Origin of the sequence: Streptomyces sp. NPDC006393 (assembly GCF_040628575.1) — a bacterium.
GTDB lineage: Bacteria > Actinomycetota > Actinomycetes > Streptomycetales > Streptomycetaceae > Streptomyces.
Genome location: NZ_JBEXZD010000064.1, coordinates 1 through 45090, shown reverse-complemented (window position 1 = coordinate 45090; position 45090 = coordinate 1). Strand labels below are relative to the sequence as shown.

37 protein-coding genes, 1 pseudogene and 1 riboswitch are annotated in these 45090 nt (G+C 73.9%); of the genes and pseudogenes, 19 read left to right on the top strand and 19 right to left on the bottom strand.

What is annotated here, in order from left to right; genetic code table 11:
• Positions 1 to 767: tetratricopeptide repeat protein (locus ABZ484_RS24370; protein ID WP_358868032.1), on the top strand; the 767-nt coding region annotated here is incomplete at its 5' end.
• Positions 768 to 796: 29 nt separating this feature from the next.
• Entirely contained in the window at positions 797 to 1078 is a 282-nt protein-coding gene (locus ABZ484_RS24365; RefSeq protein ID WP_358868031.1) for a ribosomal protein L7/L12, read from the top strand.
• A 14-nt stretch (positions 1079 to 1092) separates the two neighbouring features.
• Here ABZ484_RS24365 and ABZ484_RS24360 read toward each other — a convergent pair whose 3' ends face one another.
• On the bottom strand, positions 1093 to 1926 hold the full coding sequence (locus ABZ484_RS24360) for a hypothetical protein (protein WP_358868030.1): 834 nt from the start codon (positions 1924 to 1926) through the stop codon (positions 1093 to 1095).
• A 427-nt stretch (positions 1927 to 2353) separates the two neighbouring features.
• Between ABZ484_RS24360 and thrS the strand changes: the two are divergent.
• Both thrS and ABZ484_RS24350 read left to right on the top strand, forming a co-directional pair.
• A pseudogene (gene thrS, locus ABZ484_RS24355) lies at positions 2354 to 3595 on the top strand (threonine--tRNA ligase); the annotation flags it as partial.
• A 51-nt stretch (positions 3596 to 3646) separates the two neighbouring features.
• Positions 3647 to 4651 carry a nucleoside hydrolase gene (locus tag ABZ484_RS24350; RefSeq protein ID WP_358868029.1) on the top strand — a complete coding sequence of 335 codons (1005 nt, stop codon included), beginning with the start codon at positions 3647 to 3649 and terminating at the stop codon, positions 4649 to 4651.
• A 7-nt stretch (positions 4652 to 4658) separates the two neighbouring features.
• On the opposite strand, the gene ABZ484_RS24345 is transcribed toward ABZ484_RS24350, so the two are convergent.
• Positions 4659 to 5765, bottom strand: coding sequence for a HoxN/HupN/NixA family nickel/cobalt transporter (locus ABZ484_RS24345; protein ID WP_358868038.1), 1107 nt, complete (start codon positions 5763 to 5765; stop codon positions 4659 to 4661).
• Between the two features lie 30 nt (positions 5766 to 5795).
• Positions 5796 to 5985: riboswitch (cobalamin riboswitch) on the bottom strand.
• 79 nt (positions 5986 to 6064) lie between these two features.
• On the opposite strand from ABZ484_RS24345, the gene ABZ484_RS24340 reads away from it, so the two are divergent.
• Entirely contained in the window at positions 6065 to 6424 is a 360-nt protein-coding gene (locus ABZ484_RS24340) for a metalloregulator ArsR/SmtB family transcription factor (protein WP_358868028.1), read from the top strand.
• A gap of 119 nt (positions 6425 to 6543) precedes the next feature.
• The gene (locus ABZ484_RS24335) at positions 6544 to 8241 is read left to right on the top strand and encodes a glycoside hydrolase family 13 protein (RefSeq protein ID WP_358868027.1); all 1698 of its coding nucleotides are present in this window, start codon (positions 6544 to 6546) and stop codon (positions 8239 to 8241) included.
• 77 nt (positions 8242 to 8318) lie between these two features.
• Here ABZ484_RS24335 and ABZ484_RS24330 read toward each other — a convergent pair whose 3' ends face one another.
• The gene (locus ABZ484_RS24330) at positions 8319 to 9062 is read right to left on the bottom strand and encodes a DUF4142 domain-containing protein (protein ID WP_358868037.1); all 744 of its coding nucleotides are present in this window, start codon (positions 9060 to 9062) and stop codon (positions 8319 to 8321) included.
• A 145-nt stretch (positions 9063 to 9207) separates the two neighbouring features.
• On the bottom strand, positions 9208 to 11247 hold the full coding sequence (locus ABZ484_RS24325; RefSeq protein ID WP_358868026.1) for an APC family permease: 2040 nt from the start codon (positions 11245 to 11247) through the stop codon (positions 9208 to 9210).
• A 178-nt stretch (positions 11248 to 11425) separates the two neighbouring features.
• Between ABZ484_RS24325 and ABZ484_RS24320 the strand changes: the two genes are divergently transcribed.
• Entirely contained in the window at positions 11426 to 12118 is a 693-nt protein-coding gene (locus ABZ484_RS24320) for a DUF6445 family protein (RefSeq protein ID WP_358868025.1), read from the top strand.
• Between the two features lie 134 nt (positions 12119 to 12252).
• On the top strand, positions 12253 to 13161 hold the full coding sequence (locus ABZ484_RS24315; protein ID WP_358868036.1) for an NAD(P)-dependent oxidoreductase: 909 nt from the start codon (positions 12253 to 12255) through the stop codon (positions 13159 to 13161).
• Positions 13162 to 13190: 29 nt separating this feature from the next.
• On the opposite strand, the gene ABZ484_RS24310 is transcribed toward ABZ484_RS24315, so the two are convergent.
• The 11 genes from ABZ484_RS24310 to ABZ484_RS24260 all read right to left on the bottom strand — a co-directional run bounded on the left by ABZ484_RS24310 (position 13191) and on the right by ABZ484_RS24260 (position 27147).
• On the bottom strand, positions 13191 to 14222 hold the full coding sequence (locus tag ABZ484_RS24310; protein ID WP_358868024.1) for a hypothetical protein: 1032 nt from the start codon (positions 14220 to 14222) through the stop codon (positions 13191 to 13193).
• A 154-nt stretch (positions 14223 to 14376) separates the two neighbouring features.
• Positions 14377 to 14742, bottom strand: a complete 366-nt coding sequence (locus ABZ484_RS24305) for a hypothetical protein (RefSeq protein ID WP_358868023.1) — start codon at positions 14740 to 14742, stop codon at positions 14377 to 14379.
• Positions 14739 to 15464, bottom strand: a complete 726-nt coding sequence (locus tag ABZ484_RS24300; RefSeq protein ID WP_358868035.1) for a hypothetical protein — start codon at positions 15462 to 15464, stop codon at positions 14739 to 14741. The genes ABZ484_RS24305 and ABZ484_RS24300 overlap by 4 nt, the downstream gene beginning before the upstream one ends.
• Positions 15465 to 15656: 192 nt before the next feature.
• Positions 15657 to 16406, bottom strand: a complete 750-nt coding sequence (gene narI / locus ABZ484_RS24295) for a respiratory nitrate reductase subunit gamma (protein ID WP_358868022.1) — start codon at positions 16404 to 16406, stop codon at positions 15657 to 15659.
• Positions 16403 to 16921, bottom strand: coding sequence for a nitrate reductase molybdenum cofactor assembly chaperone (narJ, locus tag ABZ484_RS24290; RefSeq protein WP_358868021.1), 519 nt, complete (start codon positions 16919 to 16921; stop codon positions 16403 to 16405). The genes narI and narJ overlap by 4 nt, the downstream gene beginning before the upstream one ends.
• Positions 16921 to 18603, bottom strand: coding sequence for a nitrate reductase subunit beta (gene narH, locus ABZ484_RS24285; RefSeq protein ID WP_358868034.1), 1683 nt, complete (start codon positions 18601 to 18603; stop codon positions 16921 to 16923). Before narH ends, narJ begins: the two co-directional genes overlap by 1 nt.
• A gap of 34 nt (positions 18604 to 18637) precedes the next feature.
• The gene (locus ABZ484_RS24280) at positions 18638 to 22294 is read right to left on the bottom strand and encodes a nitrate reductase subunit alpha (protein ID WP_358868020.1); all 3657 of its coding nucleotides are present in this window, start codon (positions 22292 to 22294) and stop codon (positions 18638 to 18640) included.
• A gap of 251 nt (positions 22295 to 22545) precedes the next feature.
• The gene (gene secD, locus ABZ484_RS24275; RefSeq protein WP_358868019.1) at positions 22546 to 24879 is read right to left on the bottom strand and encodes a protein translocase subunit SecD; all 2334 of its coding nucleotides are present in this window, start codon (positions 24877 to 24879) and stop codon (positions 22546 to 22548) included.
• 41 nt (positions 24880 to 24920) lie between these two features.
• Positions 24921 to 25358, bottom strand: a complete 438-nt coding sequence (locus ABZ484_RS24270; RefSeq protein WP_358868018.1) for a hypothetical protein — start codon at positions 25356 to 25358, stop codon at positions 24921 to 24923.
• A 53-nt stretch (positions 25359 to 25411) separates the two neighbouring features.
• Complete coding sequence (locus ABZ484_RS24265; RefSeq protein ID WP_358868017.1) at positions 25412 to 26077, bottom strand: response regulator transcription factor; 666 nt, start codon at positions 26075 to 26077, stop codon at positions 25412 to 25414.
• 2 nt (positions 26078 to 26079) lie between these two features.
• Entirely contained in the window at positions 26080 to 27147 is a 1068-nt protein-coding gene (locus ABZ484_RS24260; RefSeq protein WP_358868016.1) for a HAMP domain-containing sensor histidine kinase, read from the bottom strand.
• Between the two features lie 278 nt (positions 27148 to 27425).
• Between ABZ484_RS24260 and ABZ484_RS24255 the strand changes: the two genes are divergently transcribed.
• From ABZ484_RS24255 to ABZ484_RS24225, 7 genes are all read left to right on the top strand, one after another.
• Positions 27426 to 27752, top strand: coding sequence for a TraR/DksA C4-type zinc finger protein (locus ABZ484_RS24255; protein ID WP_358868015.1), 327 nt, complete (start codon positions 27426 to 27428; stop codon positions 27750 to 27752).
• Positions 27753 to 27829: 77 nt separating this feature from the next.
• On the top strand, positions 27830 to 28219 hold the full coding sequence (locus ABZ484_RS24250) for a TraR/DksA C4-type zinc finger protein (RefSeq protein WP_358868014.1): 390 nt from the start codon (positions 27830 to 27832) through the stop codon (positions 28217 to 28219).
• A 92-nt stretch (positions 28220 to 28311) separates the two neighbouring features.
• Positions 28312 to 29043 carry a rod shape-determining protein gene (locus ABZ484_RS24245; RefSeq protein WP_358868033.1) on the top strand — a complete coding sequence of 244 codons (732 nt, stop codon included), beginning with the start codon at positions 28312 to 28314 and terminating at the stop codon, positions 29041 to 29043.
• 470 nt (positions 29044 to 29513) lie between these two features.
• On the top strand, positions 29514 to 29663 hold the full coding sequence (locus ABZ484_RS24240) for a hypothetical protein (protein ID WP_358868013.1): 150 nt from the start codon (positions 29514 to 29516) through the stop codon (positions 29661 to 29663).
• Between the two features lie 51 nt (positions 29664 to 29714).
• Positions 29715 to 30335 carry a LysE family translocator gene (locus ABZ484_RS24235; protein ID WP_358868012.1) on the top strand — a complete coding sequence of 207 codons (621 nt, stop codon included), beginning with the start codon at positions 29715 to 29717 and terminating at the stop codon, positions 30333 to 30335.
• A gap of 370 nt (positions 30336 to 30705) precedes the next feature.
• Positions 30706 to 32748 (top strand): SPFH domain-containing protein, encoded by a 2043-nt coding sequence (locus ABZ484_RS24230; RefSeq protein WP_358868011.1) that lies wholly within the window; start codon positions 30706 to 30708, stop codon positions 32746 to 32748.
• Between the two features lie 514 nt (positions 32749 to 33262).
• On the top strand, positions 33263 to 38287 hold the full coding sequence (locus ABZ484_RS24225) for a DNA repair ATPase (RefSeq protein WP_358868010.1): 5025 nt from the start codon (positions 33263 to 33265) through the stop codon (positions 38285 to 38287).
• A gap of 220 nt (positions 38288 to 38507) precedes the next feature.
• Here ABZ484_RS24225 and ABZ484_RS24220 read toward each other — a convergent pair whose 3' ends face one another.
• From ABZ484_RS24220 to ABZ484_RS24210, 3 genes are all read right to left on the bottom strand, one after another.
• Complete coding sequence (locus ABZ484_RS24220) at positions 38508 to 39137, bottom strand: phosphatase PAP2 family protein (protein ID WP_358868009.1); 630 nt, start codon at positions 39135 to 39137, stop codon at positions 38508 to 38510.
• A gap of 177 nt (positions 39138 to 39314) precedes the next feature.
• Positions 39315 to 39872, bottom strand: a complete 558-nt coding sequence (locus ABZ484_RS24215; RefSeq protein WP_358868008.1) for an SAM-dependent methyltransferase — start codon at positions 39870 to 39872, stop codon at positions 39315 to 39317.
• Between the two features lie 52 nt (positions 39873 to 39924).
• The gene (locus tag ABZ484_RS24210; protein ID WP_358868007.1) at positions 39925 to 40485 is read right to left on the bottom strand and encodes a hypothetical protein; all 561 of its coding nucleotides are present in this window, start codon (positions 40483 to 40485) and stop codon (positions 39925 to 39927) included.
• 100 nt (positions 40486 to 40585) lie between these two features.
• Between ABZ484_RS24210 and ABZ484_RS24205 the strand changes: the two genes are divergently transcribed.
• The 4 genes from ABZ484_RS24205 (at position 40586) to ABZ484_RS24190 (ending at position 43999) form a co-directional block, all read left to right on the top strand.
• The gene (locus tag ABZ484_RS24205) at positions 40586 to 41098 is read left to right on the top strand and encodes a PadR family transcriptional regulator (protein WP_358868006.1); all 513 of its coding nucleotides are present in this window, start codon (positions 40586 to 40588) and stop codon (positions 41096 to 41098) included.
• Between the two features lie 96 nt (positions 41099 to 41194).
• The gene (locus ABZ484_RS24200; protein WP_358868005.1) at positions 41195 to 41668 is read left to right on the top strand and encodes a MarR family transcriptional regulator; all 474 of its coding nucleotides are present in this window, start codon (positions 41195 to 41197) and stop codon (positions 41666 to 41668) included.
• 182 nt (positions 41669 to 41850) lie between these two features.
• Positions 41851 to 43215 carry a DUF2254 domain-containing protein gene (locus tag ABZ484_RS24195; RefSeq protein ID WP_358868004.1) on the top strand — a complete coding sequence of 455 codons (1365 nt, stop codon included), beginning with the start codon at positions 41851 to 41853 and terminating at the stop codon, positions 43213 to 43215.
• The gene (locus ABZ484_RS24190) at positions 43208 to 43999 is read left to right on the top strand and encodes a DNA-formamidopyrimidine glycosylase family protein (RefSeq protein WP_358868003.1); all 792 of its coding nucleotides are present in this window, start codon (positions 43208 to 43210) and stop codon (positions 43997 to 43999) included. The genes ABZ484_RS24195 and ABZ484_RS24190 overlap by 8 nt, the downstream gene beginning before the upstream one ends.
• Positions 44000 to 44119: 120 nt before the next feature.
• Here the strand turns inward: ABZ484_RS24190 and ABZ484_RS24185 are convergent, their stop codons facing one another.
• Positions 44120 to 44983, bottom strand: coding sequence for a hypothetical protein (locus tag ABZ484_RS24185; protein ID WP_358868002.1), 864 nt, complete (start codon positions 44981 to 44983; stop codon positions 44120 to 44122).
• Positions 44984 to 45090 lie beyond the last annotated feature (107 nt).

Below are 45090 nucleotides of genomic sequence, written 5' to 3'. Positions count from 1 at the left end.
TGCACGACCCCGACGCCCTGCTGCTGCTCTACGCCAGCGTCATCGGCCCGTACATGGACATGGGCGCGCACGCGCGGGCCGCGCAGGCGGCCGAGTTCGCCCTCGCGCTCGCCCCGCAGGCGGGCGACCCGGCCCTGGTGGCCCGGATGCACCGGTCGGTGGCGCGCACCCTGCTCGCCGAGGGGCGGATCGCCGAGGCGGACGCCTCGCTGGCCAAGGCCGCCGAGCTCTACCGGCGGCTCCAGCTGCGCACCGAACTCGCCAACTGCCACTGGATGCGCGGCTATGTCTGCGCCCAGAACGGCGAACTGGAGCGGGCGGAGGAGGAGTTGCGAGCCGCGCAGGACATGCTGACCGCCCGCCGCGCCGCCCTCTACACCAGCCAGGTCGTGGTCGAACTGGCCGATGTGCTGCACCGGCGCGGCAAGTCCGAGGAGGCCGCCGAGCTGCTGCGGCAGGTCCTCGGGGACCTGCACTCCGAGCGGGGCGCCGTACATGCCGCCGCCGCGCACCGCCTGCTCGGCATCATCGCCGAGGACACCCGCGACACGGAGGCGGCCGAGGAGCACTACGTGCGTGCGCTGAGCCTGCTGGAACGGGCCGGTGCCGCGGGCGACCTGGCCGACCTGTGCCGGCTCCTCGGTGATCTGCTGCGCCGCACCGGCCGGGTGGAGGCGGCCCTGGACGCCTACCGCACCGGCCTGGGCCACCGCACCGCCCCCGGCACGACGACCCTCGGCCCGGCCCCGGCCCAGCCGCCCCTGTGACGGCCGTGACGGCTCCTAGGATCGCTGGCATGGACATATTGACGTTACTGGCCGTCGTCGTGGTCGTGCTCGCCGGTGTCGGCGGCATCGAGAGCCGGATCTCCCGGGTGGACCGGCGCATGGCGCGCGTGGAGCGCAAACTCGACCGGATCCTCGACCACTTGGGCCTGCGGGAGGAGGACCCTCGGCTGGAGGAGGTGACCCGGCTGCTGCGCGCCGGGAAGCGGATCGAGGCGATCAAGGTGTACCGGGAGACGACGGGTGTCGGCCTGAAGGAGGCCAAGGACGCCGTGGACCGGATGGCCGCCTGAGGCCCGCCCGGTGGTCAGGCCTGGGCGCGGGCCGAGCGGCGGACGTCGGTCAGGCGTTGGGTGCCGGACTGGACGGCGTGGGCGGTGACGTTGGGCGGGAGGGCGCCGGGCGCGCCTTCGGTGAGGGCGATCGCCTCGCTTCCGACGCGCACGGCGGCGACCTCCAGGGTGAGGGTGGTGGTGGGCTCCGTGTTCCGTTCGTCCCCCTCGTCCCACTCGTCGGAGTCGTAGGAGTCGTACGAGTCGCCGCCGGTGTTCGACTGCGAGGTGAAGGTGATCCGCAGGCCCTGGCGGGCGTCGCCGACGTCCGGCAGGTCGAGGGCGGTGACCCGCACGTCCTGCTCCCCGGACCGGGTGGTCGTCGCCGTGAAGCGGGAGCAGGCCTCCGGCAGCGTCCGCAGCCAGGCCAGGGCGCGGTCCACGTCCGCCGGGCGCTGCGAGAGGACCTGGTAGCGCAACTGGGCGGAGTCGTCGCCGTCGTCGAATCCGGTCACCGCGTACGTGCCGGTCGGGGCGCCGAGCGGTTGGTCGCTGTAGAGGGCGTCGAGGAGGCGCTGGCAGCCCGGGACGGTGGTCCGGGCCTTGAGCACCCCGTCCCGCCAGGTCGCGGCACCCTGCGTCGGCGCCCAGGGCGCGCCCAGGTCGGCCTCGGTGAGCAGCGCGGCCTGCGCCTGCGCGGCGGTGAGCGTGGCGGTGGCGCCCGGTGTGACGGACCCGGCCGGGCCGGTGGCCGCGGCGGCGGAGGCGGAGGCGTCGCCGGACCCGGGCGTGCAGGCGGTCGCGGTCAGCAGGGCGGCCGTGCACAGGACGCAGGCGGGCAGGAGGCGGGCGGCCGGGAGACGGTGCATGAGCGAATGCCTCCAGAGGGGCGGGCGGCGACACGGAGTGGACGTTCGTCTCCACGGCACCACCTCGCCGCCCCGCCCACCAGCGCGCCGGGCCGGGCGGGTGAGGGCCGTACGGGTGAGAAGTACGCCGCCGGGCGTCCCGGCCCGCACTGCACGCGAGGAGGAACGCGCGGAGGAACGCGCGGAGGAACGCCGGAGAAAATCCCTCGCGTGCGCGTCCGGCCCGCTGCTAGCGTCCCGTCCATGCAGCGTGCCGTGCCGTCCATCCCGCCGTCCTTCGCGACGACGACGCCGGAGAGTGTCCCGGCGCGCCGACAGCTGAGCTGATCGAACAAGCCCCGGGGCGAGTGCCCCGGGGCTTCGGCGTTCTCCCGCTCTCCGCCCCAGGGCTCCTCGCCCCTCCGCCCCAGCCGCACCCCTTGAGGAGCCCGTCATGCACGACCACCGCCGCCTCGGCCGCGAGCTCGCCCTGTTCGACACCGACCCGCTGATCGGGGCGGGCCTGCCGTACTGGCTGCCCGACGGCGCCGTGGTGCGCCACACCCTGGAGGAGTACATCCGCGAGGCCGAGCGCGCGGCCGGCTACCGGCACGTGTACTCGCCCGTCCTCGGCAAGCGCGAGCTGTACGAGATCTCCGGGCACTGGGCGCACTACAGCGACGACATGTTCCCGCCGATGGAGCTGGGCGCCGAGCAGGTCGTCCTGCGCCCGAGCCTGTGCCCGCACCACGCCCTCGTCTACCGTTCGCGGTCCCACAGCTACCGGGAACTGCCGCTGCGGATCGCCGAGCTGGGCGGCATGTACCGCTCGGAGCTGTCCGGCGTACTCGGCGGGCTGACCCGGGTGCGGGCCATCCAGCTCAACGACGCCCATGTCTTCTGCACCCTGGACCAGGCCGTCGACGAGGCCCGCGCCGCCCTGGACCTGATCGCCCGCGCCTACGCCGACCTCGGCATCGAGGCCGCCCGGTACCGGCTGTCCCTGCCGGGCGACGGCGGCAAGTACGTCGCCGACCCGGACCTGTGGCGACGCGCCACCGCACTGCTGAGGGAGGTGCTCGACGGGGCCGGTGTGCCCTACGAGGAGGCCGAGGGCGAGGCCGCCTTCTACGGGCCCAAGATCGACGTGCAGATCGTGGACGGGGCGGGCCGCGAGGCCACCCTGTCCACCGTGCAGATCGACTTCCACCAGCCGGAACGCTTCGACCTGCACTACATCGGCGCCGACGGCGCCAGGCACCGCCCGGTGATGGTGCACCGCAGCGTCATCGGCAGCGTGGAACGCGCGGTCGCGCACCTGATCGAGCAGCACGGCGGGGCCTTCCCGGTGTGGCTGGCGCCCGTGCAGCTGGTGGTGCTGCCGGTGGCCGAGGCACAGGCGGCGCGCGCCGAGGACGTCGTACGGCAGGCCCTGGCGCGCGGGCTGCGGGCCGAACTCGCCGGACCGGAGCACGGCAGCCTGGGGGCTCGGATCCGGGCGGCGCGGCTGGTGCCGTACCAGGCGGTGATCGGGGAGCGGGAGGCCGGGGCAGGACTGGCCGCGCCGCGGCTGCGGGACGGGCGCCGGCCGGGGCCCGTGTCCGTCGGGGAGCTGCTGGACCGGATCGCGGAGCGGGTGGCGGCGCGGGGTACCGGACTGTGGGGTGAGGGCGAGGCGTCCGGCGCATAAGGTCGCAGTGTCGGGACGTCCGCCGACGGAACGTTCACCAGGGAGCCCGCCGTGACCGGTCAGCCCACCCCCGCCACCCCCGCCACCCCCGTGATCATCGACTGCGACACCGGTGTCGACGACGCCCTGGCCCTGCTGTTCGCCGTGCGCCACCCGGGCCTGGAGCTGCGCGCGGTCGGCTGCGTGGCCGGGAACACGGACGTGGACCAGGTGGTGCGCAACACGCTGACCGTCCTGGAACAGGCGGGCGCCCCCGAGATCCCCGTGGCGCGGGGCGCCGAACGCCCGCTGATCGAGCCCCTGCGCACCGCGCACCACGTGCACGGCCGGGACGGCATGGGCGACCTCGGACTGCCCGCGCCGCGCCGCCGCCCGGCCGGCGTGGACGCGGTGACGCTGCTGCGCCGCGAGATCCTCGCCTCGCCCCGCCCGGTCACCCTGATCCCGACGGCCCCGCTGACGAACATCGCGCTGCTGCTGCGCACCCACCCGGAGGTGACGCGCAACATCGAGCGGATCGTGTTCATGGGCGGCGCGGTGGCCACCGGGAACGCCACGGCGGTCGCCGAGTTCAACGTCTGGCACGACCCGGAGGCGGCGGCGGTCCTGCTCACCGCCGGGGTGCCGATCACGATGTACGGGCTGGACGTGTTCCGGCGGGTGATCGTCCCGGCCGACGACGTGCGCAGGCTGCGCGGGAGCGCCGAGCCGGGCGCGCGTCTCGCGGGGCGGCTGCTCGCCCACCGCGGTCCGGTGACCTCCGAGGAGGATCCCTCCGGCGGGCTCGGCGACGCGGGCGCCGTCTGCTCGGTCGCCGACCCGGCGGGGCTGACCACGCACCGGCTGCCGGTGGAGGTGAACCTCGCGCCGGGCCCCGCGCGCGGCCAGACGGTCGTCGACCGCCGGCCGCGCCCGGGCGAGGCGGAACTCCACGGCGAGGCACGCGAACAGCCGCTGGTGGACGTGGCGTTGGACATCGACCCGGACCGGTACGTGAAGCTGTACCTGGCCACGGTCGAAGGCGCCACGGCCTCCGGTGCTCAGGGCAGGCCCTAGGTTCGCCCTAGTCGGTGTCCGCCGCCCGGACCGCCCAGCGCTGCTCCACCCTGGCCGCCTTCCAGTACGCCAGCGCCGCCGCCCAGACCACGACGAACAGGCCGACGATGACGTAGCCCACGCTGTCCAGGTCGAGGCCGGCGATCCAGCCGGTGACGTCGTCCCGCAGGTCGAGCTTGTCGTGCAGGACGCCGACGAGTTCGATCGTGCCGATGAAGAAGGCGACGGCGATGGACAGGCCGGTGATGGTGAGGTTGTAGAACACCTTGCGGACGGGGTTGGAGAAGGCCCACTGGTAGGCGAAGTTCATGAACGTGCCGTCCAGGGTGTCGAACAGGCACATGCCCGCCGTGAAGAGCAGGGGCAGGCACAGGATCGCGTACCAGGGCAGTCCGGCGGCCGCGCCCGAACCGGCCATCACCATCAGCGTGACCTCGGTGGCGGTCTCGAAGCCGAGGCCGAAGAGGAAGCCGAGCGGGTACATCTGGCCCGGCCGGGAGATGGAACGCGTGAGCCGGCCGAGGAAGCGGTTCATGAACCCCCGGGAGTCCAGGTGCCGTTCGAGCTCGGTCTCGTCGTAGGTCCCCGCCCGCATCGACCGGAAGACCTTCAGGATGCCGGCCAGGGCGACCAGGTTCAGGGCGGCGATGAGATAGAGGAAGGCACCGGCGATGGTCGTGCCCATGAATCCGAGCACCTGATGGGTGGTGGAACCCTCGTCGGTCACCCGGTCGGCGAGCTGCGTCCCGGCCGCGATCATCACGGCGAGGACGATCACGACGCTGGAGTGGCCGAGCGCGAACCAGAAGCCCACCGACACCGGCCGCTTGCCGTCGGCCATCAGCTTGCGGGTGGTGTTGTCGATGGCGGCGATGTGGTCGGCGTCGAAGGCGTGCCGTACGCCCAGGGTGTAGGCGGTGACGCCGAGTCCGATGCCGAACGCCTTGGAACCCACCTCGTAGTGTCCCGGCAGGACGAGGAGGAAGAGGATTCCGAAGGCGACGACGTGCAGTCCGGCGATGGCGGCCATCAGGCCGGCGGTCTTGAGGGTGTCCTCCCGGCGCCAGGCGAAGGTGGCCTTGGTCGTCGTCGGGGCAGGGTTGGGCAGGGTCATCCGGTCATCACGCTCCAGCACCTCGTGGATCACTTCGTGAGCTGCCGTGGCCGGTCTCCTGGCTTACGGGTGGTGCGTGCCCGGCCCGCCTTCCCGGCCGCCGTACGACGGCCAGTGGCTGTCCCGTGCGGGACGTGGACCTGGAACTCCCCGATCACAGTGGCGAGGGCCGCGTCGACCTTGCATCGACTTCCCGAACACCACGGCCCGCCCACCGTAGAGGCGGAAGCGGTTGCCTGCATAGCTGCATACCTGCGCAGGTATGGAAGATCACAGAGTGCCGCTGCGAGGATGGCGGCATGCATCTCGTCCCTGCCGATCGCGCGGACCGCCGCACCATCGACGGTCACCGGGTGTGCGACGCCATCGCGGCGATCGGCGACGCCGCGCACGTCCGCGCCTGGGCGGACCGTTTCTCGCTGCTCGCCGACCCCAAGCGGCTCGCGCTGCTGCTCGCCCTGCACCGCACCGGCCCGCTGGCCGTCTCCGACCTCGCGATCGCCACCGGCATGAACGACCCGGCCGTCTCCCAGGCGCTGCGGCTGCTGCGGGCGGCCGGGGTGGTGGAGGGCGAGAAGGAGGGGCGCGTGGTGCGCTACAGGGTGGTGGACCGGGACGTACGGAGCCTGCTGGAGCACTGCGCGGCGGACGCCGGCTGACGCACGCCCCCATCGCCGCCCCGACTGCCCTCCTGCCTTCTCATGGCGGTGTTCATGTTTCCGGCGATCTGGACAGAGTTCTCTTTGCTGCTACGACAACGCACCGAAGAGGAGACCGCGTGACCGACCGCACCACCACGCACGACTCGACGGACACCTCCCCCCACGACGCCCCTCTCGACCTCTCCCCCAAGAACCCCGACTGGTGGCGGCAGGCCGTCGTCTACCAGGTCTACCCCCGCAGCTTCGCCGACGCCGACGGGGACGGGCTCGGTGACATCCGGGGCGTCACCCAGCGGCTGACCCACCTCGCCGCGCTCGGCGTGGACGCGCTGTGGCTGAGCCCCTTCTACCCCTCCGAGCTGGCCGACGGCGGCTACGACGTCGCCGACCACCGGGACGTCGACCCGCGCCTGGGCACCCTGGAGGACTTCGACGCCATGGTCACCGAGGCCCATCGCCTGGGCCTGAAGGTGATCGTCGACATCGTCCCCAACCACAGCTCGCACCTGCACCCCTGGTTCCAGGAGGCGCTGCGCGCCGGCCCCGGCTCCCCGGCCCGTGACCGGTACGTCTTCCGTGACGGGCGCGGCGAGCACGGTGAACTCCCGCCCAGCGACTGGCAGTCCGTCTTCGGCGGCAGCGCCTGGCGGCGGGTGCCGGACGGGCAGTGGTACCTGCACCTGTTCGCACCCGAGCAGCCGGACTTCAACTGGGAGAACGAGGAGGTCCGCGCCGACTTCCGCACCACCCTGCGGTTCTGGTCCGACCGGGGCGTGGACGGCTTCCGCGTCGACGTGGCGCACGCCCTGGTCAAGGACCTCGGCGAACCGCTCCGCGACGTCGGGAACATCGGGGTCACCGGCGAGGACGCCCTGCCGCACGTGGCGCCCGGCAGCCACCCCTACTGGGACCGGGACGACGTCCACGAGATCTACCGCGACTGGCGCAAGATCTTCGACGCCTACCTCCCGCCCCGCACGGCGGTCGCCGAGGCCTGGGTGCCGGACAGCCGGCGCGCGCTGTACGCCCGCCCGGACGAACTGGGCCAGGCCTTCAACTTCGAGTACCTCCAGACCGGCTGGGACGCCGGCGAGCTGCGCCGGGTCATCGCCGCCTCGCTGGCCGGCGCGCGGGCCGCCGGGGCCTCGGCCACCTGGGTGCTGTCCAACCACGACGTGATCCGGCACGCCTCACGGCTGATGCTCCCGCCGGGCACCGACGAGAACGCCTGGCTGCTGTCCGGCGGTCGCGCCCCGGCCGTGGACGAGGCGGCGGGCCTGCGCCGGGCCCGCGCGGCGACGCTGCTGATGCTCGCGCTGCCCGGTTCGGCCTACGTCTACCAGGGCGAGGAACTCGGCCTGCCCGAGGTGGCCGACCTGCCCACCGAGGTGCTGCGGGACCCGATCTGGGAGCAGACGGGCCATGTCCGCAAGGGCAGGGACGGCTGCCGGGTGCCGCTGCCGTGGACGACCGGCGGACCGTCGTACGGCTTCGGGGCGGGCGCGGCCTGGCTGCCGCAGCCGGCCGGTTTCGCCGCCTGCGCCGTGCAGGCGCAGGACGGGGTGGAGGGCTCGACGCTGGAGCTGTACCGCACGGCTCTGCGGCTGCGCCGCAAACTGTCGGCGGGCGAGTCGCTCACCTGGACGGAGGACAACCCGCCCGGGGTGCTCGCCTTCGCCCGGTCGGAGGGCTGGCGGTGCGTCACCAACCTGTCGGACGTGGACGTGCCGCTGCCGCAGGGGGAGGTGCTGCTGAGCAGCGCGCCGCTCGCGGGGCGTCGGCTGGGACCGGACACCACCGTGTGGCTGGCGTAGGGCATGTCACGGCCGTCCCGCGACGTCCCCCGCCCGCCGCCGAGCGCGGGGACGCACGGGCGCACGGGCGCGCGGGCTCACCCCACCGTCGGGCTGGGCGACGGCGCGCCGCCGCCCGGTGCCCCGCCCGGTGCGCCGCCGAGGTTCAGTGGGCTCGACGTGGCGTTCGGCGGCGGGGTGAGCACGACCTGGGGCTGCCCGCCGGACACGGGCGGCGGGGTCAGGTCGGAGGCGGGCAGCTTCGGCGGGGTGGTCTGCTGGAAGAGCACCTGGTCGTAGTCGACCAGGCCGGTGTCCTCCATGACCGTGATGTGGTCCAGGACGGTGGCGTTGGCCTGGTTGGCGAGCGCGCGGACCAGGCTGTTCTCGGTGGTGGAGCGGATCTTCGCGATCGTGTTGAAGATCGAGCCGTGCGTCACGCGCAGGATGTTGGCCATGTCGCTGTCGAACTTCTTGCCGGTGTCCGCGCTCAGCGTGGTGACGAAGCCCTGCTGCTGGGGGCTGGCCACGTTCGGCAGGGCGATGCCGAGCATCGGCGCGATCTTCCGGCAGCTGGCGTCCAGCGCCGCGTGCCCGTCGATCAGGTGCTGACCGGCGGTGACGACCGCCTTGGTGGTGCCCTTCTTCACGGCCATCTGCCCCACGGGGTACTCCCACAGCCCGGCCGCGCGCACCTTCACCACGAAGTCGCGGTCCGCCTCCGTGAGCGGCCCCCACTGGGTCTGGGAGATGACCCTGGAGGGGTCGCCGGAGACCTTCTGGAAACCGAGCATGCCCGGATAGGCCAGCGCGACGAGGGTCAGACCGAGAGCTCCGCCCACGAAGAGGGTTCCCGTCGTGTTCCGCGAAAAGCGCACCGTGCCTCCTGCCCGGTAAGTGAAGCCCGCCCAGCGGCGGTTCGGACACACAGCAGTACGGACGGGAAAGCCTCCGGAACCTTTGGTTCTGGTAAAGAATTCCGGGATTTCAGGGACGTCGCCCGTCCGGCCGGTCCGGCTCGCCCCGCCGTACGGCTCCCGGCGCGCGGGCCGGGTGACGGTCGGCGCGGCTGGAGGAGGTCAGCTGCCAGGGCACGCTGGTGACCATCACGCCCGGGGTGAAGAGCAGCCTGCTCTTGAGCCAGAGGGCGGACTGGTTGTGCAGCAGGTTCTCCCACCAGTGCCCGACGACGTACTCGGGGATGAAGACGGCCACCAGGTCGCGCGGGCTGTCCCGGCGCATCGAGCGCACGTACTCGACGACCGGGCGGGCCACCTCCCGGTACGGCGAGTCCAGGACCTTCAGCGGCACGTCGATGCCGTAGTCCTCCCACTCCTCGGCCAGGGCGGCCGCCGCCGCGCGGTCGGTGGCGACCGTCAGCGCCTCGAGCCGGTCGGGGTGGAAGGCGCGGGCGTAGCCGAGCGCCCGCAGGGTCGGTTTGTGCAGCCGGGAGACCAGGACGAGCGCCAGCACCCGCGAGGGCGGCATCAGGTGCTCCTGCGGATCGGTCACGGCCAGTTCCGCCGAGGTGGTGTCGTAGTGGCGGCGGATGCCACGCATGGTCACCCACAGCACGGCCGCCGCGAGCACCGCCAGCCAGGCGCCCTGGGTGAACTTGGTGACCAGCACGATCAGCAGCACCAGCCCGGTCACACAGGCGCCGAGGGTGTTGACGGCGCGTGCCGCGCGGTAGCGCCGGCGGACCTCGCGGCCCGCCCCGGCCCCCGTGCCGGACCCGGCGCGCAGCTCGCGGTTCCAGTGCCGCACCATCCCCAGCTGGGAGAGCGTGAAGGAGGTGAACACGCCGAGGATGTAGAGGTGGATCAGGCTCGTCACACTCGCCCGGTAGCCCCAGAGCAGCAGCCCCGCGACGATCGCGAGCGCCAGGATGCCGTTGGAGAAGGCGAGCCGGTCGCCGCGGTTGTGCAGCTGGCGGGGCAGGAAGCGGTGCAGGGCGAGGATCGAGGCCAGCAGCGGGAAGCCGTTGAAGGCGGTGTTCGCGGCGAGGATCAGCACCAGCGCGGTGGCCGCCTGCACGACGTAGAAGCCGACGCTGTGCTCACCGCCGAAGACGGCCGCCGCGAGCTGGGCGATCACCGTCCGCTGCGGATAGGCGCGGCAGTCGCCGGGCAGGCCGGTCAGTCGGCAGGCGTCGTCGGTGATGTGCACGCGCGCGAGCAGGGCGAGCGCGGTCACCCCGGCGAACATGGCGATCGCGGTGAGCCCCATGGCCGCCAGCGTGGCCGCCGCGTTCCGCGACTTCGGCCGGCGGAAGGCCGGCACACCGTTGGAGATGGCCTCCACACCGGTCAGCGCCGTACAGCCGGAGGAGAAGGCGCGCAGCACCAGCATCAGCAGCGCGAGCCCCGTGAGCCCGGCCTCCCCGGGGGCGGGCGCGATGCCGTAACCGGCGGTCCGCGCCACCGGGGCGGCGCCGAGCGCCCACCGGATCAGCCCGGTGATCACCATGATCAGCACCGCTCCGACGAACAGGTACGTCGGCGCCGCGAACGCCCGCCCCGACTCGCGTAGGCCCCTGAGGTTCACGGCGGTCAGCAGCGCCACGAAGCCCAGCGCCAGCAGCACCCGGTGCCCGGCGAGCGAGGGCAGCGCGGAGATGACGTTGTCGACGCCGGAGGCGACCGAGACGGCCACGGTCATGACGTAGTCGACGAGGAGGGCGGCGGCGACGACCAGGCCCGCCGAGGGGCCGAGGTTCGTGGACACCACCTCGTAGGAGCCGCCACCGCTCGGATAGGCGTGCACGACCTGGCGGTACGACAGCACCACCACCGCGAGCAGCGTCACCACGGCCACCGCGATCCACGGGGCGAAGCGCAGATAGGCCAGGCCGCCCAGGGTGAGCACGAGCAGGATCTCCTGGGTCGCGTACGCCACCGAGGACAGCGGGTCGGAGGCGAAGATCGGCAGCGCCAGCCGTTTGGGCAGCAGTGTCTCGTGCAGCTCCTCGCTGCGCATGGCCCGGCCGATGACCAGCCGCTTCAGGAACCCGGGCACGTTGAGCACGCGGCGAGCGTATGCCGGTACGGCGGGGCCGCCGGGGAGGCGGGGACGGGCGCGGCGGGCCGGTGAGCGCCGGCCCCGGCGCTCCGATGCGCAACCGGCGGCGTTTTCAGCAAGGTTGACGGAACGTTGACCGGCACCTGGGAGAGCTCCGGGGAGCGCCCGACCTACATTCGGCCGCATGCCCCCACAGCCTCCCGTGCCCCGCCGGGCGCCCGCCGCGCTCCCCGTCCTGCCCTACCGCAAGCCCACCAAGGGACGCGACTACTGGGTGATCGACGACGTCCTGCCCGACGCGGGAGCCGTACGCGAGCGGTGCCTGGCCGGGGACGACTGGGTCAAGGGGCATCCGTACACCTCCGAGACCTGGCCGGGGCTGCGGACCATGCCCGGTCTGGAGCCGCCGGAACTGGCCCGCGTGGAGCGGCTGGTGAGGAAGGCGACCGGGGCGAAGGAGCTGTGGGTGCAGCAGGCGCCCGGCGGCGGCACCCTCAACCACAACTGCGTGCAGGTCGTCGGGGAGGGCGAGAGCGAGCCCCGGCCGCACACCGACTCGCGGGCACTGTGCCGGTACGCGGCCGTGCTCTACCTCAACCCGGCCGTCCCCAAGGACTGCGGCACCAGCTTCTACCGCCAGTCGCTGCCCGGCGGCCGGCTCGGCGGCAACGTCGTGCAGGCCCCGCACACCAACCTCGTGGAGGCCCTCGGCACCCGGTTCGTCGCACCGGACGCCTTCGAGGAGGACGTACGCGTCCCGCACAAGGCCAACCGCCTGCTCCTGTACCACGCCAACCTGGTGCACAGCGCGACCGGCTACGTGGGCCGGACGCTGGAGGAGAAGCGGATGACGGCGGTCTTCTTCTGGATGGCCTGACACGTCCGGAGGGCCTGACACGCCCGGACGGCCTGACACGTCCCGGGGGCCGTCCGTGTCGGCGGTGCCGGTCGTTCCCCGGGCGGGCCCGGTGAGCGCGCGATACTCGCCGTATGGATCACGAAGGGGACGACATGACCGAGACCAGCCGTACCGTGGGCGTCCTGGGCGCCGGGATCATGGGCTCGGCGATGGCCCGCAACCTCGTGCGCGCCGGGCACACCGTCCGCGTCTGGAACCGCACCCGCGCCAAGGCCGAACCGCTCGCCGCCGACGGAGCACGGGTCGTCGACACGGCCGCCGAGGCGGTGCGCGACGCCGACGTGGTCCTGACCATGCTGTACGACGGCGGCACGGTGCTGGAGGTCATGCGCGAGGCGGCCCTCGCGGCGCGCCGGGGCGCCGCCTGGGCGCAGTCGACCACGGCCGGTCTCGAGTCGGTCGGCGAACTGGCCGCCCTGGCCCGCGAGCACGGCCTGGTCTTCTACGACGCCCCGGTGCTCGGCACCAAGCAGCCCGCGGAGGCGGGGCAGCTGACGGTGCTGGCCGCCGGGCCGGCCGAGGGCCGGGACGCGGTGGCGCCGGTGTTCGACGCGGTCGGCGCCCGTACGGTGTGGACCGGCGAGGACGGGGCGGACGCGAGCGCGACCCGGCTGAAGCTGGTGGCCAACAGCTGGGTCATCGCGGCCACCACGGCGACCGGTGAGTCGCTGGCCCTGGCGAAGGCCCTCGGGGTGGACCCGCAGGGCTTCTTCGACCTCATCTCCGGCGGCCCGCTCGACATGGGCTATCTGCACGCCAAGGCCGGTCTCATCCTCGGCGACCGGCTGCTGCCGCCGAGTTTCGCCGTGGCGACGGCGGAGAAGGACGCCCGGCTGATCGTCCAGGCCGGTGAGCGGCACGGCGTCCGCCTCGACGTGGCCGCCGCGAGCGCCGAACGCTTCGCCCGTGCCGCCGCCCTGGGCCACGCCGACGAGGACATGGCGGCGGCGTACTTCGCCAGCTTCGACGACAAGGCCACCGGGGGGCCGGACCGGGCCTGACCGGTCCCGACCGGGTCTCGTCAGCCTCGTCAGCCCAGGCAGATCACGAGCAGACAGAGTTGCTGCGACGACGTCGACGAGGGCGAGGTCTGCGACGGCGCCGTGGTCGACGGGCTGGTCTGAGTCGTACCGGAGCCGGAGCCGTCGGAGGTGGCGGGCTGCGACGTCTGCTGCGTCTGCTGCGTCGTCGTGCCCGGGGAGCGGTCGCCGCCGGATCCACCCGAGGAGCCCGAGGTACTCGAGGAGGTGACGGAACGCCCCGATCCGCCCGGCTGCCGAGCCGGCGCCGACGGGTAGGCCGTCTCAGCGGGCACGGCCGCCGTGGTGTGCGGGGCGGCGGAGTAGGGGTGGACGCCTTGGGCCGTGGCGGTGTCGTGGGGCGCCGCGGCCGTGGTGGGCGGCTGCTGCGCGGGGGGTGTGGACGGCCGTGCGGGGGAGGTGTGCGCGGCCTGCCCGAGGTCCGCGTCCCCGGTCGCCGTGCCGGTGTGCCCGGCCGGCTGCCGGCCCACGGAGTCCGTGTGCGGGGCGCCCGGAGCGGGTGCCGCCTGGGCGGGGCCGGCGGTGTGCCGGTCCAGCGAGGCGACGGTCAGACCGCCGCCGACCAGCGCCACGGCGGTCGCGACCAGCGCACGACGCTGGGTCTTCTTCCACCGGGCCCGCTGCCGCCGCCGCGCCGCCCGTCCCGGCCGCTGCCACTCGTCCGCCGCATCCGCCGTAGCGGCTGCGCCGTCCGCCGCGCCCGCGGACATGGCGCCCGCGGTGCCTGCGGTGCCTGTGAACATCGCGTCCCCGGCGGCCGTCCGGGCCGCGGGCGCGGCCTCGGCCGGTCCGGGCGTCGGCTCCCAGGCGAAGGGGGACCCGGCGGTGCCGGGGGGAGTGAAGGGCGGTGCGGGGTGGGCGGCGAAGCCGTCGCCGGACGCGGGGTCCGCGGCGGGCCCCGGGGCGAAGGGGGCCGCGGAGTCCGTGGTGGCGTTCGGGGCTATGTCCGGGGCGTAGGCCCCGCAGCCGGGGCACACCAGGGCACCGTTGAGGTGCCGTCGGCACGTGGAGCAGTAGTCCATCCGGATCTTCCTGAGTAGGCCAGCCGGGCGGCCAGCCACGCTAACAAGGGCGGTGCCCGCCTGTGTGCAGCCTGTGTGACGCTCCTGCGGGGATTCGGCGGTGCGTCCGCGCCCTGACGCCGGGGCCGCCTCCGGACGGCGGCGCCGGCGACGGTCAGGCCCGGTCGGTGAGCTCCTCGGCGTACACCTGGGACAGCGGCTGAGGGCCCACGTACTGCTGGCAGTTGCACTGGCCCGGCTCGTAGCGGACCGGCTTCTTGTTCTCGTCCCAGGCGGTCGGCACCTCCACGCGCTCGTGGCACCGGCCGTTCTTGTCGTGCTTGGCCAGGTGGTGCGTGCAGCCGCACACCGGCTCCGGCGGCTTGTGCGCGGCCTCCACGGCCAGCCGCTCCGCCTTCTGAGCCTCCATCAGCTCCAGCTTGCGCTGGTGGCGGTTGCGCAGCGCGGTGCGCGCGGTGTCGGCGAGCCACGCGAAGCCGCCGGTCCAGAACAGGATGAGTACCCACCAGATCCAGTTCATCGGTCCCCCGTCCTTCCCCCTGTGCGCATGGGTTCAGGATAGGCAAGTGCGGCCGGAACGGCAGGGGTTGGGGCGGCGGCCGTAGTGCGCGGGCGCCGGGCCGGTCGCGGCAGTCGGCGCCAGGCGCGTTCGTGGGCCACGGCCAGGAGGACCGCCGTGGCGACCGCGATCAGGTGCTCGCGGCCGGCCAGGTTGGGCCTGACCACCGACTCGGCCACCATCGAGCCGCCGGTGAGGAGGAAGACGACCGGGGCGCGCCGCACCACGGACAGGTAGGTGAACAGGCCCACCACGGCGGCGGACGGACCCGTGTCGAGGACGTGCCCGATCCCGGGCGGCAGCCCCAGCCCCCACCGTCCGGGCCCGATCGCGAGCATCACCCGCACGGTCAGGGTGCCGGCCAGGGTGGTGGCGTAGGAGATGAACAGGGTGCGGCCCCGGCCCAGGGTGAGCTCGGCCAGGGCGAACGCGAGGAACAACTGGGAGATGCCGGCCCAGACCGGAAGGTCGAGGGCCGGGACGTAGAGGGAGACGGGGGTGCGCAGCAGGGCCAGCCACAGCGGCAGGTCGCCCTGGACGCCGCCGAGGATCCGCACCGCCGTCTCGCCCCTCGGGTGCTGGGCGATGGCGTGGAAGAAGATCACACCGAAGGCGGCCACGAAGGCCAGCACCAGCCCGGACAGCCCACGGCGCGCCAGCTGCCGCAGCGGGGCCACGACCATGGCGTGCCATTCGCCGCGCAGGGTGCGCACGGCGAACAGCGCGAGCCGGGCCGGCACCCCGCGCACGTACTGGTACTTCCGGTACTCCTGGACCACCGCTCGGCTCCTCGAAGCAGTTCCCCACTCCGTGCGCACAACCGTATGGACCCGAATACGGCCGGACACGTTCCCACGCGCCGGGCGACGTTCGTCTCAGCGCGCGGGTGACCTGCGTGGAGTACGCCCGGACGGTGCCGCCCGGCCGCGGGAGCGGTAGACGACGTAGGGGCGGGCCGGATAGCCGAGGGGGGCGGCGAAGGCGTGCACGAGGCGGCCGAACGGCCAGAGCGCGAACAGGGCCAGTGCGAGCAGGGCGTGCAGCTGGTAGACGAGCGGGGCGTGGGCCATGGCGGTGACGTCGGGGTCGAGCGTGAACAGGCTGCGGAACCAGACGGCGACACCGAGGCGGTAGTCGTAGGGGTTGGTCACGGAGGAGGCGGTGGCGGTGAGGCCGGCGAGCAGGACGAGGGTCAGCAGCGGGTAGGTCAGGCGGTCGCCGCGGCCGGTCGCCCGCCGTACGGCGGGCACCCGCAGCCGGCGGTACAGCAGCAGGCCGAGCCCGGCCACCGCGGCGACGCCCGCCGCGCCGCCCATGGTCAGAGCGACGCCGTGGTACTCGGCCTCGCTGACCCGCAGCCGCCGGGTGAGGGACTCGGGGACGAGCAGGCCCATGACGTGACCGCCGGCGACGAGGAAGAGGGCGTAGTGGAAGAGCGGTCCGCCGATCCTCAGCAGCCGGGACTCGTGGAGCTGGCTGGAGCGGGTGGTGAAGCCGAAGCGGTCGTAGCGGTAGCGCCAGGCGGTGCCGGCGACCAGCACGGCCAGGGCCAGGTAGGGCAGGACGCCCCACAGGGCGATGTACAGGTGCTGCCGGTGCAGGTGGTTCAGGGGCGGAGGCGTCATCGGCCGCGGACTCCTTCGTCGAGGGTGGCCCGGACGGCGCGGATCACGTCGAGGTAGGGGCTGCCGTGGGACGCGAGGCCGGTGGCGAGCAGGGTGAGGGCGCCGCGGTGTTCGTGGAGCACGGCACGGCCGGCGGTGGGGCAGCGTGCCGCGAACTCCAGCACGGCGGGCAGGTGGTCGGGCAGTTCGCCGTCGGACGGTTCCCAGCCGTGCTGCCGGTAGCGGGCCTTGAGCGCGGCGAGCGAGGCGCCCCGGCGACGGGTGTCGCCGTCCGTGTAGTGGGTCAGGTACAGGGTGCGGCGGCGGCTGCGGTCGAAGGTGGTGACGTACTGGGCGGCGAGGTCGAGCAGCGGGGTGTCGGCGGTGCGGCGGCAGAACCGCAGCAGGGGCTCGGCCGCCGGGCCGCGCAGCCCGCCGATGGACTCCAGCACCAGGGCGCGGTGGGCAGGCCAGCGCTGGTCGGGGTACTGAAGGAGCAGGGAGGCGGCCTGGTGGACGGCTCGTTGCTGGTTCATCACCGCGACTCGGCCTTCCGCTCGGGGAACAGCCCTCGGGGCCGGCCGCGGCCGTTCCAGTTCAGCAGGTTGACGCGACCGCGCAGACCGTCGCGCGTCCCGCCCGTGCGGTCGGCCGCGGGCGGGGGCGCGGGCGGGGCGTGGAAGGCACCCATGGCGGCCATGGCACCGATGGCGTTCCCGGCGTCCGTGCCGTGCGCGCCGACCGTGCCGTGCGCGCCGTCCGTGCCGTACATCCCGGGTCCGCCGTCGTGGTCCAGGCTGCATCCCGCGCCCGCCTCCTCCTCCCCGCCGCCGGCGACGTAGGTGGTGGGGATGACGTACCGCTCCTCGTACTTGGCCAGGGCGAGCAGCCGGTACATGGCCTCCAGGTCGCGCTCGTCCATGCCGACGGCGCGGGCGATCGCGGGGTCGCGTTCCTCGCCGAGGTTGGTCCGGCGCATGTGGGCGCGCATCGCGGCCAGCCGGCACAGGGCGGCCTCGACGGGGACGGTGTCGCCGGCCGTGAACAGCCCGGCCAGGTACGCCACCGGGATCCGCAGGGCGTCGATGGCGCCGAACAGGGCGGCCGGGTGCTCGCCGTCGTGGCCGCCGCGGGTGAGCGCGTCGACCACCGGGGAGAGCGGGGGGACGTACCAGACCATGGGCAGGGTGCGGTACTCCGGGTGGAGGGGCAGCGCGATCCGGTACGTCGTGATCAGGTCCCGTACGGGGGAGCGGCGGGCCGCCGTGATCCAGTCGTGCGGGATGCCCGACTCCTCGGCGGCGCGCACGACGTCCGGGTCGTGCGGGTCGAGGAAGCAGCCGAGCTGGGCCTCGTACAGGTCCTTCTCGTCGGTGACCGAGGCGGCCTCGCCCACCTTGTCGGCGTCGTACAGCATGACGCCGAGGTAGCGCAGCCGGCCCACGCAGGTCTCGGAGCACACGGTCGGTTCGCCGGCCTCGATGCGCGGGTAGCAGAACGTGCACTTCTCGGCCTTGCCGGTGGCGTGGTTGAAGTACACCTTCTTGTACGGGCAGCCGCTCACGCACATCCGCCAGCCCCGGCAGCGGTCCTGGTCGACGAGGACGATGCCGTCCTCGATGCGCTTGTACAGCGCGCCCGAGGGGCACACGGCCACGCACGACGGGTTCAGGCAGTGCTCGCAGATGCGCGGCAGGTGGAACATGAACGCCTGCTCGTACTCCAGGCGGACCCGCTCGCTCAGCTTCTTCAGCACCGGGTCGTCGGCCAGGTGCTCGGGGCCGCCGCCGAGGTCGTCGTCCCAGTTGGGGCCCCAGGTGACGGCGGTGGGGCGGCCGTCGATCAGGGAGCGGGGGCGGGCGGTGGGCAGGTCGTCGCCGAGCGGGGCGGCGATGAGGGTCTCGTAGTCGTACGTCCAGGGCTCGTAGTAGTCCTTGAGCGAGGGCAGTTCGGGATTGGCGAACAGGCGGGCCAGGCGGCGGGCGCGGCCTCCGGAGCGCGGGACGAGGCGCCCCCGGGCGTCCAGTCGCCAGCCGCCCCGCCACTTCTCCTGGTCCTCGTGGCCGCGCGGGTAGCCCTGACCGGGGCGGGTCTCGACGTTGTTGAACCAGACGTACTCGGTTCCGGTGCGGTTGGTCCAGGTCTGTTTGCAGGTGACCGAGCAGGTGTGGCAGCCGATGCACTTGTCGAGGTTCATGACCATCGCGACCTGGGCCATGCAGCGGCCGATGGTGTGGGGTGCGCGGGGCACTTCAGTACTGCACCTCCTGGGCGCGGCGGCGGATCACGGTGCGGGCGTCGCGCTGGTTGCCGGTGGGGCCGTAGTAGTTGGGGGCGAAGGAGAGCTGGGCGTAGCCGCCGATGAGGTGGGTGGGCTTGACGAGGATGCGGGTGAGGGCGTTGTGGACGCCGCCGCGCCGCCCGGTGGCCTCGCTGCGGGGCACGTTCACCAGGCGTTCCTGCACGTGGTACATGAGCACCGTGCCGGGCGGGATGCGGTGGGAGACGATCGCCCGGGCGACGACCACACCATGCGGGTTGACGGCCTCCACCCAGTCGTTGTCGGCGGCCCCGACCGCCTCGGCGTCGGCGACGGACATCCAGATCACCGGGCCGCCGCGGGCCAGGGTCTGCATGAGCAGGTTCTCCTGGTACTCGGAGTGGATGGACCACTTCGAGTGCGGGGTGAGATAGCGGACGCTCACCTCCCGCTCGCCGGGCACGGCGTCCGCCGTCAGGTCCAGCGGGGGCCGGTAGACGGGCAGTTGCTCCCCCAGTTCGGCCATCCAGTCGTGGTCCAGGTAGAAGTGCTGCCGTCCGGTGAGGGTGTGCCAGGGCTTGAGGTGCTCGGTGTTGATCGTGAAGGGGGCGTAGCGCCGGTCGGGGGACTCCTTGCCCGACCACTCGTGGCTGGTGCCGACCTGGACGGGCCGGTCCTGGGTGTCGGAGAACACCACCCGGCGCTCGCGCACGGACTCGGCGAGCCTCTCGAACCCGGCGACCGGGCCGCAGCGTTCGGCCAGCCGCTCGAAACCCTCCGCCGCGATACGCCCGTTGGTGGTGCCGGACAGGGCGAGGATCGCCTCGCACAGCTTCACGTCGGTGTCGAGGAGCGGACGGCCGTGCGCCGGGCCGGGGCCGGCCGCCGTGCCGCAGCGGGCGGCGAGCCGGCGCACCTCGGGTCCCGGCCTGACGGTGACGCCCTTCACGGTCATCCCCTGCTCCTCGCAGAGCGGGCCGAGCGCGGCCAGCCGGTCGGCGACGGCCGTGTAGTCGCGTTCGACGACGGTGAACCGCGGAAGATTGCGGCCGGGCACGGGCGGGTGCCCGCCGTCGCGCCAGTCGGGGACCGTGCCGCCGGGCTGCGCGGTCTCGCCCGGGGTGTCGTGCTGCTGGGGCGTGGCCACCAGGTCGTACGCCACGTCCAGCCGGCCCGCGGCGAGCTCGCTGAACCTGCGGGCGAGGCAGTGGAAGATCTCGAAGTCGGTGCGGGCCTGCCAGGGCGGGATGATCGCGGGTGAGAAGGCGTGCACGTAGGGGTGCATGTCCGTGCTGGACAGGTCGTGCTTCTCGTACCAGGTGGCGGCCGGGAGGACGAGGTCGGCCATCAGCGTGGTCGAGGTCATCCGGAAGTCCAGGGCGAGCAGGAGGTCGAGCTTGCCGCGCGGGGCGTCGTCGTGCCAGGTGACGTCCTTCGGGCGGGTCTCGGGCGGGGCCTCGGCGGCGTGCGCGTTGTCGCTCGCGCCGAGCAGATGGCGCAGGAAGAACTCGTTGCCCTTCGCCGAGGAGCCGATCAGGTTGGCCCGCCACACGGTGAGCACCCGGGGCCAGTTCCCGGGGGCGTCCGGGTCCTCGCACGCGAACGACAGCTCCCCCGCCGCCAGCCGGGCGGCCACCCACTCGCCGGGTTCGTGCCCGCTCTCGTGGACCCGGCGGCCGAGCGTGAGCGGGTTGGCGGTGAACATGGGCGCGGACGGCATCCAGCCCAGCCGCACCGACTGCGCCACGAGATCGGCGGTGTGGCGTCCGGCGAACAGGCCCTTGCCGGTGGGCGCGGCGAGCGCGTCGGCCGGGTGGGCGTCGTAGCGCCACTGGCCGGTGTGCAGGTACCAGTACGGGGTGCCCGCGACCTGCCGGGAGGGACGTACCCAGTCGGCGGCGGACTGGAGCTGCTGCCAGCCGGTGTAGGGCCGGACCTTCTCCTGGCCGACGTAGTGCGCCCAGCCGCCGCCGCTCACGCCCTGGCAGCCGGTGAGCAGCAGCAGGGTGAGGAAGGAGCGGTAGACGGTGTCGGAGTGGAACCAGTGGTTGGTGCCCGCCCCCATGATGATCATGCAGCGGCCGTGGGACTTCTCCGCGGTGTGCGCGAACTCGCGCGCCAACCGCACCACGGCGGCGGCCGGCACGGACGTGATCGCCTCCTGCCAGGCCGGGGTGTGCGGCTGGGAGGCGTCGTCGTAGTTCTCGGGCCATTCGCCCGGCAGCCCCTCGCGGCCGACGCCGTACTGGGCGAGCAGCAGGTCGAAGACGGTGGTCACCCGCCGCCCGCCCACCTCGCGCACCGGCACGGAGCGGGTGAGCGGCTCCCCGCCGTCGAAGCGCGGCAGCCGTACGGGCGCGCTGTCCCCGCCGCCGGGGCGGTGGAAGGTCAGCTCGGGCTCGATGTCGCCCAGGTCCAGGTTCCAGCGTCCCTCGCCGAGTTTGGACCAGCGGTCGCCGAGGGTGCCGTTGGGCACGACGGGACGCCCGGAGACCGCGTCGAGCAGCACCGGCTTCCACCGTGCCTCGTCCCCCTCCGCGTCCTCGCCGAGCCCGAGGGCCGCCGCGGTGACGAACTTGCCCGGCACCCAGCCGCCTTGGTGCTCCTCCAGCTCGACCAGGAACGGCAGGTCGGTGAACTTCCGCACGTAGTCCGTGAAGTACGGCACCCGGCGGCGCACGAAGAACTCGGTAAGGATCACATGCCCCATCGCCATCGCCAGCGCGCCGTCGGTCCCGGGGTGCGGATGCAGCCACTCGTCGGCGAACTTGGTGGCGTCCGCGTAGTCCGGGCTGACCACGACGACCTTCTGCCCCCGGTAGCGGGCCTCGGTCATCCAGTGCGCGTCCGGGGTGCGCGTCACGGGCACGTTCGAGCCCCACACCATCAGATACGCCGCGTCCCACCAGTCCCCGGACTCCGGTACGTCCGTCTGGTCGCCGAAGACCTGCGGGGAGGCGATCGGCAGGTCGGCGTACCAGTCGTAGAACGACACCATCGGCGCGCCGATCAGCGACATGAACCGGGCGCCCACCGCGTGCGAGGCCATCGACATGGCGGGGATCGGCGAGAAGCCGGCGACCCGGTCCGGGCCGTAAGCGGCGATGGTGTGCACATGGGCGGCGGCCGCGATCTCCAGCGCCTCGTCCCAGCCGACCCGCACCAGCCCGCCCTTGCCGCGCGCCCGCTGGTACCGGCGCCGCTTCTCCGGATCGCCCGTGACGTCGGCCCACGCGGCCACGGGATCGCCGAGCCGGGCGCGGGCCTCGCGGTACATCTCGAGCAGTACCCCCCGCACGTGCGGGTGGCGCACGCGGGTCGGCGAGTACGTGTACCAGGAGAAGGACGCCCCGCGCGGGCAGCCGCGCGGTTCGTACTCGGGCCGGTCCGGCCCGGTCGACGGATAGTCGGTCTCCTGGGTCTCCCAGGTGATCAGCCCGTCCTTGACGTACACCTTCCACGAGCAGGAGCCGGTGCAGTTCACGCCGTGGGTGGAGCGGACCACCTTGTCGTGCGCCCAGCGCTCCCGGTACGGCGCGTCGTTGACGGCCTGGTCGGTGCGCAGGACAGCCCGCAGGTCGGGGGTCGTGGGAGAGCGGCGCAGTATCCGCCCGGCCCGCAGCAACTGGTCGGCGGCCACCGCCGCCAAACGCTCCGCTTCTCGCCGGGCTCCGCGCCGTCCCACTGCCCTCACATCCCTTTCGAACTCGGCACAGCACGCCGGTCCGGGGGGCTTGGCCCCGCCCGACCGGCGTTCCGCTTACGGTCAGCGTCACCTGTCGGAGCGCTCTGTGTTCGCAGAACTACGCTGAGTTGGGAAGTGGCTGTACGGAGCTTTTCTTGCCCTTTGCAATATTTGGTGGTGACACCTAGATGAATGGTTCCTGCGGGCGGTGACGCTCAGCCCCGGCGCGACGCGGCGCGGGGCGGGGCGGCGCGGCGCGCCGGTGGCCGTGGCGTGCGACGGTCGCCGCGCCGGTGGCCGTGGAGCGTGACGGCGACCGGAGCGGCGGTGAAGACCGACGAGTACGTGCCGACCGCGAGGCCGATGAGCAGCGCGAGCGCGAAGTCGGTCAGCGACTCCCCGCCGAGCACGGCCAGCGAGGCCAGGATCAGCACCGCGCCCATCCCCGTGTTCACCGTGCGGGGCAGGGTCTGCACGATCGCCCGGTCGGTGATCTGCGACAGCGGCGTCTTGCGGTCGCGCCGGAGCAGTTCCCGGATGCGGTCGAAGACCACGACGGAGTCGTTGACCGAGTAGCCGATCACGGTCAGCAGGGCGGCGAGGAACACCCCGTCCAGCGGCTTGCCGAGCCAAGCGAAGACGCCGACCAGGATCACCACGTCATGGGCGAGGGCGGCGACCGCGGCCGTGCCGAACAGCCAGCGGAAGCGGGCGGCGAGATAGAGCAGCTGGGCGCCGAGGGCCACCCCGAGGGCGATCAGGGCGTTGCGCCGCAGCTCCTCGCCCAGGCTCGGGCCGATCAGCTCGTCGCGCACCTTGGTCGTCTCCGCGCCGTCCCCGTTCTTCGCTCCGTCCCCGCCGTCCCCGTCGCCCTCGCCGAGGGCGCCGATGGTCCGCGTGACCGTGTCCACCTGGGCGTCGGTCAGTTGCCCGGTGCGTACGGTGAGCCCCGTGTCGCCGGCGGACTGGACCACCGCGTGCGGGAGTCCCGCGTCGGCGAGCGCGTCGCGGGCCCGCTCGGGATCCACGGCCTGCGGGGTCTCGTACGCGATCAGTCGGCCGCCCGTGAACTCGATCCCGAACTCCAGGCCGCGCACCGCGATGCCCGACGCGGCGAGCACGAGCACGACGGCGGAGGCCGCCAGCCAGCGGCGCGGCCGGCGCATCGGCCGCGGGTCGCGGCGCACCAGCGCCTCGCGCACTCGGCCGGCGGTGGCGAGTCCGGTGACGCGGGGACGCCGGCGCACCCACGGACGGGAGGCGGCGAAGTCGGCGAGCACCCGGGTGACCACCAGGGCGCTGATCATGGAGGCGACGACGCCGATGCCGAGGGTGACGCCGAAGCCGCGCACCGGCCCTGAGGCGAGGAGGAACAGCAGGCCGGCGGCGATCAGCGTGGTGATGTTGGAGTCGGCGATCGCGCTGAACGCGTTGCGGAAACCGGCGGTCAGCGCCGAGCGCGCGCTGGGCCGCCGGCGGGAGGCGTGCTCCTCGCGGGCGCGTTCGAAGACGAGCACGTTGGCGTCCACCGCCATGCCGATCGCCAGCACGAAGCCGGCCAGCCCCGGCAGGGTCAGGGTGGCCCCGAGCGCGGCCAGCGCGGCGTAGGAGATCAGTCCGTAGGCGAGCAGCGCCACGACCGCGAGGGCGCCCATGAGCCGGTAGACCACGATGATGAACAACGCGGTCAGGGCGGTGCCGACGACCGCGGCCCAGGCGCTGGCCGTGATGGCACGGGCGCCCAGGGTGGGGCCGACGGTGTGCTGTTCGACCGTCTCGACCGGCACCGGCAGGGCGCCGCCGTTGATCAGCAGGGCCAGCTCGCGGGCCTCACTGTCGCTGAACGAGCCGGTGATCTGCGTGGAGCCGCCCGCGATGCCCGTTCCGCAGGCGACCGACGGATCGACCTGCGGCGCGGAGATGATCCGGTCGTCCAGCACGATCGCGACCCGGCGCGTGGGGTCGCCGACCGGACGGCAGGCGGCGTCGGCGGTCAGTTGAGCCCAGCGGCCGCGGCCCGTGCGGTCGAAGTCGACGGTGACGTGCCAGCCGGCGCCGGTCTCCTGGTCGAACCGGGCGTCGGCGCCCTTGACGTCCTTCCCGGTCATGGCGGACGCCCCCAGGCGCAGCCGCTGCCCGGACTCGTCGGGCAGCACACGCTCCCCGGACTCGGCGGGTGCGGGTGTCCCGGCGTCGGCCGCACCGAGCACCGGGTGGAAGGACAGCTGGGCGGTGCGGCCCAGCACGTCGGCGGCCTGCTTCGGGTCCTGCACGCCGGGCAGTTCGACGATGATGCGGTGGGCGCCGGAGCGGACGAGGGTCGGCTCGGCGACGCCGAGCGCGTCGACACGGCCGCGCAGCACCTCCAGGGTGCGGTCGGTGGCCGCGCGGTCGGCCTTGGTGGTCGGGGTGGAGCGGGTCTCGAGAACGATCTGGGTGCCGCCGCGCAGGTCCAGTCCGAGTCGGACGGGCACGGTCACGGCGATGTACACGGATACGGCGATGACGGCGAGGGCGAACAGCGCCCTCACCCGGTTGGAACGGATCAACGGGGCCTCCGGCGGCCTGAGGGATCGGGGAGTGAGGGGGGTCAGGTGCCGGAGGGTGCGGGCGGGGCCCGTCCGCGGTCGGGGACCGGATGGCCGGGCGAGGCGGGGGCGGGTGTGCGGGGCGGCGGTGTCCGCGCGGGGGCGGGCACGGGGGCCGCGGTGGCGTCGGGGGCGATGGCGAGGTGGCCCGGCGGGGCGGGGCGCTCGCCGTGGAGTTCGTGGCGGGCGGCGGCCTGGACGGTGCAGGCGTCGGGGCACTGGTGGCCGGCGTGGGGCGGGGTGTCGGGTGCGGTGGCGTGGTGGCCGGGGTGGGGTGGGGTGTGGGGTGCGGTGGCGTGGTGGCCGGCCGGGGGTGCCTCGGGCTGTCCGGCCGCGACCGGGGCGGCGTGGAATCCGGTGAGCAGGCCCAGCAGCGTGAGCAGTACGGCCGTGAGCAGGGTGAGCGCCCCAGGGGTGGCGGCGCGTGGCGCCCGGCGCATGCACCGCCCCCCTCTCGTGGGCCCGGTCGTGGCTGGTGTCGTGGTCGGGGTCGTCAGGGCTCGACCAGGCCGGCGCGGATGGCGTACCGGGTGAGCTCCAGACGGTCGCGCAGGCCCAGCTTCTGGAGCAGGTTGGCGCGGTGGCGCTGGACGGTCTTGACGCTGATGAAGAGGATCTCGGCGATCTCCTTGGAGGAGTGCCCCTCGGCCACCAGCTTGAGGACCTCCTCCTCACGGGGTGTCAGCACCTGGTCGGGGGTCTCCTCGCCGTGGCGGACGCGGTCGAGGTAGTTGCGGATGAGCGCGGTGACGGCGCCGGGGTAGAGGAACGGCTCGTCGCGCATCGCGGCCCGGCACGCGGCGACCAGATCGCGGTCCGCGACGGACTTCAGCACGTAACCGGAGGCTCCGGCCTTCAGCGCCTGGAAGAAGTACTGCTCGTTGTCGTGCATGGTGAGCATCAGCACCCGCAGGTCCGGCTTGAGGGCGGCCAGTTCGCGGGCGGCCTGGAGGCCGGTCAGGCGGGGCATCGCGATGTCCAGGACGGCGAGGTCGACGTCGTGGGTGCGGGCCATCTCGATGGCCTCCGCGCCGTCACCGGCCTCGGCGACCACCTCCAGGTCCGGTTCCTGGTCGAGGATGAGCCGGACTCCGCGGCGTACCAGCGCGTGGTCGTCGGCGAGCAGGATGCGGATCGTGGTCGGGGCGTGGTCGGCCATGGTCAGGGGTGCTTCCTGGGGTTGCTGGGGAGGGGTGCGGCGACGGACGGGGCGACGGGGGCGGTCAGCCGGACGCGGGTGCCGGGAGAGCGGCCACCGGAGCCGGAGCCGGAGCCGGAGCCGACGCCGGTACTGGTGCCGGAGCCGGTGCCGGTGCCGGTGGCGGGGGCGGGGGCGTCGGTGATGTCCAGGGCGCCCCCGATGAGCAGGGCCCGCTCGCGCATGCCGCGGATGCCGGCGCCCTCGCACGCCGCCTTGATGCCCCGGCCGTCGTCGGTGATGTCCAGCACCACGGCGCCGTCGCCGTGCGTGAGGGCGACCTCGACGCGTTCGGCGTCCGCGTGGCGGGCGGCGTTGGTCAGGCCCTCCTGGGCGACGCGGTAGAGGACGAGCTCCGTCTCCGGCTCCAGGGCGGGCAGGTCGGCCTCGAAGCGGCGCACCACCTTGAGCCCGGTGTGGGTGGCGAAGTCGGAGGTGAGCGACGTCAGCGCGCTGACCAGGCCGAGGTCGTCCAGAACGCCGGGCCGCAGCCTGCGCACCAGCCGGCGGACCTCGTCCAGGCTCTCCCGGGTGATCTCCTGCACCTGGTGCAGTTCGCCCCGCAGCGGGGCCTCGGCCTGGTCCGCGGCCCGCTTGAGCGCCAGCAGGACCGCGGTCATGCTCTGTCCCACCTCGTCGTGCAGTTCCTGGGCGATACGGCGCCGCTCGGCCTCCTGGGCGAGCAGCACGCGGGCGCTGCTGGTGGCCCGCTCGTGCTCCAGCCGGTCGAGCATGGCGTTGAACGTGCGGATCAGCTCGGTGACCTCGCCGCCGCCGTCCACCGGGAGCCGCTGGCCGGGGCGCAGCAGGTCGACGGTGGTCATCAGCCTGGTCAGCCGGTCCAGCGGGGCCAGGCCCCAGCGCAGCAGCGCGCCGTTGGCGACCAGCATCACGACCAGGCCGCCCACCAGGATGACCGCCTCGGTGAGCACCACCGGGACGGACACGGTCACCGGGGCCCACAGCAGCAGCGCGGTCGCCGTACCCAGCACCACGGCATTGAGCCCGAAGATCCGCCAGAACAGGGACACCGGGTTGCTCCTCCTCACATGACGCGGCCTGTCTGCCTCCACTGTCGGGCATCTCGCAGCCGGACGAGTCGCGGGCCCTGTTCCCGGTCGAGCCTGCCCGTTCCGGCCGGTGAGGTCGATGGGTCATGGCGCCCATTCGACGGGGTACGGCCTACCCATTCCGTACGGAGTGGGTCCTCGGACCTCCCGCAAATGGGGTCTGGACCCGATGGGATTCGACCGCCCGTGCGACCAGGGTGGAGGCACAGGCCACAGGCCGCACCGAAAGGAACTCCGCCATGTCGCTCGACGCCGCCCGGACCCAACCCCGCCCGCCGCGTCCGACCGCTCACGAGGCCCGGCAGCGTCTCGAGCACGCCCGCGGCACCCGGCTGGTCCAGTTGCAGGCCCTCACCGCGACCGGGCAGACGGCGGACGACCATCTCATGTCCGCGCAGAGGGAGGCCATCGAGAGGGTGCTCAAGGAGATCGACGAGGCCTTCGCCCGGATCGAGGACGGCACCTACGGGATCTGCCGGGGCTGCTCCAAGCCGGTCCCCGCGGAACGCCTGGAGATCCTCCCGTACACGAGCCACTGCGTCTCCTGCCTGCGCCGGCCCGCCTGACCGCGGTCCGGCACCCGTCCTACGTCGTACGCCCGCCGTTGCCGTCACTCGTCTCCCGCCCTGCCCCGAGGGGTGAAGTGGTGAACCACCAGATCATCGACGCCCGCGACCCACATCCGACGCCCGTGGACCTGACGCCCGAGGACCTCGCCGCGCTCCGCGAGAACCTGCGTGAGCAGCGCCTGTTCCGGCAGGAGCAGCTGCGGGAGATCACGGCCGCCGCGCCCGCCCGCGCCGAGGCCCTGCTCCAGCGGCAGGCCGCCTCGCAGGTCGAGGTCAGCGTCAAACTGGCGGCCTCCGCCCGGATGGTCCTCGCCGACGTCGAGGCGGCCCTCGCCCGCATGGACGACGGCAGCTACGGTCACTGCCACCTGTGCCGGCGCCCGATCGCGCGGGAACGGCTGGAGATCGTGCCGCAGGCCCGCTACTGCGCGCGCTGCCAGCAGGTCAGGGAGGCCGGCCGGTGAGCACGACCCGCCGTCCCCGTGATCCGGCCGGCGCCGCCGTGCGCCACCGGCCGTGGCCGCTGTGCCGGCAGTGCTGCGGGGTCGCCCTCGACATGGGCAGCGCCCGTACCCGCGCGTGGATCAGCGGCCGGGGCCTGGTCCTGGACGTCCCCACGGTGACCTTCCCCGGCGCCGGCGCGGTGTACCCGATCCAGCGCGGCGCCATCGTCGACACCCCGGGCACCGCCCGGATGCTGGACCGTCTGCTCGGCCACCGCCTGCCCCGCTTCACCCGCCCGCTGATCGTGGTGACCGCCCCCGTGCTGGACGGCGTCGCCTACCGCGCCGAGGCCCGTACGGCCGTGGAGGTGCTGCGGCCGCGCAGCGTGCTGACCGTTCCCGGCGCCCGGGCGGTCGCGCTGGGCGCGGGCGCGGACCTGTCCCGGCCGCTGCTCGTCATCGACATCGGCGCGCATCTCACGGAGGTGGTGCTGCTGTCGGACGGCGCCGTCGTCGACGCGCGCCGCACCGCGCTCGGCACCACCGACCTGGACACCGTTCCCTCGGTGCAGATCAGTGAGGCGGTGGCCGGCATGGTGACCGCGATGCTGCGGCAGGACCGTACGTCGCTCACCCTCGACGCGCTGCACCGGGGCCCGCTGCTGGCGGGCGGCGGCGCCCTGCGCCCGGAGATCACCTACCACCTCACCGGCCGGCTGCACGCACCCCTGAAGGCCGTGGCGGCGCCGCACACCGCCGCCGTCCGCGGCGCCGCCGCCCTCCTCCACGCCGCTCACACCCACCCGTCGCTCACCGCCCCCGTCCCACCCGCACGCCCCCACTGACCGCACCCCCGTCCCCCCCACCACGGGCCGACGAACGGAGGACAGCCATCACGCCGTGGCGACTGCGGCGCAACCCGCTGCGCCGCCGCACCGACCTGTTCCGGGCCTGGCTCGGCCTCGTCCTGCTGCCGACGGTCCTGGCCGCCGCGCCCGCCGCCGCGTACCTCGCGGCCGACGCCGCTCACCGCCACTACACCGACACCGCCGAACGGCACACACAGACCCGGCGGCACACCACCGCCGTCCTCGTCCACGACGCCCCGCGCCATCCCGAGCCGGGCTCGGCCGAGGAGAGGAACACCCGCTACCCGACCGAGGTCCGCTTCACGGACGTCGGCGGACGGACCCGCAACGCGACCACGGACGTCCCGCCCGGCCTGCGGGCGGGCAGCACCGTCCACGTCTGGGCCGACGCACACGGCGGCATCCACGGCCCGCCGCTGACCCCTGATCAGGTCCGCAGCCGCACCATGGGATGGGCGATCCTCGCCGCCCTGTCCGTCATCGGCCTCGGCTCCGCCGCCTACGCGACCGTCGCCCTCGCCCTGCACCGCCGCAACATCGCCGCCTGGGCCACGGCCTGGTCCGGGACGGCGCCACGCTGGACGACACCGCAGTGACGCGCGAGGACCGGGGACGGGCGAGGCGAGCCCGGGTGCGAGACTGGGCCCATGTTCGTCCAGCTTCTCGCGGCCACCGGTGTACTCGCCGTCCTCACCATGGTTCCGGGGCCGGACATGGCGGTGGTGACCAAGCGCGCCCTCGCGTCCGGATGGCGTGACGGCCTGCGCACGGTCGGGGGCATCACGGCGGGACTGCTCATCTGGGGCGTGCTCACCGTGGCCGGCCTGGCCGCCGTCCTGGCGGCGTCCGCCACGGCCTACACGGTCGTCAAGCTCGCCGGCGCCGTCTACCTCGGCGTCCTGGGTGTCCAGGCGCTGCTGCACAGCCGGCGCGGCCGCCCGGAGGTCCCGGCGGCGAGCGCCCCCTCCCCGTCCGGCAACCCGTGGCGCACCGGGCTGGTCGGCAACCTGTTCAATCCGAAGATCGCGGTCTTCTACACCGGCCTGCTGCCCACGCTCGCGCCGTCCGGCCTCTCGCCGCACCTCGGGATGACTCTGCTGATCCTCGTCCACGCGGCCCTGACCCTGGTCTGGCTCGGCGGCTACGTCCTGGTCCTGGCCAAGGCCCGCGCCTTCTTCGAGAAGCCCGCCGTGCGCCGCACCATGGACCGCGTCACAGGGGCCGTGCTGATCGGGTTCGGCGTCAAGGTCGCCACCTCCCAGCCCTGAGCCCGGACCCGGAGGCGCGGTCGTACGGGGACGCCCTCGCGTTCACCGCCCCACCGCCCCACCGCCCCACCGCGTCAAGCCGGATGCCGCGATCCTGACGGCCCGCTGACGTTTTCTTGGCGCGGCGCTGGCATCGAGGGTGGGGGGAAGACTGCCGGGAACCGGCAATGCGCGGGGCGGTCGTGGCTGGGCATCATGGCGGTGGGGAGCACTACGGGGGCCTCCGGTGCCGGGTCCCGGCAGGGGCCGGGCCGGTCCGGAGGCCCGTACGGGGGAGAGGGGGAACCACGATCGCGGCCCCGCGGCCGCCGGCACGCTCGGTGCAGCGCGCCCACCCGCCTTCTCTTCCGTACCGTCAAGGACGTACACCATGGATGTCATCGGCGCGCTCGCCGCTGCCTGCCTGATCCTCGTTCTGCTCGCGCTGTTCCTCTTCTCCCGGCTGTACCGCAAGGTGGACCAGGGAAGGGCGCTGATCGTCTCCAGGACGCGGAAGGTCGACGTGTCCTTCACCGGGCAGGTCGTGCTGCCCGTGCTGCACAGGGCCGAGGTGATGGACATCTCGGTGAAGACCATCGAGATCAGCCGCTCCGGGCGGGACGGGCTGATCTGCCGGGACAACATCCGCGCCGACATCCGCATCTCGTTCTTCGTGAAGGTCAACAAGACCGTCGAGGACGTCATCAAGGTCGCGCAGTCCGTCGGCACCGAGCGTGCCAGCCACCAGGACACGCTCCAGACGCTGTTCCACGCGAAGTTCTCCGAGGCGCTGAAGACCGTCGGCAAGCAGATGGACTTCACCGACCTGTACACCAAGCGTGAGGAACTCCGCTTCCACATCATCGAGTTGATCGGCGTCGACCTCAACGGCTACCACCTGGAGGACGCGGCGATCGACTACCTGGAGCAGACGCCGCTCTCCCAGCTCGACCCGGCCAACGTCCTCGACGCGCAGGGCATCCGCAAGATCACCGAGCTGACGGCGGTCGAGCACGTGCGCACCAACGAGGCGCAGCGCAACGAGGAGAAGGAGATCACCCGGCAGAACGTCGACGCACGCGAGGCCATCCTGGAGCTGGAGCGCCGGCAGGCGGACGCCGAGATCAAGCAGCGGCGGGAGATCGAGACCTCCCGGGCCCGCGAGGAGGCCGAGACGGCCCGTGTGGTGGAGGAGGAGCGGCTGCGCTCGCAGAGCGCCTTCCTGCGCACCGAGGAGCAGCTCGGGGTGCAGCGCGAGAACCAGGCCCGTGAGGTCGCCGTCGCCGCGAAGAACCGCGAGCGGGTCATCGCCGTGGAGAACGAGCGCATCGAGAAGGACCGGCTGCTGGAGGTCATCGCCCGGGAGCGGGAGACGCAGCTGACGAAGATCTCCGCCGACAAGGAGGTGGAGGCGGAGAAGCGGGAGATCGCCGAGGTCGTGCGCGAGCGGGTGGCCGTGGACCGTACGGTCGCCGAGCAGGAGGAGTCCATCAAGAAGCTGCGCGCCGTGGAGCAGGCGGAGCGCGAGCGGCAGGCCGTGATCATCGCCGCCGAGGCCGAGGCGCAGGAGAAGCTGGTCAAGGACATCAAGGCCGCCGAGGCAGCCGAGCAGGCGGCCACCCACCGCGCCGCCGAGGAACTCACCCTCGCCGAGGCCCGGTTGAAGACCGCCGACCTCGACGCGCGGGCCAGGCTGCGGCTGGCCGAGGGCGTCCAGGCGGAGGCCGCCGCCGAGGGGCTGGCCGCCGTGCAGGTCCGCGACAAGGAGGCCGAGGTCATCGAGAAGGCCGGCCGTGCGGAGGCCGAGGCGACTCAGGCCCGGCTGCGGGCCGAGGCCGAGGGGGCCCAGGCCAAGGCGCTCGCCGAGGCCACCGCGATCGGCGAGAAGCTGAAGGCGGAGGCGGCCGGCCTGACCGAGAAGGCGGCGGCGATGGCCGCCCTGGACGAGGCCTCGCGCGGGCACGAGGAGTACCGGCTGCGGCTCCAGGCCGAGAAGGAGATCCGCCTCGCCGGTCTGGAGGTGCAGCGCCAGGTGGCCGAGGCGCAGGCGACCGTCCTGGCGACCGGGCTGGAGAACGCCGACATCGACATCGTCGGTGGCGAGTCGGTCTTCTTCGACCGGCTGGTCTCCGCGATCTCGCTGGGCAAGGGCGTCGACGGGTTCGTCGAGCACTCCGGCACCGCGCAGGCCCTCGCGGGGCCCTACCTGGACGGCTCGGCGAGCCTCACCGACGACCTGAGCCGGATCCTCGGCTCGGTCTCCACGGCCGATGTGCGCGACCTGACGGTCTCGGCGCTGCTGATGAAGCTGATGAAGTCGGGCGGCGCGAACGCCGGGCAGTTCCGGCAGCTCCTGGAGCGCGCGGCCGAGCTGGGCCTGGCCGACACCCCGCTGACCGCGCTCACCACCGCCAACGGCACCGCCAGGGTCTGACGGCCGAGGGCCGCCGGAGCTGCCGAACAGGGGACGGCAACTCCGGCACCCGGGCTGCGGCGCGCAGGCTGCGGGGTCCGGGCTCCGGCATCCAGGCTGCGGGGCCCGACCCCTCGGCTCCGGGTTCTTGGTCCGGGCCGTCGGTCGGATCCGGGGCCGGGCTTTGGGTCGGGTTTCCGGGTCGGGTCGTGGGTCTGGGCCTCGGGTTCTCGGCTCGGGGTTCTTGGCGCGGGCCTTGGGTCGGATCCCGGGCCGGGCCTTCGGTCGGGCTTCCGGGCTCGGTCGTCGGCCCTGGCCCCCCCTCGGCCAGCCCCGGCCCCTGGACTCCGGGCTCTCAGCCCGGACCGTCGGCCGGACCCCGGCCCTGGGCTTCGGCCGGACCTCGCCCGGACCGTCGGCCGGGTCCCGGGCCTGGCCTTCGGTCAGGCCTCCGGGTCGGGGCGTCGGCTCCGAGGCTTCCGCCCCGGGCTCGCGGCCGCAGGCCCTCACCTCCTTTCGAAGGGACGCATCATCCATGGCAACCGCCCTGGAGACGGGTTCGTACGACGCGGTGGACAGCGGTACGTACGAGGTGCTGCGCGACCGGCTCACCGCTCAGGCCGCCGACCTCGCGCGCGGCGCCGAGGCGCTGAACGCCCGCAGGGCCGGGGAGTTCGGCGCCACCCGGCTCGACCTCACCGGCACCGGCCGGCTGCGCACCGAGCACCCGAGCGTGCCCGGGGACGTCGTCGCCGTCGGCGACCGGCTGCTGTTCGGCTGCCACAGCGCGGGCCCGGCGGCCGGCGGCCGGCCCGAACCGGAGGTCGGCGACGTCCTCGCGCTGTACGACCGAGACCTGAACCGGCTGCCCGAGGACGCCGTCCCCGGCCTGCTCGACGACCCGTCGTTCGTACGGGAGTTCGCGGCCCTGCACCGCTACTACCGGCAGGCCCGCCTGCTGCGCCTGCACCGCGTGGAGGGACGGCTGCTGGCCGTCTTCCGCACCGGGGAGAAGGCCGACGACATCCGGGCGCTGCGCTGGGACCTGACCGGCGACGGGCGGTCCGCCGTCTTCGTGGACGCGCGCGGCGAACGCGACCACGCGCTGCCGCCCGTCCACGACTTCGTGTGGACCGAGGCCACCCGGGAGGACCACGTCCTGGGCCGGCACCCGCACGTCCGGGTGCGCGGTGAGCTGTACGTCTCCACCGTCGGCGGCGCCCTCACGATCAAGACGGAGGACGACACCGAGACCGGCGAGGGCATCCACAGCGAGCCGGTCGAGGAGCCGTTGCAGGCGCTCGCCGACGCCGTCGTCGCGCACGCGCGGGTGGGCGCGCTGATCCTGCTGCGGATCCGCCCGTACAAGGAGGACGCCGACCGCTACCTGGTGTTCAACACGCTCACCAGGGCGGTGGTCCGCCTCGACGGCATCGGGCAGGGCTGCCGCCGCCTCCCCGAGGACCAGGGCATCGTCTTCGCGGGCGGCTACTGCCTGGCCACCGGGGCGCACAAGACGTACGAACTCGACGTCGCGGGCCTGGAGTTCGAGCGCGAGGTGCGCTCGCCTTACGGCGAGGACGTCCTGTACGCCTTCCACGCGCGCGGCCGGTCACGCGCCCTGCTGCTGTCCTACAACACCATCCGCGAGGAGGTCGCGAACCCGCTGACCTGCCACGGCTGGGCCCTGTTCGACGACGGCGCGCTGCTGGCGCTGCGCGCCGATGCGGCGGGCGCGGCCGGGGAGCCCGCCCGCGTCCACCCGGTCCAGTTGTGGACCTCCCCGTACGTCTCCGACACCCACGCCGCCGCCGGCGCGGGCACCGGTCCGCTGGCCCGGGTCGGCAACGCCGACCTGGTGCGCGGCATCTCCGACTGCCTGTCGATCAGCCGCGCGGTCGCCGAGACGACGCCGACGGTGGAGGTGTACGAGGCGCTGGCCGCCGCGTGCGTGCGCGCCGCCGACACCCACCACTGGCTGGGCGAGGCCGAGCTGGGGGACCTGCGGACCCCGCTGGAGGCCGTACGGGCGACGGCGGAGCAGGTGCTCGCCGAGTTCAGGACCGTGCAGGACCTGACCCGAAGGGCCGCCGAGGCGCTGGAGGAGGCCGCGGAGCGGCTCGCGGCGGTGGTGCGCCGGCTGCGCGGTGAGGCTCCGCGCGGGGCCGCCGCCTGGGTGGGCGGACTGACCGAACTGCGGCAGGCCCAGGGGCACCTGCTGACCCTGAAGGAGATGCGGTACGCCGACACCGCCCGCATCGACGAGATCGCCGCCCGGGCCGAGACGGACCTCGCCGCGTTCGGCAGGCGTGCCGTCGCCCATCTGGCCCGCGAGGACGCCTTCGCCGAGCACCACCGGGACGTCGAACGGCTCGTCGCGGACGCCGAGTCCATCGCGAGCGCGGCCGAGGCCGGGCCGGTCGGAGCCCGCCTCGACGAACTGACCGAGGCGCTGCGCACGGTCACCGAGGTCGTCACCGGGCTCGACATCGCCGACGCCACCGTGCGCACCGGCGTCCTGGAACGGATCGCCGAGGTACTGGGCGGCGTCAACCGCGCCCGCGCCCTGCTCGACGCCCGCCGCCGCGAGCTGGGCGAACGGGAGGGGCGCGCCGAGTTCGCCGCGGAGTTCGCGCTGCTCGGGCAGGCGGTGACCGGCGCGCTCGCCGCCGCCGACACCCCCGAGGCGTGCGACGAGCAGCTCGCGGGCGCGCTGGTCAGGCTGGAGAACCTGGAGTCGAGGTTCGCGGAGTTCGACGACTTCCTCGGCGAGCTGGCCGCCCGGCGCACCGAGGTCCACGACGCCTTCTCCGCCCGCAGGCAGGCCCTCCTGGACGCCCGCGCCCGACGCGCCGAGCAGCTGGCCGGCGCCGCCGCCCGGATCCTTCTGACGGTCGCCCGGCGGGCGGCCACGCTCGCGGACGCCGAGGCCGTCAGCACCTACTTCGCCTCCGATCCGATGGTCGCCAAGGTCCGGCGCAGCGCCGAGGAGCTGCGCGGACTCGGCGACCCGGTGCGGGCCGAGGAGCTGGACGGCCGGCTGAAGGCCGCCCGGCAGGAGGCGGCCCGCGCGCTGCGCGACCGCACCGACCTGTACGCCGACGGCGGGCGCACCATCCGCCTCGGCGCCCACCGTTTCGCGGTCACCACCCAGCCCCTGGACCTCACCCTGGTCCCGGACGGCGACGGCCTCGCCTTCGCGCTGACCGGCACCGACTACCGCCGTCCGGTCACCGACCCGGACTTCCTCGCGACCCGCGCCCACTGGGACCGGCAGCTGCCCTCGGAGTCCCCCGACGTGTACCGCGCCGAGCACCTGGCCGCCCGGCTGCTGCGCGAGCACGGCCCGGCCGCCCTGGCGGCGGCCGACGACCTGCCCGCCCTGGTGCGCGGCGCGGCCGCTCAGGCGTACGACGAGGGCTACGAGCGCGGGGTCCACGACCACGACGCCACCGTGATCCTCACCGTCCTGCTGCCCCTGTACGAGCGGGCCGGCGTGCTCCGTCACGAGCCCGCCGCACGCGCCGCCGCCCAGCTCTTCTGGTCCCACGGCATCACGCCCACCGCCCGCAGCACCTGGACCCGACGGGCGGTCTCCCTGGCCCGGGCCCGTGACACCTTCGGGCCGGCGGCCGCGACGGCGGTGGCCGAGCTGGAGGCGGAGCTGTCGGGGGCGATCGGGCAGTGGTGGGCCACCGCCGGCGGCGACCTGCCGACGGCGATGGAGGCCGACGCACCGGCGGAGGCACCGGCGGAGGCCGGCGCACCGGCGGGAGCCGAGGAGCTCGCGGCGGCCGCGGCGGCGTATCTCTTCGAGGAGCTGACGACCGGGCCCGAGGGGTTCGTCATCAGTGCCGGCGCCCGCACGCTGCTCGACAAGTTCCGCCGTACGGTGGGCGGTTCGGCGTACGAGGAGGATCTGGCCGCGCTCGACGAGCTCGCCGCGCGCCGGCAGCTGGCCGGGGCGTGGCTGACCGCCTACGCCGACGCCACCGGCGCGGACGTCACCGCGGGCGACCTGGCCGAGGCGGTGGCCGCGGAGCTCTGCCCCGGCCTGACCCGCCGTGAGTCCGACGTCCCGGTGGTGACCGTGGCCGAGGGGCTGCTGGGCAGCCACCCGCGCCTCACCGGCCGCACCCTGGTGCTCCGCGTCGACGAGTTCCTGGCCCGGACGAAGCGGTTCGCGGAGCGCGACGTACCCGCCTTCCGCGCCCACCAGCGGCGCCGTACCGCCCTGGTGGCCGCCGAACGCGCGCGGCTGCGCCTGGACGAGCATCGCCCGCGCTCCATGGCGGCCTTCGTCCGCAACCGGCTGATCGACGAGGTCTACCTCCCGCTGGTCGGCGACAGCCTGGCCCGCCAGCTCGGCACGGCGGGAGAGGGCAGGCGCACCGACACCGGAGGCCTGCTGCTGCTCGTCTCGCCGCCCGGCTACGGCAAGACGACGCTGATGGAGTACGTCGCCGACCGCCTCGGTCTGATGATGGTGCGGGTCAGCGGACCGGCCCTGGGTCACGTCGTCACCTCGCTCGACCCGGCCGAGGCGCCGAACGCCACCGCCCGCCAGGAGGTGGAGAAGATCAACTTCGCGCTGGCGGCGGGCAACAACACCCTCCTGCACCTGGACGACATCCAGCACACCTCGCCGGAGCTGCTCCAGAAGTTCATCCCGCTGTGCGACGCCACCCGGCGCGTGGACGGCGTGTGGGACGGCGAGCCGCGCACCTACGACCTGCGCGGCAAGCGCTTCGCGGTCTGCATGACCGGCAACCCCTACACCGAGTCCGGGGACCGCTTCCGCGTACCCGACATGCTCGCCAACCGCGCCGACGTGTGGAACCTCGGCGACGTCCTCACCGGCAAGGAGGACGTCTTCGCGCTCAGCTTCCTGGAGAACGCGCTCACCGCGAACCCGGTCCTCGCCCCGCTGGCCGGGCGCGACCGCGCCGACCTGGACCTGCTGCTCCGCCTGGCGGACGGCGACCCCACGGCCCGCGCGGACCGCCTCACCCACCCCTACGCCCCCGCCGAGCTGGACCAGGTCGTCTCCGTGCTGCGTCATCTGCTCACCGCGCGCGAGACGGTCCTCACGGTCAACGCCGCCTACATCGCCTCCGCCGCCCGGTCCGACGCCACGCGCACCGAGCCGCCGTTCCGGCTCCAGGGGTCCTACCGCACCCTGAACAAGATCGCCCAGCGGATCCGGCCGGTCATGAACGACGCCGAGCTCGCCGCCGTGCTCGACGACCACTTCACCGCGGAGGCCCAGACCCTGAGCGGCGGAGCCGAGGCCAACCTCCTGAAACTGGCCGAGCTGCGCGGCACCCTCACCCCCGACCGGGCCCGGCGCTGGACCGAGGTGAAGGCCGCCCACGTCCGCGCCCGGGACCTCGGCGGCCCCGCCGAGGAGCCCCTGACCCGCGCGACCGCCGCCCTGGCGCTGCTCGCCGACCGCATGGCGGCCATCGAGTCCGCCCTCACGGCCGCCGTCGCCCACCGGACGGGGCGCGCGCCCGACCCGAGGGAGAAGTCCGCGTCCGACCCGAGGGAGGAGTGGTGATGGCGGCGGTGACCGCGATGACGCCCTTCCTGGTCCCCCTCACGGCCGCGGCGCTGATCGTGGCCGTCTGCACCCGTGTGCTGATACGCCGGGACCGCCGGTGTGCACGGGCGTACACCGGCGGTCCGGGGGGTTCGGCGGGCCCGGGGTATCCGGGGAAGGCGGGGAAGGCGGGGAATCCAGGGAGTCCGAGGGGCCGACGGGGCCCGGGCGGGGTCCGTCAGGACGGCTGCGCGGCGAGGAGCGGGCGCAGTGCCCCGCCGCGCAGCCGCTGAACCAGGGGCGTGCAGAACCGGAAGGCCAGCAGGACGACGATCAGCGAGACGACGCTGCCCACGAAGGCGCCCGCGGCGACGTCGTGCGGGTAATGAGCGCCGACGTACACCCGCGAGGCGCCCATCGCCACGGCCGCCAGCAGGGCGATGGAGCCGAGCCACCGGCTGACGATCAGCAGCGCGATCGCGAACGCGAAGGCGACCGTGGTGTGGTTGCTGGGGAAGGCGTAGTCGTCCACCGGAGGACAGGCCTCGATGAGGAAGTCGTGAGGGAGGGCCCGGCAGGGGCGCGGCTCCTGGAAGACGTCCTTGATCCCGCTGTTGACCGCGTAGGCGACGACCACGGCGAACGGCGTCGCCAGCACGGCGGCCATGACCGAGTTGCCCTGCCGCCGGGCGCCCCACCAGGCGGCGAGCAGGAGGACCACGAACACTCCCATGCCTACGGAGGAGTAGGCCTCCGCCGTTCCGTTCAGCCAGTGCGTGTGGCGGGCGAAGTCGGTGACGTCGGTGTAGAGGCCGCCGTCGATGGCCGCGCCGTCGAGCGCCAGGGCGGTCGGGGAGGAAGTCGTCATCAGGTGGATCTCCGGGCCGGTTGCTCCGTGCGGACGAGCGCTTGGACGAACGCTCGGCGACGCAGAGGTGGAATCCTCGTGACGTCGGATTGTCCGATGGGTGAACGTCTACAGATGGGTAGACGTTAGCAGCCGGAGATCGGGTTGCTTAGCGGGCTTCGGGTAAGGGGGCCTGCCTCAGTAGTAGTGGCGCATGATGTCGGTGGCCCAGGCGGGCTGGGTGGTGGGGCCGTCCTGGGGGCCGAACTCGGACATGTAGGGCTTGATGTCGAGCACGGGGGTGCCGTCGACCGCGTCCAGGCCGCGCACGTGCACGTCCAGGCCGTCCACCGTGAGCAGGCGGCAGCGGGAGACGCCGATGCGGTTGGGCCGGTTCTTGCCGCGCTGGGCGAAGATGCCGACCAACGGCCAGTCGGTGTTGCCCCGCGGATGGCGGGCACCGGTCTCGATCCGCTCCGCCGGGACCCGGTCGAAGTGGTAGACGACCTCCAGGTGGGAGAAGCCGTCCAGGCCGGCCAGCGCCTCCGGGCCGAAGCGGTCCGCGTCCAGGCGGATCACTGCCTCCACGGCGCCCCAGTCGTCGTCGCGGACCTCCTTTCGCCCGCCGATCACACGGCCCACCGGATGCGAGACCACCCCGGCCGGGGAGCCGTCCTCGGTGTTCTCGAGGTTCGCGGCGTTCTTCGTGTTCTCCGGGTTCTCGAGGTTCTCTGACTCCTGGGAGTTCTCGGACATCTGTCGTGCCTTTCGTCGGGTCGGTTCGGGTCGACAAAGATCCCGGCCCGGTTCACCGGGCGAGCTGACCGGCCTTGGCCTGGACGTGGGCGACGTAGCGGATGGTGAAGACCATCGGGACCACGAAGCCGGCGATCTGGATGACGACGGCGGAGACCGAGTGGCCGTGCCCGGCGTGCGCGACGAAGGCGAGTACGAGGGCGGTCAGGGCGAACGCGGCGGTCCACACGGCGGTGATGACGACGTTGGTCCGGATGAACGGCTTCAGCCCCCAGACCTCGCGCGGGGTGGTGCGCTTGGCGATGCCCAGCGTGAACGGCCGCCCGACGGCCAGCGAGATTCCGGCTATGACCGCCAGCGTGCCCGAGGAGAGGGCGGCGGAGTAGTCGTGCACGCCCGAGTGGGGGTCGGCGAAGGCGACCACGGCCAGGACGGCGAAGAAGACCGCCGAGCCCAGTTCGATGATCAGCGCGTCGAGGCCGACGCCGGCCCGTACCTGCTGACCGATCACCGCCACCGCGACCACCAGGGCGGCCAGCGCGGCCCACTGCCAGCTTCCGGAGGGCAGCACGGCGAAGACGATCCACGGGAGGAAGGTGCGCAGGTACGACATGAGGTCTCCGTTTCGGCGTTTCTCGCCGGGCTCTGATCTGACATGTCGAAAGTAGAACGTCGGCTAGTGACATGTCAATACTGGAATGTACAGTGAGGGCATGAGCCTTCGACACGCGCTGCTCGGCCTGCTCTCGGAGCGCCCCGCCAGCGGCTACGACCTGCTGAAACTGTTCGAGACGTCGCTGGCCAACGTCTGGCCGGCCACCCAGAGCCAGATCTACACGGAGCTGACCAAGCTGGCGGACACCGGACTGATCGCGGTGACGGCCGAGGGGCCGCGGGGCCGCAAGGAGTACGCCCTCACCGACGAGGGGATGGCCGAGCTGCGGCACTGGCTGACCGAAACCACGCCGCAGCGCGCCGTGCGCAGCGACATGATGCTGCGGGTGTTCTTCCTCGGCGTCCTGTCGCCGGAGCAGGCGCGGGGCTATCTGATCGAGCTGGTCGACCTGTCCGACCAGGCGTGCGAGGACCTGCGCGGCCTGATGGACTCCATCGACTGGGAGGACGGCAATCTGTCGGTCTACGGCCGGATGGTCCTGGAGTACGGCCTGAGGTTCAACGCGATGCGCCGCGAATGGGCCCAGTGGGCGTCCGGCCTGATCGAGTAGGGGCGGTCGCGGGTAAGAAGTGTCGTGGCAGCAGGTGTTCAGCAGGTGCCTCTTCGCCGGGCGCGCCGGAGAAGAGATCATGGAGTGGGTGAGCCAGTGTCAACGCCGCCGCAGCGATCCGACGCGAGTGAGGCGGCCTACCGCCGCTATCTGAGTGCCGTGATGCTGCACGGCCAGGCGAGCGCCAGGGCCTGCGGGCTCGGCGCGACCGACCTGTACGCGCTGAACATCCTGCGGCTGTCCGGGCCGCTGTCCCCGGGCGGGCTGGGCGCCCGCGCGGGCCTGACGACCGGGCCGACCACCCGCCTGGTCGACCGGCTGGAGCGGGCGGGCTACGTCCGCCGCGTCCCCGACGGCAGGGACAGGCGCAAGGTCATCGTCGAGCCGGTCGCCACGCCCGCCGACCTCGACCACGTGACGGCCCCCGCACGGCAGCGGATCGGCCGGATCCTGGACGGCTACACATCCGAGCAGCTCGACATCCTCTTCGACTACTTCGACCGCGCCGCCCAGGCCTACCGGGAGGCCGCCGAGCAGCTCACGGCGGCCCACGCGGGCGCCGACGACTGAACCGGCCGGTCCACCCCGGCGCAGCGCACGACTGGTCCGTCCGGCGGAGGTGTAGTCCGTCCGGTGGAGGTGCGGGCCCGCTCACGCGGACGGGCGCCGCGCGGGGGAAGCCTGCCGACAGAGGCGGCGGTCGGTCGGAGGCGGCCGGTCGGCGGCGGGCGGCAGGCGGGAGGCGGGCGGAGATGCGGCGGGTGCGGCGTGGTGCGCGGGCCGCGGCGGCCGGGGAGTACCTGCGCGGTGCGCTGTGGGTGCTGCCGGGGACGGCCGCCGCGCTGGCCCTGCTGGCGGGGAGCCTGCTGTCGGAGGTGCGGATCCCGCCGGAGTCGGTCTGGTACCCGCTCGCCTTCCCCGGAACCGCGGACGACGCCCGCCAGGTGCTGATCACGATCGCCTCCACCATCGTGACCGTGATCGCGCTGGTCCTGGGCCTGACGATCGTCACGCTCCAGCTGGCCTCGACCCAGTTCTCCCCCCGGCTGCTGCGCAACTTCCTGCGCGACCGCCCCAACCAGGTGGTGCTCGCCACCTTCGTCGCCACGTTCGCCTACAGCACCGCCGGCCTCTACACCGTCCGCGCCACCGCGGGCGCGGACGTCCCCCGGCTCGCCGTCTCCGGGTCGATCGCGCTGGCCTTCCTCAGCCTCGGGATGCTGGTCTTCTTCATCCACCACATCGTGCACTCGATCAAGATCGACACGATCGTGAACTCGGTCGTGGAGGCGGCCGTCCGCACCGCACGGGACTACACGCCGAAGTCCCCCGGGGTCGACCGCACCGGCCCCGTCCCGCCGCCCGAGGCGCTCGCACTGCCCGCCCGGCGCTCCGGCTACGTCCAGACGGTCCTGCCCGGACCGCTCCTGCGGACCGCGGCGGGCCAGGACGCCGTGGTGGTCGTCGTCCCCAGGGTCGGCGACCACGTCGTGGCCGGTACGGCGCCCCTGGCGCTGGCCTGGTCGCGCCGGGGCGGCCCGCCGGGGAACGCCCCCGCGCTGGCCCGTGCCCTCCACCACGCCGTGCAGATCGGCCCGGAGCGCACCCTGCAGCAGGACGTGATGTTCGGCATCCGCCAGCTCGTCGACATCGCGCTGCGGGCCCTGTCGCCCGCGGTCAACGACCCCTACACCGGCGTCCAGGTGCTCGACCGGCTCTCCGCGCTCCTCGCCATGCTCGGCGGGCGCACGCTCGGCGACGACGTCCGGGCCGACCGGACCGGCGTGGTCAGGGTGGCCGCCGCCGGTCCCGCGTTCGCCGACTGCCTCGACCTCGCCTGCGGCCAGATCCGCCGCTACGGCGCCGCCGAACCCGCCGTGTGCCTGGCCCTGCTGCGCCTGCTGGCCACGGCCGCCGCGTCGGTCACCGACACCCGCCGCCGGGCCGCCGTGGCCGACCAGGCCCGGCTCGTCCTGGCCGACGCGGAGTCCCGGATCGCCCGGCCCGCCGACCGTGCCGCCGTACGCGAACTGGGCGCCCGTCTCCTGACGACGACGGCCGCCGCGCCGCCGCCCGCCGGGCCGCACCCGGGCCGCGAGGACGGCCGCCGTGCCTGAGCTGCCGGACGTCGAGGGGTTCCGGGAGGTGCTCGCGTCCTGCGCGCAGGGGCGCGTCGTCCGGCGCGTCGAGGTGCGCGACACGGGCGTGCTGCACGGGTTCGGCGCGCGGCGACTGCGCGAGGCACTGGAGGGCCGGCGGTTCACCGAGCCGGAGCGGCACGGCAAGTGGCTGCTGGCCCGCACCGGCGGCGGCCCCACCCTCATGCTGCACTTCGGCATGACCGGCCGGCTGGTGTGCTGCCGTCCCGAGGACCCGGCCGAGGCCCACGACCGCGTGCTGTTCACCGTGACCGGCGGCCGTCAGCTGCGCTACCGCGACCAGCGGAAACTCCAGGGCCTGTGGCTGGCCCGCGACGACGCCGAGGTGGCCCGGCGGCTGGAGCGCCAGGGCCCCGACGCGATGACGGTCGGCCGCGCGGAGTTCGAGGCGGCGCTTTCCTCCCGCCGCGGACGTCTCAAGTCCGCCCTCACCGACCAGTCCGTCCTCGCCGGGCTCGGCAATCTGCTCGCCGACGAGATCCTGTGGCGCGCCGGGCTGCGCCCCGACACCCCGGCCCACGACCTCACCGAGGCCGACCGCCGGCGCCTGTACACCCAGATGCGCCGCACCCTGCGCTCCACGGTCGCCGCCGGCTGCGTCCCGCCGCGCGACTCGTGGCTCACCGGCCGCCGCGACGACCCCGACCCGGTCTGCCCCCGCTGCGGCACCCACCTGCGCCGATCCCGCGTCGCGGGCCGGGGCACGGTGTGGTGCCCGCGGTGCCAGCCGGGCGGAACCTGAGTTCGCCCAGGTGCCGGTCTCAGGTGCTGACAGGTGCTGTTCTCGGGTGCCTGGAGCAGCCCGGCCAGGGGTACGGTCCTCGCGCCTTCCGCCTGTGCCTGCCGCTGCCTGTGCTCACCGCTACCTGTGCAGTCCGCCGCTCGTCCCGCCGTTCCCGGCCACGTTGCCCGTGCCACTGGGGTCGCCGCCCGTCGCGGCGCTGCCCGCCGTCGCGGCGCTGCCCGCCGTCGCGGCGCTGCCCGCCGTCGCGGCGCTTTCCGTCACACGGCTGCCGACGCCGGTTCCGCCCACGGCGGCGACACCGCCGGTACCGGCAGCACCGCCGACCGTACCGGCCGTACTGCCGGCACTGCCGGGCCCGCCCGGTGCGGGCGTCGTCCGGGCCAGCTGCTCGGAGCAGTACGCGGCGACCTTGTCCTTCCCGCCTGCGGCCGTGACGAGCTGCTTCCAGGCCGTCGCGTCCAGCGCCCTGCCACGGTCCTCGACGTTCTCGTAGGCGCGGCAGTGGGCCTCGGTGTCCTGGGCGGGGGCCGGGCCGTCCGTCGGACCGGCGCCGCCGGAGGACGCCGACGAGGTCCGCCCGTCCGGCCGGACGGGAGGGACGGCCGACGGCTGGGCGGCCGACGGTCGGGCGGCCGACGACGGGGCGGCCGACGGCCGGCCGGTGCCCGGGCCGTCCCCGGCACCGTGCGTGGACGAGCCGGCCGAACCGATGGCCGCGACCGCGACCCCGCCCAGCGTGAGGCTGGCGAACACCACGCCGAACGTCGTCTTCAGGGAGCGCCCGGCACGCCGCTGCGCGGGCTGCCGCCAGTCGTCCCGGCGCCGGGTGCGGGCCCGGTGCGCGCCCGCGTCGCGGGCGGCCCGGAAGGCGGCCACGGCCCGCTGCTCGGCCTCGGGGTCGAGCTGTGCGCCGCCGCGGATGGCGGCGGCCAGCGCCGTCTCGAGCGCGGCGGTGTCCTGCTCGCCCCGCGGGCCGGACACGGCGCCGCCAGGGTGCGTACGCCGACGGTACCGACCTCCGTCGCCGCTCATCCGTTCACCCATGTCCGTGTCCGCTCCAGTCCGGCGGGTCCGATCCGTCCGGCGTG

Coding starts and splice junctions, on each gene's coding strand:
- ABZ484_RS24235 (WP_358868012.1), top strand. CDS start 29,715: ATGTTCGTCCAGCTTCTCGCGGCCACCGGTGTACTCGCCGTCCTCACC.
- ABZ484_RS24255 (WP_358868015.1), top strand. CDS start 27,426: ATGTCGCTCGACGCCGCCCGGACCCAACCCCGCCCGCCGCGTCCGACC.
- ABZ484_RS24215 (WP_358868008.1), bottom strand. CDS start 39,872: ATGTCCGAGAACTCCCAGGAGTCAGAGAACCTCGAGAACCCGGAGAAC.
- ABZ484_RS24365 (WP_358868031.1), top strand. CDS start 797: ATGGACATATTGACGTTACTGGCCGTCGTCGTGGTCGTGCTCGCCGGT.
- ABZ484_RS24320 (WP_358868025.1), top strand. CDS start 11,426: ATGCCCCCACAGCCTCCCGTGCCCCGCCGGGCGCCCGCCGCGCTCCCC.
- ABZ484_RS24270 (WP_358868018.1), bottom strand. CDS start 25,358: ATGCGCCGGGCGCCACGCGCCGCCACCCCTGGGGCGCTCACCCTGCTC.
- ABZ484_RS24310 (WP_358868024.1), bottom strand. CDS start 14,222: ATGGACTACTGCTCCACGTGCCGACGGCACCTCAACGGTGCCCTGGTG.
- narJ (WP_358868021.1), bottom strand. CDS start 16,921: ATGAACCAGCAACGAGCCGTCCACCAGGCCGCCTCCCTGCTCCTTCAG.
- ABZ484_RS24360 (WP_358868030.1), bottom strand. CDS start 1,926: ATGCACCGTCTCCCGGCCGCCCGCCTCCTGCCCGCCTGCGTCCTGTGC.
- ABZ484_RS24345 (WP_358868038.1), bottom strand. CDS start 5,765: ATGACCCTGCCCAACCCTGCCCCGACGACGACCAAGGCCACCTTCGCC.
- ABZ484_RS24240 (WP_358868013.1), top strand. CDS start 29,514: ATGGGATGGGCGATCCTCGCCGCCCTGTCCGTCATCGGCCTCGGCTCC.
- ABZ484_RS24300 (WP_358868035.1), bottom strand. CDS start 15,464: ATGGTCGTGGCCCCGCTGCGGCAGCTGGCGCGCCGTGGGCTGTCCGGG.
- ABZ484_RS24340 (WP_358868028.1), top strand. CDS start 6,065: ATGCATCTCGTCCCTGCCGATCGCGCGGACCGCCGCACCATCGACGGT.
- ABZ484_RS24225 (WP_358868010.1), top strand. CDS start 33,263: ATGGCAACCGCCCTGGAGACGGGTTCGTACGACGCGGTGGACAGCGGT.
- ABZ484_RS24245 (WP_358868033.1), top strand. CDS start 28,312: ATGGGCAGCGCCCGTACCCGCGCGTGGATCAGCGGCCGGGGCCTGGTC.
- narI (WP_358868022.1), bottom strand. CDS start 16,406: ATGACGCCTCCGCCCCTGAACCACCTGCACCGGCAGCACCTGTACATC.
- ABZ484_RS24210 (WP_358868007.1), bottom strand. CDS start 40,485: ATGTCGTACCTGCGCACCTTCCTCCCGTGGATCGTCTTCGCCGTGCTG.
- ABZ484_RS24230 (WP_358868011.1), top strand. CDS start 30,706: ATGGATGTCATCGGCGCGCTCGCCGCTGCCTGCCTGATCCTCGTTCTG.
- ABZ484_RS24315 (WP_358868036.1), top strand. CDS start 12,253: ATGACCGAGACCAGCCGTACCGTGGGCGTCCTGGGCGCCGGGATCATG.
- ABZ484_RS24195 (WP_358868004.1), top strand. CDS start 41,851: ATGCGGCGGGTGCGGCGTGGTGCGCGGGCCGCGGCGGCCGGGGAGTAC.
- ABZ484_RS24305 (WP_358868023.1), bottom strand. CDS start 14,742: ATGAACTGGATCTGGTGGGTACTCATCCTGTTCTGGACCGGCGGCTTC.
- narH (WP_358868034.1), bottom strand. CDS start 18,603: ATGGCCCAGGTCGCGATGGTCATGAACCTCGACAAGTGCATCGGCTGC.
- ABZ484_RS24265 (WP_358868017.1), bottom strand. CDS start 26,077: ATGGCCGACCACGCCCCGACCACGATCCGCATCCTGCTCGCCGACGAC.
- ABZ484_RS24220 (WP_358868009.1), bottom strand. CDS start 39,137: ATGACGACTTCCTCCCCGACCGCCCTGGCGCTCGACGGCGCGGCCATC.
- ABZ484_RS24205 (WP_358868006.1), top strand. CDS start 40,586: ATGAGCCTTCGACACGCGCTGCTCGGCCTGCTCTCGGAGCGCCCCGCC.